The organism is Paenibacillus sp. J2L1-98, from assembly GCF_056269405.1.
Genome location: NZ_JBWDNW010000017.1, coordinates 1 through 57,671 on the forward strand (window position 1 = coordinate 1; position 57,671 = coordinate 57,671).

General features: G+C 43.3%; 54 protein-coding genes and 5 pseudogenes (1 of these 59 running past the window's edge). 29 read left to right on the forward strand and 30 right to left on the reverse strand.

Annotation, left to right across the window (positions count from 1 at the left end; genetic code table 11):
• Positions 1-553: 553 nt before the first annotated feature.
• The 9 genes and pseudogenes from AC0YNZ_RS23080 (at position 554) to AC0YNZ_RS23120 (ending at position 7,535) form a co-directional block, all read left to right on the forward strand.
• Positions 554-1,240, forward strand: a complete 687-nt coding sequence (locus AC0YNZ_RS23080; protein ID WP_475828846.1) for a DUF2711 family protein — start codon at positions 554-556, stop codon at positions 1,238-1,240.
• Positions 1,241-1,550: 310 nt separating this feature from the next.
• Positions 1,551-1,982: a GNAT family N-acetyltransferase gene (locus AC0YNZ_RS23085; protein ID WP_475828847.1), complete on the forward strand. Its 432-nt coding sequence runs from the start codon at positions 1,551-1,553 to the stop codon at positions 1,980-1,982.
• Positions 1,983-2,251: 269 nt separating this feature from the next.
• Positions 2,252-2,356 (forward strand): annotated as a pseudogene (locus tag AC0YNZ_RS23090) (zinc ribbon domain-containing protein); the annotation flags it as partial.
• A gap of 233 nt (positions 2,357-2,589) precedes the next feature.
• Positions 2,590-2,949, forward strand: a complete 360-nt coding sequence (locus AC0YNZ_RS23095; RefSeq protein ID WP_475828848.1) for a hypothetical protein — start codon at positions 2,590-2,592, stop codon at positions 2,947-2,949.
• 287 nt (positions 2,950-3,236) lie between these two features.
• Positions 3,237-3,665 carry a hypothetical protein gene (locus AC0YNZ_RS23100; protein WP_475828849.1) on the forward strand — a complete coding sequence of 143 codons (429 nt, stop codon included), beginning with the start codon at positions 3,237-3,239 and terminating at the stop codon, positions 3,663-3,665.
• A gap of 251 nt (positions 3,666-3,916) precedes the next feature.
• Positions 3,917-4,351, forward strand: coding sequence for a hypothetical protein (locus AC0YNZ_RS23105; protein WP_475828850.1), 435 nt, complete (start codon positions 3,917-3,919; stop codon positions 4,349-4,351).
• A 187-nt stretch (positions 4,352-4,538) separates the two neighbouring features.
• The gene (locus AC0YNZ_RS23110; RefSeq protein WP_475828851.1) at positions 4,539-4,751 is read left to right on the forward strand and encodes a hypothetical protein; all 213 of its coding nucleotides are present in this window, start codon (positions 4,539-4,541) and stop codon (positions 4,749-4,751) included.
• A gap of 1,228 nt (positions 4,752-5,979) precedes the next feature.
• Positions 5,980-6,660 carry a hypothetical protein gene (locus tag AC0YNZ_RS23115; protein ID WP_475828853.1) on the forward strand — a complete coding sequence of 227 codons (681 nt, stop codon included), beginning with the start codon at positions 5,980-5,982 and terminating at the stop codon, positions 6,658-6,660.
• Positions 6,661-7,013: 353 nt separating this feature from the next.
• Positions 7,014-7,535 carry a hypothetical protein gene (locus AC0YNZ_RS23120; RefSeq protein WP_475828854.1) on the forward strand — a complete coding sequence of 174 codons (522 nt, stop codon included), beginning with the start codon at positions 7,014-7,016 and terminating at the stop codon, positions 7,533-7,535.
• Positions 7,536-7,980: 445 nt separating this feature from the next.
• Here the strand turns inward: AC0YNZ_RS23120 and AC0YNZ_RS23125 are convergent, their stop codons facing one another.
• On the reverse strand, positions 7,981-8,478 hold the full coding sequence (locus AC0YNZ_RS23125; RefSeq protein ID WP_475828855.1) for a DinB family protein: 498 nt from the start codon (positions 8,476-8,478) through the stop codon (positions 7,981-7,983).
• Positions 8,479-9,047: 569 nt separating this feature from the next.
• Between AC0YNZ_RS23125 and AC0YNZ_RS23130 the strand changes: the two genes are divergently transcribed.
• The 16 genes and pseudogenes from AC0YNZ_RS23130 (at position 9,048) to AC0YNZ_RS23205 (ending at position 22,006) form a co-directional block, all read left to right on the forward strand.
• Positions 9,048-11,231, forward strand: coding sequence for an RCC1-like domain-containing protein (locus AC0YNZ_RS23130; protein ID WP_475828856.1), 2,184 nt, complete (start codon positions 9,048-9,050; stop codon positions 11,229-11,231).
• A 224-nt stretch (positions 11,232-11,455) separates the two neighbouring features.
• Positions 11,456-11,871, forward strand: a pseudogene (locus AC0YNZ_RS23135) (IS1595 family transposase); the annotation flags it as partial.
• A gap of 96 nt (positions 11,872-11,967) precedes the next feature.
• Positions 11,968-12,447 carry a hypothetical protein gene (locus AC0YNZ_RS23140; protein ID WP_475828857.1) on the forward strand — a complete coding sequence of 160 codons (480 nt, stop codon included), beginning with the start codon at positions 11,968-11,970 and terminating at the stop codon, positions 12,445-12,447.
• Between the two features lie 135 nt (positions 12,448-12,582).
• Positions 12,583-13,719 (forward strand): annotated as a pseudogene (locus tag AC0YNZ_RS23145) (IS110 family RNA-guided transposase); the annotation flags it as partial.
• A gap of 554 nt (positions 13,720-14,273) precedes the next feature.
• On the forward strand, positions 14,274-14,558 hold the full coding sequence (locus tag AC0YNZ_RS23150) for a hypothetical protein (RefSeq protein WP_475828858.1): 285 nt from the start codon (positions 14,274-14,276) through the stop codon (positions 14,556-14,558).
• A gap of 53 nt (positions 14,559-14,611) precedes the next feature.
• On the forward strand, positions 14,612-15,073 hold the full coding sequence (locus AC0YNZ_RS23155) for a hypothetical protein (RefSeq protein WP_475828859.1): 462 nt from the start codon (positions 14,612-14,614) through the stop codon (positions 15,071-15,073).
• A gap of 178 nt (positions 15,074-15,251) precedes the next feature.
• Positions 15,252-15,488 (forward strand): hypothetical protein, encoded by a 237-nt coding sequence (locus AC0YNZ_RS23160; protein ID WP_475828860.1) that lies wholly within the window; start codon positions 15,252-15,254, stop codon positions 15,486-15,488.
• A gap of 127 nt (positions 15,489-15,615) precedes the next feature.
• Entirely contained in the window at positions 15,616-16,065 is a 450-nt protein-coding gene (locus AC0YNZ_RS23165) for a hypothetical protein (RefSeq protein ID WP_475828861.1), read from the forward strand.
• Positions 16,066-16,244: 179 nt separating this feature from the next.
• Positions 16,245-16,532, forward strand: a complete 288-nt coding sequence (locus AC0YNZ_RS23170) for a hypothetical protein (protein WP_475828862.1) — start codon at positions 16,245-16,247, stop codon at positions 16,530-16,532.
• A gap of 209 nt (positions 16,533-16,741) precedes the next feature.
• On the forward strand, positions 16,742-17,725 hold the full coding sequence (locus AC0YNZ_RS23175) for a phosphotransferase (protein ID WP_475828863.1): 984 nt from the start codon (positions 16,742-16,744) through the stop codon (positions 17,723-17,725).
• A gap of 195 nt (positions 17,726-17,920) precedes the next feature.
• Complete coding sequence (locus AC0YNZ_RS23180) at positions 17,921-18,733, forward strand: AAC(3) family N-acetyltransferase (RefSeq protein WP_475828864.1); 813 nt, start codon at positions 17,921-17,923, stop codon at positions 18,731-18,733.
• Positions 18,734-18,916: 183 nt separating this feature from the next.
• Positions 18,917-19,861 carry a copper amine oxidase N-terminal domain-containing protein gene (locus AC0YNZ_RS23185; RefSeq protein ID WP_475828865.1) on the forward strand — a complete coding sequence of 315 codons (945 nt, stop codon included), beginning with the start codon at positions 18,917-18,919 and terminating at the stop codon, positions 19,859-19,861.
• A 96-nt stretch (positions 19,862-19,957) separates the two neighbouring features.
• Positions 19,958-20,314 (forward strand): histidine kinase, encoded by a 357-nt coding sequence (locus AC0YNZ_RS23190; RefSeq protein WP_475828866.1) that lies wholly within the window; start codon positions 19,958-19,960, stop codon positions 20,312-20,314.
• Between the two features lie 129 nt (positions 20,315-20,443).
• A complete protein-coding gene (locus tag AC0YNZ_RS23195) occupies positions 20,444-20,830 on the forward strand; it encodes a VOC family protein (protein ID WP_475828867.1) in 387 nt (128 codons plus the stop codon).
• A gap of 261 nt (positions 20,831-21,091) precedes the next feature.
• The gene (locus AC0YNZ_RS23200) at positions 21,092-21,574 is read left to right on the forward strand and encodes a hypothetical protein (RefSeq protein ID WP_475828868.1); all 483 of its coding nucleotides are present in this window, start codon (positions 21,092-21,094) and stop codon (positions 21,572-21,574) included.
• A gap of 213 nt (positions 21,575-21,787) precedes the next feature.
• On the forward strand, positions 21,788-22,006 hold the full coding sequence (locus AC0YNZ_RS23205; RefSeq protein WP_475828869.1) for a hypothetical protein: 219 nt from the start codon (positions 21,788-21,790) through the stop codon (positions 22,004-22,006).
• A gap of 1,613 nt (positions 22,007-23,619) precedes the next feature.
• On the opposite strand, the gene AC0YNZ_RS23210 is transcribed toward AC0YNZ_RS23205, so the two are convergent.
• From AC0YNZ_RS23210 to AC0YNZ_RS23220, 3 genes are read right to left on the reverse strand one after another with little or no spacing between them, the layout of a single operon-like run.
• A complete protein-coding gene (locus tag AC0YNZ_RS23210) occupies positions 23,620-24,807 on the reverse strand; it encodes a Ger(x)C family spore germination protein (RefSeq protein WP_475828870.1) in 1,188 nt (395 codons plus the stop codon).
• Positions 24,807-26,402 carry a spore germination protein gene (locus tag AC0YNZ_RS23215; RefSeq protein WP_475828871.1) on the reverse strand — a complete coding sequence of 532 codons (1,596 nt, stop codon included), beginning with the start codon at positions 26,400-26,402 and terminating at the stop codon, positions 24,807-24,809. Before AC0YNZ_RS23215 ends, AC0YNZ_RS23210 begins: the two co-directional genes overlap by 1 nt.
• Positions 26,403-27,518, reverse strand: a complete 1,116-nt coding sequence (locus AC0YNZ_RS23220; RefSeq protein ID WP_475828872.1) for a GerAB/ArcD/ProY family transporter — start codon at positions 27,516-27,518, stop codon at positions 26,403-26,405.
• A 525-nt stretch (positions 27,519-28,043) separates the two neighbouring features.
• On the opposite strand from AC0YNZ_RS23220, the gene AC0YNZ_RS23225 reads away from it, so the two are divergent.
• Positions 28,044-28,238, forward strand: coding sequence for a hypothetical protein (locus AC0YNZ_RS23225; RefSeq protein ID WP_475828873.1), 195 nt, complete (start codon positions 28,044-28,046; stop codon positions 28,236-28,238).
• 214 nt (positions 28,239-28,452) lie between these two features.
• Here the strand turns inward: AC0YNZ_RS23225 and AC0YNZ_RS23230 are convergent, their stop codons facing one another.
• The 11 genes from AC0YNZ_RS23230 to AC0YNZ_RS23280 form a co-directional block, all read right to left on the reverse strand.
• Positions 28,453-29,211 carry an ROK family protein gene (locus tag AC0YNZ_RS23230; protein WP_475828951.1) on the reverse strand — a complete coding sequence of 253 codons (759 nt, stop codon included), beginning with the start codon at positions 29,209-29,211 and terminating at the stop codon, positions 28,453-28,455.
• Positions 29,201-29,386 (reverse strand): hypothetical protein, encoded by a 186-nt coding sequence (locus tag AC0YNZ_RS23235; protein ID WP_475828874.1) that lies wholly within the window; start codon positions 29,384-29,386, stop codon positions 29,201-29,203. Before AC0YNZ_RS23235 ends, AC0YNZ_RS23230 begins: the two co-directional genes overlap by 11 nt.
• A gap of 36 nt (positions 29,387-29,422) precedes the next feature.
• Positions 29,423-29,860 (reverse strand): hypothetical protein, encoded by a 438-nt coding sequence (locus tag AC0YNZ_RS23240; RefSeq protein WP_475828875.1) that lies wholly within the window; start codon positions 29,858-29,860, stop codon positions 29,423-29,425.
• 119 nt (positions 29,861-29,979) lie between these two features.
• Positions 29,980-30,273: a hypothetical protein gene (locus AC0YNZ_RS23245; RefSeq protein WP_475828876.1), complete on the reverse strand. Its 294-nt coding sequence runs from the start codon at positions 30,271-30,273 to the stop codon at positions 29,980-29,982.
• 48 nt (positions 30,274-30,321) lie between these two features.
• A complete protein-coding gene (locus AC0YNZ_RS23250; RefSeq protein ID WP_475828877.1) occupies positions 30,322-30,711 on the reverse strand; it encodes a hypothetical protein in 390 nt (129 codons plus the stop codon).
• The gene (locus AC0YNZ_RS23255; RefSeq protein ID WP_475828878.1) at positions 30,675-30,995 is read right to left on the reverse strand and encodes a hypothetical protein; all 321 of its coding nucleotides are present in this window, start codon (positions 30,993-30,995) and stop codon (positions 30,675-30,677) included. Before AC0YNZ_RS23255 ends, AC0YNZ_RS23250 begins: the two co-directional genes overlap by 37 nt.
• Positions 30,996-31,167: 172 nt before the next feature.
• Positions 31,168-32,001, reverse strand: a complete 834-nt coding sequence (locus AC0YNZ_RS23260; RefSeq protein ID WP_475828879.1) for a carbohydrate ABC transporter permease — start codon at positions 31,999-32,001, stop codon at positions 31,168-31,170.
• 5 nt (positions 32,002-32,006) lie between these two features.
• Complete coding sequence (locus tag AC0YNZ_RS23265) at positions 32,007-32,873, reverse strand: carbohydrate ABC transporter permease (RefSeq protein WP_475828880.1); 867 nt, start codon at positions 32,871-32,873, stop codon at positions 32,007-32,009.
• 100 nt (positions 32,874-32,973) lie between these two features.
• Positions 32,974-34,575, reverse strand: a complete 1,602-nt coding sequence (locus AC0YNZ_RS23270) for a response regulator transcription factor (protein ID WP_475828881.1) — start codon at positions 34,573-34,575, stop codon at positions 32,974-32,976.
• On the reverse strand, positions 34,556-36,274 hold the full coding sequence (locus AC0YNZ_RS23275) for a sensor histidine kinase (protein WP_475828882.1): 1,719 nt from the start codon (positions 36,272-36,274) through the stop codon (positions 34,556-34,558). Before AC0YNZ_RS23275 ends, AC0YNZ_RS23270 begins: the two co-directional genes overlap by 20 nt.
• Before the next feature lie 63 nt (positions 36,275-36,337).
• Positions 36,338-37,654 carry an ABC transporter substrate-binding protein gene (locus AC0YNZ_RS23280; RefSeq protein ID WP_475828883.1) on the reverse strand — a complete coding sequence of 439 codons (1,317 nt, stop codon included), beginning with the start codon at positions 37,652-37,654 and terminating at the stop codon, positions 36,338-36,340.
• Between the two features lie 415 nt (positions 37,655-38,069).
• Between AC0YNZ_RS23280 and AC0YNZ_RS23285 the strand changes: the two genes are divergently transcribed.
• Positions 38,070-38,564: a recombinase family protein gene (locus AC0YNZ_RS23285; RefSeq protein ID WP_475828884.1), complete on the forward strand. Its 495-nt coding sequence runs from the start codon at positions 38,070-38,072 to the stop codon at positions 38,562-38,564.
• Between the two features lie 2 nt (positions 38,565-38,566).
• Positions 38,567-41,393 (forward strand): annotated as a pseudogene (locus AC0YNZ_RS23290) (Tn3 family transposase).
• 159 nt (positions 41,394-41,552) lie between these two features.
• Here the strand turns inward: AC0YNZ_RS23290 and manA are convergent.
• The 14 genes from manA to AC0YNZ_RS23360 form a co-directional block, all read right to left on the reverse strand.
• Complete coding sequence (manA, locus tag AC0YNZ_RS23295) at positions 41,553-42,497, reverse strand: mannose-6-phosphate isomerase, class I (RefSeq protein WP_475828885.1); 945 nt, start codon at positions 42,495-42,497, stop codon at positions 41,553-41,555.
• A gap of 315 nt (positions 42,498-42,812) precedes the next feature.
• The gene (locus AC0YNZ_RS23300) at positions 42,813-43,628 is read right to left on the reverse strand and encodes a carbohydrate ABC transporter permease (protein WP_475828886.1); all 816 of its coding nucleotides are present in this window, start codon (positions 43,626-43,628) and stop codon (positions 42,813-42,815) included.
• A 20-nt stretch (positions 43,629-43,648) separates the two neighbouring features.
• Positions 43,649-44,422, reverse strand: a complete 774-nt coding sequence (locus AC0YNZ_RS23305; protein WP_475828887.1) for a carbohydrate ABC transporter permease — start codon at positions 44,420-44,422, stop codon at positions 43,649-43,651.
• Positions 44,423-44,594: 172 nt separating this feature from the next.
• Positions 44,595-45,938, reverse strand: coding sequence for an ABC transporter substrate-binding protein (locus tag AC0YNZ_RS23310; protein WP_475828888.1), 1,344 nt, complete (start codon positions 45,936-45,938; stop codon positions 44,595-44,597).
• A 185-nt stretch (positions 45,939-46,123) separates the two neighbouring features.
• The gene (locus AC0YNZ_RS23315; protein WP_475828889.1) at positions 46,124-47,239 is read right to left on the reverse strand and encodes a mannitol dehydrogenase family protein; all 1,116 of its coding nucleotides are present in this window, start codon (positions 47,237-47,239) and stop codon (positions 46,124-46,126) included.
• Positions 47,240-47,261: 22 nt separating this feature from the next.
• Positions 47,262-48,035 (reverse strand): glucose-6-phosphate isomerase family protein, encoded by a 774-nt coding sequence (locus AC0YNZ_RS23320; RefSeq protein WP_475828890.1) that lies wholly within the window; start codon positions 48,033-48,035, stop codon positions 47,262-47,264.
• Positions 48,036-48,048: 13 nt separating this feature from the next.
• Entirely contained in the window at positions 48,049-49,815 is a 1,767-nt protein-coding gene (locus AC0YNZ_RS23325) for a class I mannose-6-phosphate isomerase (RefSeq protein ID WP_475828891.1), read from the reverse strand.
• A 16-nt stretch (positions 49,816-49,831) separates the two neighbouring features.
• Positions 49,832-51,280 carry a xylulokinase gene (locus tag AC0YNZ_RS23330; RefSeq protein ID WP_475828892.1) on the reverse strand — a complete coding sequence of 483 codons (1,449 nt, stop codon included), beginning with the start codon at positions 51,278-51,280 and terminating at the stop codon, positions 49,832-49,834.
• A gap of 392 nt (positions 51,281-51,672) precedes the next feature.
• On the reverse strand, positions 51,673-52,395 hold the full coding sequence (locus AC0YNZ_RS23335) for a GntR family transcriptional regulator (RefSeq protein WP_475828893.1): 723 nt from the start codon (positions 52,393-52,395) through the stop codon (positions 51,673-51,675).
• A 222-nt stretch (positions 52,396-52,617) separates the two neighbouring features.
• Entirely contained in the window at positions 52,618-52,956 is a 339-nt protein-coding gene (locus AC0YNZ_RS23340; RefSeq protein ID WP_475828894.1) for a hypothetical protein, read from the reverse strand.
• Positions 52,957-52,984: 28 nt separating this feature from the next.
• The gene (locus tag AC0YNZ_RS23345; RefSeq protein ID WP_475828952.1) at positions 52,985-53,755 is read right to left on the reverse strand and encodes a hypothetical protein; all 771 of its coding nucleotides are present in this window, start codon (positions 53,753-53,755) and stop codon (positions 52,985-52,987) included.
• A gap of 67 nt (positions 53,756-53,822) precedes the next feature.
• Positions 53,823-54,554, reverse strand: coding sequence for a transposase (locus tag AC0YNZ_RS23350; RefSeq protein WP_475828895.1), 732 nt, complete (start codon positions 54,552-54,554; stop codon positions 53,823-53,825).
• A 265-nt stretch (positions 54,555-54,819) separates the two neighbouring features.
• The gene (locus AC0YNZ_RS23355; protein WP_475828896.1) at positions 54,820-55,113 is read right to left on the reverse strand and encodes a transposase; all 294 of its coding nucleotides are present in this window, start codon (positions 55,111-55,113) and stop codon (positions 54,820-54,822) included.
• 212 nt (positions 55,114-55,325) lie between these two features.
• Complete coding sequence (locus AC0YNZ_RS23360; RefSeq protein ID WP_475828897.1) at positions 55,326-56,738, reverse strand: sugar porter family MFS transporter; 1,413 nt, start codon at positions 56,736-56,738, stop codon at positions 55,326-55,328.
• 60 nt (positions 56,739-56,798) lie between these two features.
• Here AC0YNZ_RS23360 and AC0YNZ_RS23365 point away from each other — a divergent pair.
• A pseudogene (locus AC0YNZ_RS23365) lies at positions 56,799-57,296 on the forward strand (transposase); the annotation flags it as partial.
• A 156-nt stretch (positions 57,297-57,452) separates the two neighbouring features.
• Here AC0YNZ_RS23365 and AC0YNZ_RS23370 read toward each other — a convergent pair.
• Positions 57,453-57,671: the 3' end of an ROK family protein gene (locus AC0YNZ_RS23370; RefSeq protein WP_475828898.1), read on the reverse strand. 708 nt of this gene lie beyond the right edge of the window; 219 of the gene's 927 nt are visible here — the last part of the coding sequence; its start codon lies off the right edge, out of view; its stop codon occupies positions 57,453-57,455.

Here is a 57,671-nt window from a genome sequence, read left to right on the forward strand (position 1 = left end):
TGCCCAGTGGTTACAAAGCGGAGTGGAGAGTTAAGGGACATACGGGCAATGATTTTAGTCCGGATAAGAAAGTTTTCGTCTATGTGAGCATCAAATACGACAATCACTGAAAATATTGCTATGTATTCGGAAACTTAATGATCGGCCGCGGGATCGCCCCGCGGCCTTTTTTCACCCCGAAAACCACCGGGTACATCGGAATTTTTAACGGGACTCGGCAAGGATGAAAGACCCCTCTAAAAACACTCCTTTGTTTTTTGCCTTTGTCCTCCGTATGGTAACAGGAGCATACGTAATACGTAATTAATGTCTTAAGCGTGGGTTTAACGTATTTTGGTTGATGGGACCCCTTACGGTTATGAAAAATGAGTTAATAATATTGTATAAATAGGCCTCCATACGGGCAGCCTTCGTTAAGCTCCCATGGAAGAACACAATTACTTCCATAATCTGTGGTGTCGCGTGAGCGGCATGGATGGCTAACGGGCAGATTAGTTCAATGATATAGTGTGATTAGTGGTTACGGTAGTTTATTGATTTGAAGGAGGATTATATGAACTACATATGGTTTAATTTACAAACGCCTATCTTAGAGCAGCTACCTCATCCGTTTACAGACGCGGCGATATTACTCAATCCGTTTATTCAAATGCCAATAGGCTGGACAGACATGAAGCGAAAGAGCGAATATGAGCATGTTTATCCAGAATTAAAAGAGTCATTACAACTTGGCAGACCTAAACCTTGGAAAGAAGTCATGCATGATACAGGGATACAATCTTATGAAGAGCTTGCTGTTGCTCTCAAGACATCTATCTCAGCATTAAAAACAGAGTTTGCTCATCCAGATTTAGCAGTTTTATTAAATAACAACCTATCCAAAGACCTTTACTATCCTAGTGAAGACAGAATTTCGGAATTTTTTATACCCGATATCCTCGACATTCTAAGTTCTAATGGAGCTGACTCTTTAGTGTATTCTGAACCGATTTTAGATCAGTCTGGTGAATTGAAAATAAAAAATGTCACAGACCTGGAAATGTGTGAGTTATCACCTGCCGAGATAGTAATAACAGACGAAGGAATGGATTATGCATTTTTAAGTGTTTACGACTCATTTATTACCTTATTCCTCTCTAGAGAAAAGAACATTGTAGAGATCATCAATAAAAAGAAATGGGAAGCAGTGATCTGCGCCCCAGAAACGTACCTTAATTGGTATTTTGGCAAAATTGATTAAACTAACGGGGAACGATAGTTCAACTAAACAAGGAGCAGTTTGCCAGCGGCAGGCTGCTCCTTGCTCATTAAAGTAACGGGCAGTTTACTTTTAACCAAAAAATACTAACTACGTACTGAATAAATGGTTAAAATTGATATGAATACACATAAGACTATTGGAGGTACACCATGCGAGATATAGATTACAGCAATTATTTTTGGCAGGATGAAGCGATAAGATTGCGCGCAATACAAGCAGAAGATAGGAAAATCACTATATCAACCGTTTTGATACTCCTGCACGGCGCCTTTTAGAGTGTGCAGTTGAATTGCCGCCCACAGTTGCAGAAGCACAATCTTTTGCAGAAACATTTTCTGACTTCTCATCGAATCGTCTTATGTTCACTATTGAAAACTTGGACGGTGAAAATGTTGGAGGGATTAATCTAAACAGTATCGACGAAAGAAACGGCACATTTAGCATCGGTATTCAAGTAGACAGAGACCATCGAGGGAAAAGGTACGGTACAAGGGCAGTAACCATACTTTTAAAATATGCTTTCTTCGAGCGTAGACTAAATAAATTCAACGATTACGTACTTGAAGGAAACGAAGCCTCGGCTGCAATGCTGAGAAAAGTCGGATGTGTGCAAGAAGGGGTTCGTCGCCAAGTTATTTATACTAATGGACGATATTTTGATTCCATCTTGTTTGGTCAAACGAGAGACGAATTTGTTGAGTTTCTCTCAAAGACCAAATAGCGGAAAACTTTAGCTAACGGGTACGATAGTGGAATAAACAGGGAGCAGATTGCCGAGGCAGCTACTCCCTGTTTTCATTGAGCTAAAAGGCAGAAGAGTTTAATATACTGCAGAGCGAAGCTACCGATCAAATTGCCGGAAAAAATTGATCTTCCGCACTTAAAATCCATTGAGAACAAACAGATTCTGTTTTTTACGCAACCTTCCAAGTATTGTAAACGTACAAGGAAACATAACATGCAGGGAGTGATAGATATATGAGTGAAAAGGACAATCAATTTGTAGTCGTGTACTGCGCAAATTGCGGGTATTCCGAATTTTACAATAAACAAGCGTCGGCTGGATCGAACGTTCTTGATTTCTTTTTCGGTTGATGAGTTAAGGCAACAATAGCAATTCCACATCGAAAGCAGCCACTGACCATATTCAGTTTGGCAGCTTTCATTTTTTTGAGCAAAGGGGTTAGGAATGTAAGACCACTCCGCTAACGGGAAACGATAGCTTAAAAATTAATTGATGTGTCCTAGACTAATACTGATATCTTGTGGTCTCGGTTTGCAACAAAAAAAATCCAGATGCGTCTTATGTTTTTAAAGGGGGAATGTCGATGTACCGAGTGGTTATCGTCTTCTTGCTAGTAAGTGTTATGTTAGTCGGATGCGGCACGGTTCGTTCATTTGAGGCCACCGTCGATAAAGTGAAGGGTGACTCAATGACAGTCAATTGCTCCGATGCCGTCAACAAGGGCAAACACGGAGCTATCATTGATGTCGGCTATATATGCACAATCACTCTCACAGATAAGACGCGGATTGTAAATGACAGCGACGAAAAAGTGTTGAGCGTACATGATCTCATGGGAAGCCCGAAAGTGAAAATAACGCTCGAGAAAGCCGAAAGTATAAATAAAATATTAGATTCACGGTTGATTCATAAAGCAAAAGAAATTCGTCTGCTTACCTCATAAACATAGGGAAGGGACATAGAATGAGCGGCTTATTGAAAGTGTGTTACGTCGCGCTTCAGTCGAAAATCACCATTTGGTAAATGATGGGCTCAACTAACGGGTACGATAGTGGAGCAAGCTGCCGCGGTGTAGATGCTCCATTTTTTCACTCAACTACCATGAAAGAACGGATTAACTTTCATGCTCTGTGGTGCACATAAGAGATGCATGGATGGCTAACGGGCAGGATACTTGAAATATGTGATAATATGTGATAGGTCCCAATATCGTTCTAATGGAGGAGAGTAATGCTAAAACGCGTACCCTATATTTTAATATTAGTAATTCTTTTATGTACTGCATGCTCTACTACGAAAAATGGAATAGTGGTTGAAAAACAAAGCTTCGTTAGATGGCACGAAAAAGATAATATTTTAGAAGTGTATGCTGTAGTTGCAAATATGACGAAAAATGATGTTTCATTTGAAGCATCTGTCGTAATATTAAATTCAGAAGTTAAAGAAGCGGTTGGCTTTGAGACAAAGCAATTAGAAACCGACGACAGAAACGGCAAAACTCCTTTTCTATTAGTACCTTCTCATGAAACGGTTTTTAAACGTGATTTTAAGACAGTTAAGACATTGAAACAAGAAATGTTGACGGATGCTATTGGCATTAAAGTTACAACTTCGAATGAAAGTTACACAATTCCAATAAATTATGGCGATATTGAATGATTATTTGGTAGGGGAAACAACACTTATTCATTAAACTAACGGGTACGATAGTTGAACAAACAAGGAGAAGTTTGCTACGGCAGTTGCTCCCTTTTTTTTGTAAGCTACAGGTCAGTTAAGAGTGGAGCGATTACTGCTTTAGCTATAAAATGTTTTGATAAAGGATGTGAAACGGAATCACTTTACGATTTATACAGATATGCGAGATAATGCTTTTGTAGATAGGTATTGGTATAGAGAGGGGGACGCGGATGGAGAGGTTTTTATCGTTGCGAAACGTAATAGGAATTGTAGTTGTGCTTACTCTTATAGCAACAACTTGTTACTTTCTTTTTCGAAATAACAAGGAGCAGATAAGCTTAAGTCCGAATTACGAAGATCCAAGCAGTATTGTGGAAAGCTATTCGAGGGCTAAATTGCACGGTGGAACAGAGCTTGTAATCGAGTGTATTGTTCCTCAGAAACGCTCAAAACCAATGTTACAGCAGTTTACAGGAGGAGAGTACAAGAACTCGCAATTTAATGTTACGATTCTCAACGTGAAGCATGATGGGAGTAGGGGGAATGTGACCTATCACGCAACCTTGAGAATAGGAGAGCCAACAAATATAACAGAATTAAAAGAGACGGTTCCAGTTGTCAAGATTGAAGGTAAGTGGTACATCGACAGAGAAGAGGATTGGTGATACTAGACTAACAAGTTTATTGAGCTAACGGGGACCGAGGGAGCTCAATCGAGACAAGAAGGCGGCTGCCCAGTACGACTTGGTGAAACAAGAACGAAAGCAAAGCCCCTACGCTTAACAGGTAACGCAACAGATAAAAGTTTCCACTATTGAAGAAGAAATAGAACAGGAATACATGCCTGATTACATGGAACAGATTATTCTATTAGCTGACAAGCAGAAGCAACTTATTATAAATATGGCTAATCAAATCAGTAACTTAAAAGAGCAATTACAGCAGAAAAACAATGAACTTGATTTTAAAAAGAATGATCAACAAAACAACATTACTGAAGAAACATTAAAAGAAGACTTCGAAACGTTACTCCAAATATTCCATAGAGCAAAGCAATTGACTTAACAATTGTCAAAGGATATGAACATTGTCCGATTGAAGTCCGCTTAAATCGCGGGCTTTTTTAGTTATAGGATTGAGTTCTTTTCAATTGACGATGACAAGTACATTATCCGATTGCCGACAGAGATAATGTATACTTAACGAAGATTGATTTCCTTTAAGTCTCCAAATCAGCATCACCCTTAACAATCTAGAGGCCGCCGCCGTAACGGGCAGTTTAGTGGAAATAATTATCAATGTAATAGGTGCTGTTCTCCATGCTAAACTATTCATTAGGTTTTAGATGTTTCTTGAAAGCAGGTCTGTATTAATGAACCGATTCTTAAAATGGCTTTTTATTGCACTCTTCCTCATCATCTTAGCTCCCTTTGCAATTCCTTTTATGGCGTTTGTACTTCGTCTATTTCAATTCTTATTTGAAGTTATTTTCGGTTAAACCGATCGAAGTAACGGGTACGATAGTTAAATACTAAAAGGGCTGCCGTAGGCGGCCCTTTGTTCAGTTAACGGGCAGTAACTCAGTCTCTTCAAAATACATGATCAACTATCACCAGGTACTAGAAAAAGATAGGACTACTCGATTAATCAAAATTCAAGTATATTTCGGTTATAAGTTTAAGGTCCAGAATAGTATTTCAAAAAAATTGCGTCGTAGAGGTGGAAAAATGTTTTTTGAGACTTTGCCTAATTGGTTTTGAGTAATTTATTACTTATTTTTGTTGACAACTTTGGGAACTTCATTTTTCAGTTTTATTCGGAAAAAATTAGAAATTCTGTCCGTTATCGCTATTGTTTTTACTATGACTGTCCCATTAATTGGTTTAATAAGCAGCATTGGCAGAGCGGAAGGGCTGAATGAATTTGAACATTTAGTTAATCAGTCACAACAAGGTTCTATATGGTCTATATATACAATTATAGGGTGCTTGTACTTACTTGTTTGGTGGGTTTTGTTCTTCAAAAAATCAGAAATAAAAATGAAGTAACAACCTTGTTAAGCTAACGGGTACGAGTTAGTTGAATAGTACACATCGATGAGCAGGTGCTGCGGGAGTCTGCTCATTTAATTAAGATCCCATGAAAATTAACTCCATTTTCATCATCTGTGGTGCGGCGCTAGCGCTGCATGTGTCGCTAACGGGAGTTTAGTGAAATTAATTCTTGATTTAAAGTTAGGTCCACTTTATTATGATTTTTTTATCGAAGGTATTAACAAAAAGTGGAGAAAGGTATGTTGAAATTAGAAAGTAATTATAGAAGCATTTTAGGAAGGGTAACAATTATGAAAAAAAATATAACCTTCTTGGTAATAGGTAGTAGTATTTTATTATTGTTTTATACAGTGTTTAGGCTTGTCGGGAATGAATCTTTTAAGTTGGCATTAGTATCATATGGGTTATTAACGGTCGTCTTTATTTATTCAATCCGTTATTTATTTCAAAAAAATTGGGTTCCAATCATTATTCAACTAATAACACTATTCGTAGTGATTGTATTGCCACCATTGCTCAGAACAGAAGTGAATTTTTCTCTTTATAAAGATGATAGAGAAGAAATCATTAGAATGTTAGCAAATGGAGAAATAAAAAAAGAAGCAGATAGATACGGAAATGAAGGTTTTTACTGGTATTACACTCCTCCACAATATATAGATGCAGTTAAATCCGAGATGATAAGAGCAGGTATGCATTCGAAAGATAAATTTTTTGTCTATTTTCAATCAGCTGAAAAACCCTTTATGGATATGCGTGGTTTACAGGAAGGATTTATTTATTCATCCACAGGTAAATTTCCGACTGCTAAAGAGTTTGATTATTATATGGATTACAAGAAAATTGATAATCATTGGTATTTCGTATCAGATGATCCTGAAAGATTTGAGAAATCATGTTTGTTTTTGTGTAAACAATGAAGTAAAAGTTAAAAGGAATGGTCTGATATTTAGGCATCTCTTTTCTTAAATTGAAAGGAAAAATTAGTTCTTGGAGGAAGTTTACATTAAGCTAACGGGTACGATAGTGGAGGAGCTTGCTTTACTGCAGCTCCTTTTTTTTCTTTCGTCAGTACCAAACAAATTTCTAAACGGTTCGGAAACATATTTCGAGTACGCATTTAGAGTGGAATAAAATCAATGGTAGCTGTAATCTATATATTTTTTAGAATTGGGGAGTTTTTTATTACATATTTAAGTATGTAAGTGAAAAACCGCATAAATATAGGAGAACAGGAAAGAATGGCTATTAAAAACCACAAAGGGGTGATAGCATGCAAGAAGCTCGAAAAGATGGGTGGAAGTCTGATGAAGATCATTTACTAGCAGAGATCGTCCTAAGACATATTCGAGAAAAAAGTTCACAGCTAGTAGCATTTAATGAAGCTGCACAACAATTAGGAAGGACAGAAAGTGCATGTGGCTTTAGATGGAACTCCCAAGTACGTAAACAATACGTATCGGAAGTTGAAGCAGCCAAACAAGAACGAAAGCAAAACTCCTACTCTAAACAGGTAACGCAACAGATAAAAGTTTCCACAATTGAAGAAGAAATAGAACAGGAATACATGCCTGATTACATGGAACAGATTATTCTATTAGCTGACAAGCAGAAGCAACTTATTATAAATATGGCTAATCAAATCAGTAACTTAAAAGAGCAATTACAGCAGAAAAACAATGAACTTGAACATTTTAAAATGAATGATAAACAAAACAACATTACTGAAGAGACATTAAAAGAAGACTTCGAAACGTTACTCCAAATATTCCATAGAGCAAAGCAATTAACGTAACAATTGTCAAAGGATAAGAACATTGTCCGATTGAAGTCCGCTTAAATCGCGGGCTTTTTTAGTTATAGGATTAAGTTCTTTTCAATTGACGATACAAGTACATATCCGATTGCCGACAGAGATAATGTATACTTAGCGAAGATCGATTTCCTTTAAGTCTCCAAATCAGCATCACTCTTAACAATCTAGAGGCCGCCGCCGTATTAAGGGTCTCGGCGTGGTAACTCTTCGTTAAACTCCCATGGAAGAACGCGATTACTTTCATAATCTGTGGTGTCGCGTGAGCGGCATGGATGGCTAACGGGCAGGATTAATTCCATTTATCACCGCCAGCTGCTTGCGGGACTACACAGATATTCGGCTACAATAAAAACAGTCGCAGAGTACCGGCAGTCATGCCGGTGCACTGCGACTGTTTGGCGCGTATCGGATCGAGAAACTTAGTTCATTGGGCTTCCTCGTCGGCCGAGGGACCGTAGATACCCGGCACCGGAATATCGAGAAGCCGCAAGTATACCCCGAGCTGCGCCCGGTGGTGGACCATGTGGCTTAATCCGAAGGTGCGGAGCGCGATCGCCCGCGGCTCGCGGAGGATGATATGGTCGCCGTGGCGCAGCGTCCATTCCTCGCCGAGCGTTTTCTCGTCGCATTCGGCGAGCAACTTTTCAAACTTGCCGACGTTCACGTCGAACTCCTCCAGAACGTCAGCGCGTTTTTCCAAAGGCTCCCGCCGTAGCGGCACGGTCGAAAGATCGAACTCCGGGTACTGAAAAATCGCGATTTGCCAGTTCAGCAGGTTGATCAGGTGCGTGGCCAGCCCGCCGAGCGTCATCGATTTCTCGTGCGGCTTCCACGACATATGCTCCTCGGGCAAGCGTTCCAGAATGCGGCGCGTAGTGGCCAGTTCATGCGTTGCGTCGCCGACGATCAGTTGTTTGAACATAAATTCCTCTCCTCCCTTATGGTTTAGCATACTATAAATTCCAATCGAGTGGAAAGCTCTCTGGTTAACTGACTATGATATTGCGCTATTCTGCCCGCGAGCTGAATAACGGGATTAATCGATTACGCTAAACATTCCTGTTAGGGCTAAGAAATATCCTTTGCCAAAAAAGACATAAGGATTACACTGTCGTGATTGTTATTGAAAGTCATCCGAAGGGACCTGAACCTTTTCACGAGGGTTTGGTTAATAGCAAATCAGATGACTAATGGATAGTTCTTTTTTTGCATTATAGAATTAATAAATTTTAGGGAAGAAGACGCATCTCACATTTCCCATTTTCTGGTATGGTATGGATGTGAAGACGAGCTGTTGAAACCGATGAGTTGAGTCGCCTCCTATAGGAAGATTCTAGACGTTTCGCTCGGTCGCCAATCAGAAACAAGGGAGGTGAGGACATCCTCAAGCTATACGGCATGTTTTTCAATGTTTGAAACGTTTACTCTCGCCGGGGATTTTACATACGTCGTATATTCGGTTGTTTGATCAAATCCAGGAGGGATATATCCATGAATAGAACATGTAAAATATTCGGAATTTTTTTTCTTCTCATCTTTGTTCTCACCAACACAGCGGTTGCACAGACCGGTCAAAAAGAGTACAAAAAGTTCATCATAGAAGCCGGCGCCCATAGTCTGGCCGGTAAGGGTAACGATATATGGGCGTGGGGGGATAATAGGTTCGGGCAGCTCGGAAGCGGCAGAACTCTGATCCGCACGATCCCCGGACAAACCGTCGATTTGAATTCGGTTTCCGCGATAAGCGGAGGACTCGCTTTTGGTCTTGCTCTTAAAAAGGACGGCAGCGTTTGGGCATGGGGACGCAACTCGGAAGGCCAGCTTGGCGACGGAAGCAGAACAGACCGTTCCACACCCACCAAGGTATCCAATCTCAGCTCCGTGGTTACCATAGCTGCAGGGAATTATCATAATTTGGCGGTAAAAAGCGATGGCACGGTATGGGCGTGGGGCGCGAATTGGAACAGTGAACTGGGCGACGGGACATATCAACGTCGTGAAACTCCCGTTCAAGTGCCTAATCTTGATTCGGTGGTCTCTATCGCTGCGGGTTACACGAGTATGGCATTAAAAAGGGACGGGACGGTGTGGGCGTGGGGATATAAGGATGCCGGGAACGGAACACCCTCTCCTTCCGCTCCCGTTCAGGTGCCCGGACTGGATTCGGTGATCGCCATAGCCGATGGAACCGGTCACAGCCTTGCGTTAAAAAGCGACGGGACAGTGTGGGCATGGGGAAGCAACGATTTGGGTCAACTTGGCAATGGCGGGAATAATTACTACGAGATCAATCCTGTTCAAGTATCCAACCTTAATTCGGTGGCCGCCATCGCGGCGCGCAATAACCATAGTCTTGCATTAAAAAAAGACGGCAGCGTTTGGGCGTGGGGGGATAATGGCTCGGGTCAGCTTGGGGATGGAAGCACGAACCTCAGCGCCGTTCCGGTTAAGGTATCCGGTCTCGATTCTATTGTAAAGATTAGTGCCGGGTTTAAGCATAACCTGGCGGTTAAAAGCGACGGCAGCGTTTGGGCCTGGGGAAGCAACGAATTGGGCCAACTCGGGGACGAAAGCACAACGGCTCATTACACTCCTGTACAGGTATTCAATCTCGGCTCCGTGATCGCCATAGCCGGCGGGAGAAGTCATAGTCTGGCGCTTAAAAATGACGGAACGGTGTGGGCTTGGGGAGAGAACCACTCTGGCGAACTTGGCGATGGAATTCCTCTATATCGTTCCGTACCGGTATCGAGTACATTTTCAAAGTCTGTAAGAGCACTCGCTTCCGCAAAGAATGGAGAGCATTCGCTAGCTCTCGCTAAAAACGGAAGGGTGTGGGCTTGGGGAAGGAATCAAACGGGTCAGCTTGGGGATGGAACAACAACGGACCGCTCCGCTGCCGTTCAGGTCTCTGATCTCGGCTCGGTAATCTCAGTCGCTGCGGGCGATTATTTTAGTCTCGCGTTAAAAAGAGACGGCAGCGTTTGGGCCTGGGGAAATAACTACTTCGGCTCGATCGGGGATGGAACCAACATAAACCGTTCCGTTCCCGTTCAGGTGCAGGGTCTCGATTCCGTGACCGCTATAGCTGCCGGAGATGATCATACTTTGGCGTTAAAAAGCGACGGAACGGTGTGGACGTGGGGAGAGAACTACTCTGGCGAGCTTGGCGATGGAAGCACTGACAACCGTTCCGTTCCCGTGAAGGTGCAGGGTCTCGATTCGGTAATCGCTGTAGCAGCAGGAAGCGACCATAGCCTTGCGTTAAAAAGCGATGGAACGGTATGGGCGTGGGGGAGTAATTTGGATGGTCAACTTGGAGACGGCAGCACAACGAATCATTTCACTCCTATTCAGATACCCGATCTCGATTCGGTGGTCGCCATCGGTGCGGGGGCTAATAATGGTCTGGCTCTAAAAAGCGACGGAACCGTGTGGGCCTGGGGGGCCAATTGGTATGGTCAAGTCGGAGACGGAAGCACTATAGATCGCACCGTGCCAGTCAAGGTATCCGATCTCGATTCGGTGGTCGCCATCGCCGGAGGCGATTACCATAGCCTTGCGGTAAAAAAAGACGGAACCGTGTGGGCTTGGGGATATAATGGCGACGGTCGACTTGGCGATAAAACAACGGAGAGTCGATTATCACCTGTGCAAGTTCTGGAATTACCGTGATCCGAAAAAATAATCTGCGGCATTCAAAGTACTAATGCAGACCCAGACCGGGTATTCATTCGGGACGTCCTTGGATTTGCTGGTGTTAATGCTGGCGGAGGCTGGCTTATCTTTAAGCTACCTCCTGCCGAAATTGCGGTGCACCCTACAGAGGGTCCGTCTCAACACGAATTCTATTTGTTGTGTGACGACATCGAGAAGACGCTCGCGGATCTGACCAAACTTTAATTGGTTCTAAACTTTCTAACGAAAACGTGCTTGTCACAGATGCTTGGAGAGCCTATAAAACCTATGCAAAAGAAAAAGGTTTAGAGCATTATCGAATTAAATCAGACGGTGGCAAACACGTTATTAAGGCTTGTATCACATCCAAAACGTCAACGGTCTCCATTCTCGTTTGAAACAATGGATAGACCACTTTAAAGGTGTGGCTACAAAATATCTTGATAATTACCTTGCTTGGTTCTTATTTGTCGATAGTCGTAGTAACGAATGCACTAAACAGCATATTAAAGAATTTCTATTAACATCATTTGTATTTGAAATGACAGACACATATGACAGTTTGCGAATGTCAAAATTCAATGTGAGTTCTTATTCAACTAACAAAGCGGATTGGTTGAAGAAGAATAGTCAATAAAAAGGAATAATAGTGTAATTAATAATAAGCTAAAATTTTATGGAGCAAAGATTTATTAATTTAATTTCAATAACTTATGAGTAGAAGGTGATTTTAATGGGGATTTTTACTCTTAACCGTTTTAATGGTATTGAGAAATATGAAATTTCTGAAGCTAAAATATATGCGGTAAAAAAAAATGAAAACAACAATGAAATAATGGTATGGCTTGAAGTAGAAACAGAACAAAAGCCAATCCAATCACTACCCGACACAGCAGACTTTAAAATGAATCCAAGTGGAGAAATAACAGTTTATATGAATAACTTAAATCTTGAAAACTTTGGTACACAAAAATTCAATATTCCAAAAGGATATGATGAAGAAAGAGAAGACTGGGTTGCAAGATTATATTATTTTGAGCATGAGGATATTAATAATAATATTTTGGAAATGAAGTACAAAGGTAATGGAATATTTCATATCCATTGGACAGGTACAACCATTGATGTATGTCATTATGATGGAAGTAAGCCAGATACTAAGATTGAGGTTTTGGGAGAGTTTATTTTTGAAGAATATAAGGAATGGTTATAAAGTTGATACACTATTATAAAGGGTTAATGACTAAGCTATCAGGTGTGTTAGTTGGGCAACGTTTGGGAAACCTTTATAACAGGGTTTCTCTTAATTTTATCTAAATATCAACATTAACATTTAACACAGCCTTCTTTTAAAAACAAAATCGAAGGATTTGAAAAACTACAACGGTGGATTAAAGGATTACTACAGAAACATCGATTAAATAGTATCATTATTGGTATGGAGCCGACAGGACACTATTGGTATAACTTGGCCAATTGGCTTGTTGATGAAGGGGTACATGTTGTTTTGGTAAATCCCGCAACAACGAAACGAAACAAAGAAAATCGCGATAATAGCCCTTCAAAGAGTGATCCGAAGGATGCACTTGTTATTGCTGATGTCGTTAGCCGTGGCTACTACTATGAATACACTCGTCAAGCAATGAATTTTCAAAGATTGCGCACAATTATGAGTGATCGGGAATTTTGGGTCACGAATAGTGTTCGACTACAGAATCGCATCATTCGTTGGCTGGATATTCGTTTCCCTGAATATGCCTCGGTGTTTAAAGATTGGACTTGTCCGCGCTCGATAGCGACCCTCAAAGAGTTCCCGTCTCCGCTTGATCTTAAAGGTCAATCGACGGCTGAGGTAATTACAAGCTGGCGGAAATACATGAAGCGAGCTGGCGGATCAACTGGCATTCAGAAAGCCGCCGAACTCATCTCTCAAGCGAGCCAGAGTGTGGGGGATACGACGGCACTTGAGGAGGCAAAACAGGATCTACAACGCTTAATAGAAGAGTTCAAGCGAATCGTGGGTATATTTGAACAGATTGAAAAGGACATCATAACCGTACTCGGTGAGATTCCTATAGCAAGCCAACTGAGATCCCTTAAAGGCCTAGGCCCTATCTATACTGCAGCCATTCTGTCTGGTGCAGGTGACCTGAAACAGTATACCCATGGGCGTCAGTTATTGCGGAGAGCTGGGTTAAACTTGGCCGAAAGTATGTCAGGAAAACGCAAAGGGGAGATTGTACTCTCAAAACGTGGGGATGCTAAACTGCGAAAATATTTGTATCTTGCTACGCTCACACTAGTAGGAACTAATTCTATATTTCGGCAGTTACATGAAAATAATGTCCATAATAAGCATATGAGTAAGCAACAGTCGGTGTTTAAACTGCTTGGAAAACTGGCGCGAATCCTAGTTGGTATGGTTCGTCACGGTGAGTCGTTCACTCCGGAAAAAACTTTCCAAACTTACACTCAAGCAGCATAAGACATATAAAACATAAATTGACTCATTCGCAGGATTTCAAATAAAGAAAGCACGGAGGACCGAGTTCGTACCCGATAAGGGCACAGACCCATCAGCTAGACGGTATCGGTCTTCACACCTTGGATAAGTGTAACGAAGGAATGTAAGGGCATAGACCCGTCGAGTCGTGGGATGGTAAACTTCCAGGGATCTAGTGGAGCATGCGTGCAGTAGAAAGTGAATTGGGTAAATGTTCCAAAGTGTTCGTTTCTTTTATTTGCGCATGCCCAAAACAGGGGCTTCACGGGTGCCATAACTTATTTCCTACCGACCACTGCATTCCAAAGGGATGAAATCCTGCGAATGACTGAGTTTACGTGAGATAAACCCTTAAAACTGAGGGACGGGTACGATAGTTGAACACCGAAAGGGCTACCGCGTGGTAGCCCTTCGTTATGCTGCGATGACAAACTCTATGGACATTTTTAAAGACCAGAACACTGGTTTCCTAATTATGGTAATATTAGTTGAGGTAAGGTACTAAGATACTGTACTTAACTATAAGGAGGAGAAATATGAAAAACCCTACAAACCTAATTGTTGGATTAATTGCGGTGATATTATTTCTAGTTTATCAAGTTATTGATCTTAAAAATGAAATAAATAGTAATTCAGGTCCAAATAGAAATGTGAGTATGACAGGTGGATTGCATCTAAGTCAAGTTTCAAATTCTTCGGGAAGTACAGCTGATGGGTTTTGGTTGTACAAAGAAGATGAGAAGCAAGTTTATTTTTTCAGATATGATAAGGTAACAAATAAAATTGAAAAAATAATGAGTTCTATTTATGAACAACAGTAGAGAATTCAACTAACGAAATACGCGTAGCTAAAACTCGGTTGTTAACAATAGAGGTGAGTAAAATAAAGGATTATTCTAAGCTGGAAGACAAAATAAACTTGTTATATGAATGCATTCGTGAGGAAGGAGGCATCGTTGATTTGGATTGGTGTACAGGGCTACTCTACCCTTACCATTTGCATTTCGACGATAATAAAATTAGGTATCGATCAGCCTCTCTTATTGCATTTTTTGGACTATTAACTGAGTGGCGAGATGGCAGTGGATTTCCTTTTTATAGGACCAGAAAAGAACTTTACGAATGCCATGATTTTGAGAAATATATGGATGCATTATTACAACGCCAGAGTGAAATTGAGCGGGAGTTTCCAAATATCTTTTATGCAATCGTGATTACTTTACGTTGGCTGATTCACCATGAAGATTTACTTGATACATTCTCATATATTGATGAGCAAAAAGTTATCAAGTATATAACAGCCATGAAAAGTATCGAAATAAAAGAAAAGCAATGAGGTTTATAAATTGGCTTTTGAAGAAGCAGCAGTATTCAACAACGGGTACGATAGTGAAGAGTTTTTGACATGAGCAGGCGCCGCAGCGACCTGCTCATGATCGTTAAAGTAACGGGCAAGATAATACCATAAGGATCTATAACATAATTTGTAACAATAATTACTGTGGGGTGAAGATGTGGCTGGTCTAAGAGAGTTAATTACTTTTCTTAACAAATTAGAGGATAATAATATATTTTATAGACTTAGCAAAATCCGAAATGAAGCTATTATGGTTGAGGTAGCTGTTCCTGGTCAACGGTGGGAGATAGAATTTTTGGAAGATGGTACAGTAGAGGTTGAAAAATTTATCAGCAATGGAGACTTTTATGATGCTAAAGAGTTGGAGTCTCTGTTTAAAAATTTCAGTGATTAATTCAGAAATTCATTCAACTAACCGGGTACGTTAGTTCCATATACACCAGGACGAGGCTGTCAGCATAGAACGGTAGCCTCGTTGAGCTAACGGGCAGATTTGTTCAACAAAATAGGAGGTATGGCATATGAAGCATCTGAAATTCTTCCTTTTGTTCTTTGTCATTGTTTCGGTGTTTTCATCAAAAATAGAAGGAGCGTTAGCCAGTACCTACCCAAGTTCCGTTGCTTGGAATAATCTCCTATATGGACTTTCCACCGAGGAAGTCGATAACAAAGACATTGGCAATGAGATTGGAAAGATTGAACGCCAAAGAACTCCGATGCCAAAGAAGAACGGCGAGTCAAATGATAGTATACCAGTAGGAAGCCTGTTGTTTGAAATTAAAGGGGCAGACACTCAAGATGTAATAGCAGTTAAGGTAAACGATAAGTTCTTCAAGGCATCTAAATTTGGACCGATTCAAGTTACAACAGACCAGTCCAATAAACAAGCATGGATAGTTACACTATCATTTATTTGTTTCTTGGTCCTTTTAACAATGATAATTGTATGGAGAAGAAGACGTATGGGTTAGTTCATTCCGCTAACGGGCAACGATAGTTGAAACAGCTGTCATTGAGCTGTTGACGTAGCATTACAGGAAACACTATTATGAATTGAAATATAGGAAATCATGTCTCTACATTGCCTTACTTTAGGAATAAAAAAAATGGAAAAGGAGAACAAGCAATCATGTTAAGATGCTCTTGGTGTATGAAGAACATTAAAGAAGATAAACCTTGTTTTGGCCTGAATGTTAAATTTAAAGAAGGTATAGATATTAATGAGCGGGAAGGGAAGATAATCTCATTACACTTAAAGAGTAGAAATACAAGTGTACCATTTATTGTTGTGGCAAGTGGATCAGAAGCTAAACAACAAGGTACCGATGGGATTTTTGCAATTTGTAGTGAGAAGTGCGGAACCAAAATGAAAAGTGCATTAGATAAAGAAATCGATTTATTTTCTGGTTACTCAACAATATTGAGTGAACTTATGTGATATATATTTTTTTCACTTAACTCAATTTGAAAAAAAGAAATTACTAACGTGGAACTATAGCATAATACTCACGAGGACGAGGCTGCCGGCATGGAACGGCAGCCTCGTTGAGCTAACGGGCAGTTTAACGTAGAAAATAACCTGAAAATTTTCCTATTTATGGGATGAGAACTGTTATATGATTAAGATAAAAAATAAGGGGTAACATGATGTATACTCAACCGACTGCCTTACGTTCAGTCCTAGATCCAAAATACTTGGAATACTGCTTAAGCGAACACTATGATATCGGAGAATGGGATGAATGTTTGTACTGGCTGCGTGGATTAAATGATACATACAGGGTTCGAACATCCAATGGATATTACATACTTCGTGTTTACCGTTTTTCAATTAACGAGAGCGATGTTGCTTATGAGTTATCCTTATTAACTCAATTAAAAAATGTCCTGAGCTCAATGGACACAAAGGTGTCAGAACCAATTTCCAAAAAAAACAACACCTTATACACCGTTGTGAATGCGCCAGAAGGGAAAAGGATTGCTGTAATTTTTCGCTATCTCAATGGCATCGAGAACGTGCTTCATGACGAGAAATCTTGCTTTGCTTTTGGTAGATCTGCTGCCGAGTTACATGCAGCATTGGATCAAGTTACTCTGAACCAACCCAGATACAATCTGGACACAAACCTTCTCATCGATCAACCATTGGATCGTATCGTAAACTACATTGGTGAGAAAAATGATGCAACGCCATTTCTACGTGAATTTGCGAATACGTTAAAAGAGCGTATCGCCATTGTTATTAAACAAGGATTGGATTGGGGTTTATGTCACGGAGATATGCATGGAAATAATAATGCATTCCAAGAAGGCGATCATTTTACTCATTACGATTTTGAATGGTCTGCGAAAGGTTGGCGTGCATATGATCTGGCACAAGTTCGGTTCAGAAAACGCCAATTAGAGGATCGAAAAGAGCTGCTATGGGATGCGTTAATCTCGGGTTATCGATCTGTCAGAGACTTTTCTGCTCATGATGAATCTTCGATAGAATTGTTTTTTGTAGCGCGTCGCTTTTGGGTAATGAGTCTCGATGTGTCTTTTATCCATAGTGATTTTGGTGCTCTTGATTTTTCAGAAGATTGGCTAGAAGGTTTTATTAATGAATTTAGAAACACCAACATATTGTAGTATCTTTATTAAGCTAACGGGTACGATAGTTGAATAATGAATTAGCGCTGACGAGTCGAGTATCTGGAAGAGAATGATGAAGTCTTTCGAATAGAGTAGACCGCTTAGGCAATCTAAATCCCAGCGTTATATCCAGTGCAATCAATGCTTCATGGTCCGGTGTATTGGGAAATATTTCGTCAGGAGAGTAATTAAATGGGAGAAAAAGCTATTATTGAACTTACAAATTCACCTGTCACAGTGAAGAGAATGGTTCAGGATTTAACAAGCCTTGGGATTCAAGAAGGTGATATTGTCCTCGTCCATTCCTCATTATCTAGTCTGGGTTGGGTTTGTGGAGGCCCACAAGCAGTTATTCAATCGTTATTAAGATTAATTGGAGACATGGGAACACTTATTATGCCTGCTCATAGTGGTGACTGGAGCGATCCTGCTGAATGGATGAATCCGCCAGTTCCACAGGATTGGATCGAAACCATTTACAGTGAGTTACCAGCATTTGATCCGGCTACAACACCGACTCGAGGTATGGGACGTATAGCTGAGTTGTTCAGAACATTTCCAAAAACCATAAGGTCTCAACATCCTCAAGTATCTTTTTGTGCCAATGGAAGGCATGCTGAGCAAATTGTTTCCAATCATGAATTAACACTGCAATTCGGAATGGATTCACCACTGGGAAAGTTGTACATTCTCAATGCAAAAGTGCTTTTGCTGGGAGTGGGGTATGATTCATGTACAAGTTTTCATCTTGCAGAGGCAATGAAAGTGAATATGCCGACGAAAATGATGGGAACGGCTATGATTGAGAATGGTGAGCGGATTTGGAAATGGTTCAAAGACTTTGAATATGATTCTGAGGATTTCCCCAAAATAGGGGAGCATTTGGAGATGTATTGTGACGTTCAAAAAGGAAAAGTAGGAAAAGCTGAATGTAGATTGTTCAATATGAAAGTGGCTGTAGATCATGCAAGACATTGGCTTATACATAATAGATTAGACCTATAATTCTGTCAGAATAGCGAAGAGTCTTACGCTAACGGGGAACGATAATTCAATCAGATCAGGGAGCAGACCGTTACGGCAACTGCTCCCTATTTAATTGAAGTAACTGGCAGGATTGTGCAACTAAACCCAACATTATTCGTCTAATTTGGAAGGCTTAAAATAATATCACTTGGAGGTCTAATCGTGAAGATCAAATCTTACACTTCTCGTCTTCTTCTGTCTCTGATACTTATCTTAGTAATGCCCCCTTTTTCTTCGGCAGGTGCCGCCCAGAAGGCTGTTTATGGCTCAGTTGTTATTGATGGCATCGAAATGGAATTTGAGGAAAAACCTATTGTGATCAATGGTAATACAATGGTTCCTTTTCGAGCTATTTTTGAAGCATTGGGTATGGAAGTAAGTTGGGATAACAAGTCAAAAATAGTCACTGGAAAGAAACAAGGTCTTGTAATAGAGCTGGGAACTAAAATGTATGGGACAATTAATGGTAAACAGTATCCTCTGACACAAAGTCCATTTCTGAGTGCTACTGGTACCTTTTATGTGAATTTACGATTTATCAGCGAAGCATCTGATGCCTCTGTTAGCTGGAATAATAATAACAAAGTAGCAACGATTAATTCGGCTTCGCGGCTTAAGGGTTTGACCAAACAGGAGATATTAGATTTTGATTTACTGCGAATGGATTGGTCAAAAAAGCAGATGGAAGAGCTTGGACTTGAAAAGAAGGTAAATGATCTTGGTGGCGAGACGAAGTATTCTGATAATATTATTACTTATACTTTTTTTGACTTTAACAACGATACAACTCCAGGAGTAATAGATGTGCATGGAGAACATCCTGGACCAAGAGGTATTAGTGTAGGTGATACTTTTGAGGATGTAATATCGTTATTTCCTCAACATAAAGACTGGCGCAACAATAATGAAGGGATATTTTATGGGAAATTCGATAAGTATAAAGGCTATCCTATTGGACTGACTGGATATGTGCATACGTACGATAATGGAGTTAAAGAAGTAACATTAACTACAGAGAACAGTGATGGCTATCCATTTATGAGAATCTTTTTTAACAACGATGTCGTGACACACTATACTTTCTTTGTGATTAATGCTAATCATTAAGGCTTTAGCAATCAAATTAGATTGCCGATAAGCATTAAGCTAACGGGATACGATAGTGGAGGAGTGCTATACTCAGAAAATAGGGGGTGTACTGGTATGAGCAAACCAAATGATTTGTTCAAAGATTTAAAGCAGATAAGGGACACATGGGCAAAGGTGGACTACCTAGGCCATAATGCCATTATTCCAGAATGGTCCGATATAAAGGAAGAGTATCAGACCTTAAATGACCTCATCGGTAGTGAAGAAGGTATTGAAGCATTCAAACAAGTGATGCAAGACACGGTTAATGGAGTCATACATTCTGTTTTAGTAATGATAGATGGGGGCACCGCACTAGCCGAGAAATTTACTGTTGACCTTGTTGTTGAGGAGACGGGAGAATCCCTGAAGGAAGGCATTGCTTTACATGAAGAATTTGTGGGGTATTTGCTTGATACTGAAGAAAGTTAACGCTTAAACTAACGGAGAACGATAGTGTAGTAGCTGCTTCGTGGCAGCTCCTCTTTTGGTTTATTGAACGGGAAGGATAGCTGAACGGAAGATCGAATTAGTAAAAGTTGGTGTAATACTAGAGAGGTGATGAAAATAGTGAATATCAATCGATTGGATCACCTGGTTTTAACTGTGAAAAATATTGATAATACGTGTGACTTTTACAATCGAGTATTGGGAATGAAGGTTATTACTTTCAATGAAGGGAGAAGGGCATTACATTTTGGACAGCAGAAAATAAATCTACATGAAGTAGGTAAAGAATTTGAACCAAAAGCCAAAACGCCGACGTCTGGATCCGCCGACCTATGTTTTATAACCGACGCTCCAATACCGGATGTTATTCAGCACTTAGGAGTTTGTGGAGTCCCTGTTGAAGAGGGACCTGTTAAAAGAACAGGTGCAATAGCGTCGATAACATCAGTTTATTTAAGAGATCCAGATGGTAATTTAATAGAGATTTCTAACTATTAATTTATTAAGAAGGTGTTCCTTAGCCGCCCCAGGAGCTAATGAAATATTGTAGTAATAAACAGACTGGTGGTAAAAGGGTTAATTTGTAAAAAACTACGAGATTCAACTAACGGATAACGATAGTTGGAACACCGAAAGGGCTGCCGCGTGGAGCCCTTCGTTACGCTAACTGGCAGTAATGCGGAAAAAGGAAATGGTACATTAGCAACTTATTAACATTCATTCGTTCTAATTTATACACATACGAAGGAGGTTACATTTATGAAACATACTGTTTTAGTTAGTTTATTAGTCATAATTATTACACTTGTTGGATGTCAAAGTGACGCTGAGACGATACCAAAAGCTAAGATGTTCAGTATTAAAGTAGATACGCCTAAAGATTTACAAGCCGATAAGCTTTTTGTTGTTAATGGTGCTTTGGTCAATAATTCCAATAGTTCTTGGAAAGTAGAGCATGGTGCAGATATGTTTACTTATGATGTTTATGATATGAAGGGTGAACTTGTCCTGCAAGATGTAAAGGAGCGATTTGTTACTGGCATTGGAAGAGAGATTACATTAAATCCGAATGACTCTTATAGTCACGATGGGGAGGGGCATGTTTTCCCAAAATATAATGAACTCACGTTACAAGCAGGAAGCTATGAAATCGTTTCAAAGGCAAAATTCAGAGTTAAACATGGCGGTAAAAACTATGACTTTGAAATCGAATCAACACCTTTCGAAATCAAAGTTTCATAATGTGTGCTTGTATTGACTTTGCTATTACGCTAACGGGTACGATAGTTGAATGAAAACAGCGTAAACCAGTCCATTTAAGGGGACTGGTTTTTTTTGTACATAAGATAAGTTTTTTACTGAAAACGCCGTTGCATTCCTCAATGAAATCCGAAAAGGATAAAGGTGGGTTTTCTAGAAAATGAAAAACAAATATTATTGACGATGGGGGTTAACATGGATATTAATTTGGAGCTTTCAAAAGAATCTGATTTTGACACAATCGTAAATTGGATAAATCATTATGATAATGATTTTATGGTTAAATGGGCGGGATTGACTTATACATTTCCTCTGTCAGTTGAACAACTGCAAAGCCATTATCATAGAGGTATAAATCGCTTGACTCGGATGTTTTTATTTACAAGATTACTGAAACAACTAGTAATGAAATGATTGGTTCATTGCAATTGTGCTGTTTATTCAATTAAGAATGAAGCGGTAATTGGTCGATTTATTATTGGCGATTCAAACCATAGAGGTACGGAATTGGAACAATCGCTTTGAAAAAAGTAATACAAATCGGATTTATGCAGTTCGACCTAAAAAAATTAGATTAAATGTTTATGACATAAATAATGCCGCTATTCGTTGCTATGAACGAGTTGGATTTAAGAAAGGGAAGATGATTTTGGATAAAGAAATTTGGGAGAAGAACGTTCATTGCTAACGGATAACGAGTTGAATAAATACGAGGGCAGCCGGACAAAACGATCGGCTGCTTTTCTATGCTAACACAGGTTAGTTTGGAACCTGTATGTTTAATTTTCAAGCAAAAATGGGCATGTTACTTTAAGGGAGAATTAATTAACATGCTAAGAAAAATATTTTGCTTACTTGTATTGATTTTTTTATTATCTTCGAATGCACAAGCTTCTCCATATATGAAAGTAGTAACGATTCCAGTTTCCGAAGAAAATTGGACGTACCTTCCAAAAGGGAAAGGGGAAATGATAATCATTGTTACAACATCCCACGCAAAAAGAATTAAAGTGAGGAGAGTTCCAACTGGAACATAACAATGGGAATTTCGAAAACTTATTTGCGATGAATCAGGGAATAAGGAACATTGGATTTGCTCTTGGAAGTATGACGATGATGAGGTAATTCACGACCACTTTGTAATTGAGGTATTCGGCATAGATTGGGATATCAGTAGTATAATAAATGTCACTCGTAGACATGCAGAAGATCATCATTAATAAAGCCGAGAAAGAGGTTGAGCTAACGGGTAACGACCGATAGCTCATTAATTACACCACGAGATTGGCGCGGATTGGAAGGTGTCAGCTAAATGAAAAAAATGTTATCAATTGTTTTGTCTATATGTATGATGTTTAGTTTTTGTATACTAAGCCCTAAAAAAGCTTTCGCATGTAGTTGCGGCGAAACTAGCGTCAAACAAAGTTTCGAGCTATCTAGCGTAGTGTTCACAGGCACTTTGGTCAGTAAAGATAAAGAAGGCGGAAATATCTTTAGTGTAGATAAGGTTTGGAAGGGCAATCTGGTAGATAGTTATGTGTATAGTGGTTAATGGGAAAGAATATACCAACCTTTCTAATAGAACCCGAGTAGCAAATAGCAATCTCACTTGGAATTTTGAAAGCAAAACCGTGGTTTAAAATATAATGATCATTGAGCTAACTGGGAACGATAGTGGAGGAGCTTGCTATGAAGCAGCTCCTCTTTTGTTTTATTGAAGTAATTATTAACGTAATTAATCACTTCTATTAGCAACGAGAAATGGTACAATATCCCATAAAGGTAACAAGAAGAGAACGGATGTGAGCTGAGGTGGAAAAAATACGACTTCGTGCTTGTGAATTGATTATTAAGGATGGAAACCTTGGTACATAAAGGATTAAGTCTATTCGTGTACATCTGTACAAAATCCGAATTTTGTACAAATGTCTGTAGAACAGCACAATCCCTTGCCACATATTTTTTTTTATAGATGATGGCGTTGAAAAATATTTTGCACAAGAAAAGGACGCATAAGCGCCCTTTGGTCATTTGGTTTCTGTCATAAAACTCTTGGTGCGAATCCCTGCACGTCTTAACATCACCGAAGTATGTACTTGAACATCGGCCCATACGAATTCCTCATTCCAGTGATCTTTCACCTTTTCGAATTGCTTAAAGTCTTGGCGGTACATATCTTCCCCAAAACCAAAAATATCGACCTTGAACTTCTCTTGGACTCGCTTGATCGTACTTTCCACCTCACGGGATACAGAATCACTAATTAATTTTTCGTATTTTAGATATGTTTCGGGTTTGGTGAGATCATCCGTACATTGTGTTACATCTAACCGACTCTCCAAATAAAGATGAATATTGATATGAGGCTTTCCGTGGATGTATTTCGCTTTTCGTTCGGATGATGCATTATAAACCCGAATAGCCATATCCTTTCCTTTTCTGCAAGGAATCGTGAAGGATGTTAATTTAACGTTGCCATGGATCAACAGATAATTCCGGGAATCCACTATATTTAGATCCCCTAAGTATTTATCTTTCTTAAATACAGCAAGACTGTCTAAAACTACCATGGCATCTGGAGTCACACTTTTCATATTATCCACAGCGTTCCCTTTTTCCTTTTTTCCTTGCACACGGATCGCGGCCAAAACAGGTTCCCGTCCAGGAGATACCAAAGCATCGATCATATCTTTCAAGCGTATATCGGGATCCCCGCCCCAATTGTCAGTCATGGTTCGCATTTGAATGGCCAATTTCATGGTGGATGCTTTTTCAATAGGATAAGTGACCCTTAAGGTTTCATCTGCTCTGCCTTTCGATAAAAGAAACATAAAATCATCCCGTATTTCCCGGCTTCGTTCTAAAAAATCCAGGAAGTCCAGCATCCCTGTACGAGCCAATTCCTCACTGATCACCACGGTTCTGACATGGGAATAAATGAGTTCACGTGAGATTCCCGTATTCATCTTTTGACTCAATTCAGCTACCGTTTCCCCTTCTAAACTATAAACTACAGAGGGAGCATCTCCTCTGGCGGTCTTTGTATTGAGTTCAGCAGCATTCAACCCTTCAATGGTTAACTTATATCTTTTATGTTCCCCTTTGTCGATCGCCATCCCTGTCACTACGGTAATTTCCCCCAGTTCCCGCAGATCCCAGCATCCGGTTAAAAACGAAAGAAAAAGAACGAAACCGACCATTTTGACGGTCTTCATTAGGATGGGTCCCCTTCTGGTGGAGGTGTAGGCGATTTGGTATCCGATTGTTTAATCGGTGCTTGGGTATCTAAATATTGGGGGCGTTTTTTCATCCCCCAGATGGGATAACGAATAAACACATCGTTCTGATCTTCCCATACAAAAGGGGCCACAGGAGCAAGATAAGGAACTCCAAAAGAGCGCAAACTGCTTAAGTGCGCAACCAGAGCAATTAAGCCAATCAAAACACCGTATAACCCAAAGCTAGCCGACAGAAGAATCATGATAAAACGCAATATTCGAGATGCTGAAGCAAAGCTATATACAGGGGACACGAAGTTGGCTATGGCGGTGACGGCCACGATAATAACCATGATGGAAGAGACAATCCCCGCTTCCACAGCAGATTGACCGATAACCAAAGCACCTACAATGGAAACTGTCTGCCCTACCGCACGAGGCATCCTCACTCCGGCCTCCCTTAAAATTTCAAAGGTAATTTCCATGAGCAATACCTCGACTATAGCAGGAAAGGGAACCCCTTCCCTCTGTGCGATAATTCCCAGAAGGAGTTTTGTAGGAATCAATTCATGATGGTAGGTAATAACGGCCACATAGAATGAAGGCATAATCAACGCGACCAGAAAGGATAGGTAACGAATCATTCGCACAAAAGACCCCATCATGAAAGATTCATAGTAATCCTCCGAACTCCCAAAGAAGTCTACGAAGGTCACCGGGACGGTAAGTACAAAAGGAGATCCATCCAATATAATGGCTACTTTGCCCTCCAATAATTGCCAAGCTACCGAATCCGGGCGCTCGGTGTTGTAAGCAAGTGGAAAAGGGGTAAATGTCTTATCCGCAATAAATTCTTCAATGTTGCCTGATTCAAAAATCGCGCTTGCTTTGATGTTGTTGATCCTTTTGATGACTTCATCTCGGATCTCCAGATTGACAATATTATCGATGTAAGCCACGTATACCGTCGTTCTCGTGTCTTTCCCGATATGAAAAGATTCAAATTTCAAATGAGGATTTTTGATTCTTCTGCGGATTAAACTCACATTCACCATGATGGACTCCACAAAGCCATCCTTGGGTCCCCTGACTACGGTTTGTGTAGTCGGTTCGGCAATGCTTCGGGATTCACTGGTCTTCAGATCAATGGCAATCGCTTCTTCGATTCCTTCCAAGACTAAAACGACGGATCCATTTAAAATTTGCCACACCAGTTCATGTTCGTAGGAAACCATTTGATAAGTAGACGCTGTGAAGAACTCTCGGCAAAAGTTCTTTAAATCCTCCTTATCCCTTACTTGAAATTGCTTGGCGGATGAATCACTTAATGTTTTCGTAATCACATCTTTAATCTCTTTACTATCCGTCATGCTATCTAAGTAATGGAAGAACCCTTTTTTTCCGCCAATCTGCCATTCCCCTTCCTTATAGTCCGCACTCTTTCCTAATACCTTTTTCATCTCTGTACGGATATGTTGAATATCCTGGTTCAGGATTTTCTTACTTCCGCCTTCAGGGATCAATTCATCCGGTGTAGACTGTTTTTTTTGGATTTTCAACGGAAAGAAGATCTTCTTGATCCACTTGAACATTTACACCAGACCCTCCTTCTTCTTTCTTTGTTTCCGATACTTAATATAAGTGGCCGCAAAGAGGACCGGCGGGATTGCGTATGCCATCGGTGTAATAAAAAATAGCAAATTATATTTTAAGCCTTCCTCGATGTGTTCAGCGAAATTGAATGCAATCATCACGCTGAAAAGGGAAACTAGCATTGAAATAGGGAAAACGATTGGACGATAGGGTACGTTGAACACATATTCGATCCCTTTAAAGCCTGCAAACATATAAACCGAGCATTGGACAAAGATTCCTAACATCATAATGAAAACAACAACAGCATCGATCCGTTCGATAAATTGAGCCACCGATACTTCACGCGCTGTGCTCAATAACGGGAAATTCGAACGAGCAAGCGAATCTACCCCCAAAGTCATGAATTGCATAGCTATCACATAACTTAAAAGCAATCCAGCCACTCCCACTCCTAACATCGCCACTTTTCCTGCATACCTAAATTTGGTTGTGTAGCACATGATAGTTGTAAATGTGACCATGAGTCCAAACGGAAACGCCATGATATCCGGAAATACCACCTCGGCGATCGGTTTCCACCCGTTAGCCAGAACCGGTTCGATGCGAAACATTTTTAATTTTCCACTCACCCAAAGGAACAAATTCAATAGACCAATGAAGATGATGATATAAGGAGAAAAGATTTCGGCTGTTCGTGCCAATGGCTCTAACCCAAGATAAAGAACGTAGGCAATAAGGAGCATCAATAGCATGCTAATCACTTCAATAGGAGTATTGGGCAAAATCGCTGTTGCCATGAGTTCTCCGAAATCACGTAAGATACGTGCAGAAATATAAAAGAAAAAGCCGATGTAGAGGAGGGATAATCCCACAGCTATGGTTCTACCGAAAGAAAACTCCATGATTTCAAACAAATTTTTACCCGGACAAAAAGTAAGCAATTTGTAATAAAAAAAAGTCACTCCTACCCCTAACACGGTACCGATTAACACAGCGATCCATGCATCTTGCTTGGCCTCTGTCCCTAAACCTACAACAATAGAGGTGCCAATTTCAAAATTAAAAACGAGTGCAAACAATTGGCCAACCGAGACATTTTCTTGTAATCTCATGGGTTTACCTCATTTTTTTATTTTGGTGTAGCCGATAATCGATGATGATACTGTAGATCAAACCAATTCCTGCCTCTATATAGGCAATATATCTTCCCGCTCCAACATAGGCGAACAATAGCATATGTAAAGTTTGCAGAATGGTTTTTTTATAGATCACCATATCATAAATAGTGGTAATCGTTAACAAAAGGACGAATATCAAGAAAAAGCAAAACGTGACCATGAGTCTCCACTCCCCTTCTTCAACATTCTGTCCAAATGAAGATGCACACAAACCTCTACCCAGATCCTAGTTGAAGGGATCTGGTGTTTGGGATTTCCCTAAAAGAAGGAATGGAAAAAAGCGATCTTCCCACCTCTTCACGAAAAGATTGACGGGCGGTCCAATCGCTTTCCATGCAACAAAGAAAACGAGTCAAATCATGCGCCGATGGCAAACAGTTGGCAAATTAATCTTTTCCCCATTCAAATCCGTTCTCAACATTGAAAGGGAACGCAATTTATGGTTTGGGGTGAATGAAAGTGAAGAACATCGTATGGATCGTTTCGTCCGTCATGTTGATGATCGTTCTGAGCGGTTGTTTCGGGAATACGGGAGATACGGGGAAGGCGGGGAATGTGGAATCGGCTCCGATAACGGAAGAGCAGCCTGGAGCGGATAACGCGGGTAAGAAGGCGAATGATCCGGACGAGGCGGTTTCCGCTAATGTCTTGTAGTCGTGCCCGGCATCGGCCGGCCAGCAAGCCCCGACGATCAACTGCGTGTCCCCGGATAAAAAAATGTCGGAGGACAAGAACATGTATCGTTAAAGGACTTGATTCCTTAGCCGTATTCCTCCTCCGTTACCGTTGCCTCTGGTTTTCTCATACCAAAAAAGTATCCAGCAATGTTGTCGGTTCCGGATGCTACATTCAAATCGCTCCTTCTCTGTTACAACCCTTTAAGTAGATGCGATACCCCGAGCAAAACCGAAGTTTCGGGGTCCTCAGCTACTAAGAACCTGACATTCCCCCAATGAGTCCATGCGGTCCGATTCACGCGTGCCTTAAGCAATGGCACTATCAGATGCCGTGACTTCATCAAACCACCACTTAGTATGACACTTTCGGGATCATAGGCATGTATCAGATTAACAATGCCCGCACTCCAATGAGCTATTAAGTTTTCGAGCAGTTCTTGTGCCATGCGATCCCCTTCTTCCGCAGCCAGTAGCACATCCACATAACCAATGTGCTGAGCTTCACGAAGCCTACTGGAAGAAAGATTCGAATTGGAGCTAACCGCCTGTACAAGGGCCCAATGACTCGCCTGTGCCTCTAGGCATCCGACATTACCGCAGTTGCATGCATGCCCGTGAATATCAGTTGTGAAGTGTCCTCCCAAAATACCGGCTTGGCCATGACAGCCACGTAAAATCTGTCCACCAATTAAGACCGCTGTTCCAATTCCAGTTCCAAACGTCATTAACACGGCATCGATTTCCCCCTTGGCTGCACCGAAGGTCACTTCTCCGACTAACGCAGCGCGGGCGTCATTCTCCAAAACGAAAGGAAGGCTAAACTCCTTTTCAACCCAATCCCGAAACGGAAAGCCGACGGCATCGGCGTATTTGTCGTTAATCGACAGGATGGTATGATTTCTGGAATCCACTAAGCCGGGAGTTGCAATGCCAATCCCGTTACACTTTATTTAGAGGACTTCCGTATTGGGAGATTAATTGCTGAATAGCAATCTTAACAGCAGGAAGACGAGATACCAAACCTTTCTCTGATTGGGCAGGAATGCTCGTTCTTGCCACGACCTTTCCATCATCAACTAAACCAATCTTAATATTTGTCCCACCAAAATCAACGGCGATGTTCATAGGTTAAATTATCCTCCTCCAGTTGCAGTTGTAACCTCAATCCCTTACGTACGCTTTAATCGTCCCAAGCATCGTTCCCTCACTGCGTGCACTCGTTCGAATTGTATACGTGCCTACGCAAGCAGGAACAATAAACGTCTCCGCATAACGGACAACAAACGGCGCAAACTCGCCTGTAGGACTTTCCACCACAGCTTCCTCACCCTCGATCAGATTGAGCATATTTACTCCACCTAAGGTATGATGCGTTACTTTCTCGGTAAACCAATGGCGGCGGGTTTCGATAAATTCCAGCTCATGCAATCCTGTTTTCTCCTCGATCCATCCGTCGCCGGTAGCGACTCGAACCTTCCGATTGACTAATTCCCGTTCTACCCATTCGGTCGTACGATTCAACGCGATATTTTGGCGGCCGTGTTCGAGATGAACGGGTCTCGGCTTGCCGTCCAGACCGAGCCGATCCCAATCCCACAACTTAAAAGTAAATATTTACGATGTCGCGCTGATTTCAAGTATCATACCGTTCGTCCCGGAACAATGAATGGTTCCCGCCGGTATCAGAAAGTGATCGTGCTTCTGAGCTGGAAATACGTTCACGTAGTTCTCCACAGGGAAAGAGAATTCCCCCTCTTGAGCACGCTCCAAGTCTGAAACATGGCATCAGGATCAATTCCTTCTTTTAAACCCAAATAAACGGTCGCTCCAGGGGAAGCATCGAGCATATAGTAACTCTCATCCTTTGTGTAGGACATACCGAACGTTTCCTTCATGTATTCGGTGAATGGATGTACCTGCAAGCTCAGATTTTGCCCACCGTTGGTGTCGAGGAAATCGAAACGGATCGGAAATTCCGCGCCGAAGCGTGAAAATACATGCTTGCCGAGCAACGCCTCGGACTCGAAGAAGACCAGGTTAATCGAGAATTTCTATGCGTATCACGCCATAGTTAAAATACAAACTGTTTTCCTCCGGTACACCGTCAAAGCCCCATGCATAGGATGCTCTCGCGGTTCGAGGCCAATCGTTGCTTCCAACCATGTTCCTCCCCATACCCCGGGATCTAAATACGGTACTAGCCGCAATGGCTGTCTGACAGCCTGTTTAATCCCGTCAAAAATCTCTTCCCGACCTAACAACTTCGGATCGTCCTTAACGTTCGTGTCCAAATAATAATCTGTGTGAGGTAATAGTGACCGCTTTAAACTATCCGCTGCCCGCCATTCGATGAAATACCCGCGTTTGTATTTACGTAAAATATCTTCACTATGGTTTTCAGCCAGCCAATTCCCTATTTCCTGACTGCGATAACGAAGCTGGTCTCCCATCGCGCCAGGTCGGCGTAAACGGATAAATCCCCTTTGGCAATCACCGAAGCACCCGTCCCAATGATTAGAACGACTCCTTCGGTAATCAAATCTAACTCTTGGCGAAGATTCTCTATCCTGTCCCCATCGTAATAATCGGCTATCTCGAATGGAGCCATGTAACCGAACACTCGGTCGTCGGTTAAGAAGCGCTCCAGCATTGCATCGATGTACTCTTTCGGCTTTGTTGCCTGCTCTGCCATCACAACTTCAACAATTGGAAGCTCGTCCCGTAAACCGTTCACGATTTCATCAATTCGGACGCCTGGGTAGCATTCAACGGTTAAGACGAACTTGTCATCGCGATCTTTCGCTGCATTGAGAAGCTACTTGGCGATGTCTAAGTAACCACGCCACACTTGATCGTTCCATCCTTGAATCGCTATCTTAGGTGCTTTATCATTACCACTATTTCCGTTACGATTTAACAGAAAGCAGCATACCCTTGATAAAATTGCGTTGCAAAGCGAAGAACAGCAAAATCGTCGGCATTGAAGTCAACACGATCCCGGCCAACAGCGTGGTGATCCCTGAACGGAAGTAAATCCCCTGCATCGTCGCCAGACCAGCCATAACTGGACGAACCGTTTCCGATCGGGACAGCGTCATACCGAAAACCAGGTCGTTCCAAATCCACGTGAACTGGAATAAAAACAGGACGGAGATCGGTGGCAGTAGCAGTGGGCAGATGACCCTGGTAAAGATACCAAAGCTGTGACTACCGTCAAGCTGTGCCGCTTCCACGATTTCGTAAGGCAATGTCGTCATGTAATTGCGCAAGAGAAAGACGCAGAATGGAATGGCAATTGCAATATAAAATAATAGCATGCCGCCAAAGGTATCGTAGAGACCTAACTTTTGATAACCCTTGAACAACGGAACCAAGTACATTTGAAAGGGAAAAATAGTACCACTATAGATGAGCAAGAACCAGTAAAAGCCGCCCTTTAATCTTAGTATCACAATCCCGAATGCGGCCATAGCTGCAAGGAATATCGCGATTCCTGAACCAAGCACTCCATAGCATAAGCTGCTCATGAGACCATGACCCAAATTGCCCATTCGCAGCGCATCCATCATATTTAAGCCTAACTGGAACGTCTTCGGGAAAACCCAAATGTTTCCACTACTGAAATCCGCCAACGATTTGGAGGCGTTCATTACGACTAAGATGACAGGAGTCACCCAGAAAACGGCTAGTACACTGATAATAATGTATGTCACCCATTGCCCTATTCGTATTCGTTTCATGTCACTCATCCCTCCTTCACAATCGTTTTTCGCAAATAAAACCAGGAAACAGCGATAGAAGCAACTGTCAAAACAATAGATATCGCGGCGCCTTGTCCGAAATGGAATAGTACGAATGATTCTCGATACATCGTCACTGCAAGCGTTTCCGAAGAACGGTACGGACCACCCATTGTCATGACCCAAATAATATCAAAAATCTTAAAACTGTTCACAAGGGACATCCCCATCACAACAATCGTAATTGGGCTAAGCATTGGAAGCGTTATGCTCCAGAATGTACGGATCCGGTTTGCTCCGTCAATCGCCGCGGCTTCAAATGGTTCCTTGGGCAAAGCACCAAGGCCAATCAGAAATAACAGCATGTTCGTCCCGGTCCCCTGCCACACCGAAGCGACGATCATCGCAAACGTATTGTCCGGCGTTGAGGTCAGCCAATCCCTCGCGAACGACCCCAGCCCGAATAGTTGCAACACGAAGTTGATGCCGGTTTGGGAAAACAAAAATACCCAGATAACACCAACCACCGTAAGAGACATCGCGTACGGCAAATAAAAAATGTTTTTGAATAGTCGCTGCCCCTTTAAGTTTTGCAGCAGCACGCTGAACATTAGCCCTAGCCCTACAGGTAGGACCAATGTGGCAAATACCCAAATCAGCGTATTGTTCACTGAAGTGATGTACGTAGCGTCTTGAAAGATGGCCACATAATTGGCCAATCCGACCCACTTGGGTGCCGCCAATCCGCTATATTCGGTAAAGCTCAAGTAGATCGTATATACGATCGAGGTGATAAAAAATGCGGTGATGAGCAAAGCGGCAGGAAGCGTGTAAAGCAGGGCTGCCCCGTTCCTCTTCAAGTATGCTGTCATCTCTTTTTTCCTCCTAGCTTAGGCTCTCGCCGTTTCTACTACTATTGTAAGAAAAAGGCGAAGCAGAAGGTATAGAAGATCTATGGATTTCTTGTAGAATTTATAGCTGCCCTTTATTGCGGAACTCCTGCGGCGTCATCCCGGTGTAGCGTTTGAATTGGTTAGAAAAATACGCTGCATCTGGGTAGCCAACCTGCTCGGCCACCTGATAAGTTTTCGAGTCCGTCTCCTGCAGCAGCTTTTTTGCTTCCTCCATTCGGATTCCCGTCAAGTATTCGATAACACCTTTACCGGTCTTCTTCTTGAAAAATACGCTGAAGTAGGTGGGATTCATGTTGACTTTCTCGGCGATAGAGGATAAGTTCAAATTGCTGTTGAAGCGTGCCCGTATGAATGCGATCGCCTGCTCGATCGTGCGGTTGTGCAGCAGCGTGCCTGACTGTTCCTTTAGATCCAAGCGCTCGATCGCTAGCAAGAGCGGCGAAATTAACTCCATCAGCGAATCAGCTAGTTCCAACCGTTCAAGCCACGCTGGCATTGAGGAGAGCCCTTGTGTCCTGGAGTCTTCATCGGAAACGAGCACATTGCTGTACAGCGTAATCAAGGCAATTTTCAATTCCTGTGCAAGTCGTTCCAGAGCTGTCGGCGAGTAGGCTGAACCTTTGACTGATAGGACCCAGCTATTTAGCTTCGAACAGATCTCCCGTGTATCGTCAGCCTTAAACAATTCTAGAAGCTGATCCAGGTGATATTGGATATTGTCATTCGTTAGTGTTGCAGTATCACTAGAGGTGACTACAACAGACTTCTCTCGCACCCACCTTATGCTTAACAGCTGACTAGCTTCCTTATAAGCAACACCAATTGAAGATAGCTGCACCGGCTGTGAGATGGAGATCGAAACCTTCAAATTCAGAAAATGGTTAATGTTATAGCGCAGCGCCATACATTTTTCTATGCACTCTTCGGTCGAGAGAGGCTCCTTCATCAGCATAATGAGATGTGAAGCTTCGTCATAAAAGCATAGGGGGTGCTCTAGCATCTCTTCCGTAATGTTCCATGCAGCATATTTGAGTAACTCCCATTCCGCTGAATTATATTTCTTTCTAAGCTCAGCTTGTTTCTCGAACTTGAGTGTGGCTACCGTATAATGCTCCTCATCAAGATTCAGCCCGATTCCCCTGGCCTGCTCACGAATGTCAGTCGTTCGCAAGACACCACTTTTAGCTGTAAGGTTACGCAGGAAGTCTGTTCGGATCAACAGTTGATTGCGGTTAATGATCTTGCTTTTTCTAGTTTCATCCAGCAGCTTTTCTTTCTCCTCGGAACGTTCCTTATAAATCGAAAGTAGCAGCTCGCGCAGTTCGGAGAAACTGGGGGGCTTGACCAAATAATCTTTGCAGCCGAGACGAATCGCTCGCTTCGCATATTCGAAATCGTCATATCCGCTCAGAATGATCGATCTTACCTTCGGATATTGGGCGGTTGCTAACTGTATAAGCTCCAGACCACCCAGTCTGGGCATACGGATGTCGCTCAAAATAACATCAGGCTCAAGCTGCTCAAGTTGCTTAAGCTGCTCCAGCGCTTGCACCCCGTCTTCCGCCATGCCTACTACAGTGAAAGGAAGATCCATCCGCTCAATCATCGCCTTAATTCCGTGGCGCAGCACTTCCTCGTCATCAACGATCAGTATGTTCATATTGCTCGATTCTGGGAAGCTCAAGTATGAATCGCGTCCCTTGATACATTTCACTTTCCACATCGAATCGGAACGGTCCGCCCCCATATGCGAGTCGAATTCTTTCGTAGACATTGCGGATTCCTATCCCTTCTCTTGTCGTAGTTTCCTGCATTTCGATGCCGGACATGGCATTCCTCAAGGCTGTTATCTCTACATCATCCATACCTTTGCCTGAATCCTCAATGACTATACAGAGTGTTTCCCTGGCTTTCGCTGTGATCCAAATGCGGACTGTGCCTTCCTGTCGATTTGGAACAATACCATGCAGAATTGCGTTCTCCACAATCGGCTGCAAGAGCAGCTTAATCATCCTCCACTTCATCACCTGTTCATCCACTTCTAGCTCCAACTTAACCTTCGGATAACGGTATCTCATGATCTGCATGTATAGCTCAATATGCTCGCTCTCCCTCTTGACGTCCACCCATTCCTTTTCTTGCCCGATTGCATAACGGAGCAGTTTACCGAGCTGGGACGCCATACCTGAGATGTTATAGTTACCATCGATCTCCGCCTGCATGGCGATAGCACTCAACGTGTTGTTTAAAAAGTGCGGGTTGATTTGCGCTTGTAACGCCAAAACTTCGGATCGTTTGCGCCGCTGCTCAGTGTCCGTTACCTCGGCAATGAGCTCCTGAATGCGGCTAAGCATATGGCGAAAGCTAGATGTGATCATACCAATCTCATCCTTTCGGTTCGTTTCCGTAACCCGAATATGAAATTGCATCTTTGGTGCTGTCTGCATCATTCGACTCAACTTCTTAATCGGAAGCGAAATCCGGTAACTAAGTCCGGCAATGACTAACAAGGCAACTACGAAAAAGAAAATGTTGACCAGAAGAATAGATTGCTGAATCCGGTTGACTTTGTAAAATAATTGTGACATAGGCATGGCTCCGACCAGCGTCCAGCCTGTCACTTCCGATTTATAACTGCTCTTAACATGATTGGGTCCAATACAATCAGTCAGCAACTTGTTACCGCAGGACTGCTGATTACCGAACAGAACGTGTCCACTATCGTCCACAAGCAACAAAAAACCTTCTTTTTGTAACATCTCATCACTTGATAGTTTCAGGAAATCGAGCAGGAAGTACATGCGGATCATACCGACCTCTTTAAACGTTTGGGGATTGTACAGCAGTCTTGACATAGAAAACAAAGTACGCCCGTTCTGAAGTTTCAACGGAGGTGTTATAATGCTTCCTCCTTGTGACTGCCTAGTAAATTCCACCCATTTCGTGTCAATTTCCTTGATTTCTTCTCCAATCCGAAACCGATTTCCGTTGCTATCGAACAAATCTACGGTAACCAGACTCTTGCGATCGGACGCCCATATCATAGAAAGCATTCCGTTAATTTGCGCTGTATCGTCATACGAGTAACCTAACAAGCCGTTCTTGTTATTTCGATGCGTTTCCAGAATGCCCATCAGCGTGTAGTCGAAAGCGGGATTTATCGTAATGCCTTCCAGTAGCTTCGTATAACTATCCATCGTTTCCCCGGTGTTCACCGTCATCCCCTGAAGCCAGGATGCCGCCTCTGTTTGCATCTCCTGCTTGATGAAGGAGAAAGTCACATAATTGATGAGTACGGTAGGTATCAAAATCGTAACAACGATGATCAGTATAAGCCGATTCGGAAATGAAACATACACGAATAACCCCCCTTTACGAAATAAACCAGGGACCGCTCCAAAAGCGGTTCCCTGGCACAAATATTATTTATGATTAGCCCAATATTTATCAGCTTTCTTCTGAATATTATTAAGAACCGTCATATATTGGTCCGGGTTCAGCATGAATCGTTGAAATTCGCTAGAAGCATATTCCGAAAGTTCGGAAGGTGTCGCTTCCCAAAAACGTGTAATCGATTTATACTCACCAGCATGGATAGTGCCAACCAAATCTTTAATGATCGGATCTTTGGACTCGATATCCTTGCGGATTGGAACGCCTCCGTATAAGGTGAGCACTTTCTCGTTCGCTTCTTTTTTGGTCAGGCCTACAAGCGCTTTGATGGCATTATCTTTGTTCTTTGAGTTCTGCGAAACGAGGAATGGGGTCACCTCAGAGATGACGGTGTTGCCCGCCTCCGGTTTGATCGCAGGAAGTACGAAGGTTCCGAAGTCCTCACCCGGTTTCATTCCTGCATTTTCAAAATAGTCTGAATACCATGTACCCATCAAATACATCGCGAACTGTCCTTTGGCCATCGCTGATGGAATTTCTTTATTCCAATCCATAGGTTTCGCAAAATAACCCTTGTCGTACAGTGATTTCCAAGTCTTCATCGCTTCGACGACACCCGGATCGGTATATTTCGCTTGGCCGACAACCAACTTGTTATAAAGATCAGGATTGGAGTGAATCATCATTTCCTCAAACCAGATGAAGCCGTTCCACACGTCCGTTGTCGTTGTGCCGATTGGCGTTATGCCTTTCGCCTTCAACGTATCGGAAACTGTCAGGAATTCATCCCAGGTTTGCGGCGGCTTCAGTCCATTGTCATTAAATACTTTTTTGTTATAGTACATCACCCAATAATGCACACCAGCTGGAATTCCGTACGTCTTGCCGTTAAAGGTCAACATGTTGGCCATAGATGGATCCACGCCGTCCTTAACCATATCTTTCCACTGCTGTGACATGTCAGCCAGATAACCGGCATCAACGAGTTCTTTCATTTGAAAGCCGTTCCACCATTTAAATACATCTGCTGCATCGTTCGTCGTAAAACCGATTCGAACTGCCGTTTGGAAGGAAGTGGGTTCGTTGTAAGGAACACCAGTAAGCTCCGTTTGATCGTTTTTCAACGTAATTGGGTTGATCTCCTTCAGGTAGTCCGTCCATGCCGCATTGTCATAAAATAATTTAGCCTCTACAGATTCTGTTGCTTTTGTGGCCGAAGCCTGATCATTACTACCTTTTGATGCATCCGTCGGTTTTGTCCCCGAAGTTGCGTTATTGCCACCACCGCAAGCAGTCAACCCCAACACCAACAAAGTTGCCAACACCAAAGATCCTAACTTTTTCATAGGAGACCTCTCCTTTCAATATAGCGTTAAACGTAAATTCGAAAGCGTTTACCGTACTTTTATTATAATTACGATACGGACATGCATCCTATAGAAGATCTATGGATATCTTGTATTATTTATAGAATCTTTATGTAATGTTTGGAGTAGTAAATCTTATCATATCGCTAACTGAGTAAAAGTCTTCTAATTTCCTTGCTCAATCCCCCTCTGAGTCTGCTTGTCATAATGAACTATACCTCAAATTGACGTCAGGAGACCACTAGAAAAGCGTCAGAATAGGATAGTAATAAATATTAATTGACACATTCCGCAAAGGGTTACAGACTTATTCCTGACACTATTGGGATGAGGAGCTTTTTTATGAAGGGTCAACGCATTGGTTATGTCCGGGTAAGCAGCTTCGAGCAGACAATTGGAACAAGTTCAGATAGATGGGCTGTTTACGGACAAAGCATCCGGTAAAGATAGGCAAAGACCGCAATTAGAAGCGTTACTCGCGTTTGTTCGCGAAAGAGATATAGTGGTGGTACATAGCATGGATCGTCTCGCTCGTAACTTGGATGACCTTCGGAAAATCGTCCAAGATCTAACCAAACGGAACGTTCAGATCGAGTTTGTTAAAGAGAATTTAACCTTTACTGGTGAAGATTCACCTGTGGCCAACCTTATGCTGTCTGTAATGGGGGCTTTTGCAGAGTTCGAGCGCGCCTTGATTCGCGATCGTCAGCGCGAAGGAATTGCACTAGCCAAACAGCGTGGCGTATACCGAGGACGAAAGAAGTCATTGCTTTTCGAACAGGTGGCAGAATTGCGCCAACGTGCGCAGGCCGGCGAGAAAAAGTCAGAATTGGCCCGCGAGTATGGCATCAGTCGTGAGACGTTATATCAATATCTGAGGGGAGACTAAACATGCCGCGTCGTAGCATCTTCACTCCAACCGAACGTGCCTCCCTCTTGGCATTTCCAACTGCCGAAGATGAGCTCATCCGGCACTACACCTTAAGTGAGCCGGATTTCCGTCATCCAGCAGCATCGCGGTGGGCACAACCGCCTCGGCTTTGTCGTTCAATTGTGCTACCTGCGTTACCCCGGCTGCGTGTTGCCCACAAATACTCAACCGTCAGAGGCGCTTTTATTCTTCGTAGCACGGCAATTGCACCTAAATCCTGCTCTATGGCCGCAGTACGCTCAGCGGGTTGAAACCCGGCGCGAACACTTGCTGGAACTGCAAGCTTGGCTTGTGGTGACTCCATTCGGAACGTCTCATATACGTAAATTCGTTCATCATCTCTCCGAACTCGCGCAGCAGACTGACCGAGGCATGGTGTTGGCAACGGCATTACTGGATATGTTAAGCCAACAACATATCATTGTACCGACCATAGATGTGATCGAAAGGGTGTGCGCAGATGCACTCCCCCGTGAAATCCGGCATGTATACGAGGTATTAACTGAGTGCTTGTCCGCATACCAACGGCAAATGCTGGACAATCTGTTGTCGGTTCGTGAGGGCACCATGACCAGTCCATTGACTTGGCTACGGAAGCCACCGGGCGTTCCGAATGCCAAACATGTCCAGGCCCATATCGAACGGCTGCGAACTATTAGAGACTTGGGATTATCAGATGGTCTTGAACGTACCGTTCATCAGAATCGGCTATTGAAAATCGCCAGAGAGGGTAGCCAGATGACCTCGCAGCATCTGCGAGATCTGGAATCCACCCGCCGCTACGCTACTTTGGTCGCTGTCGTACACGATACCCGAGCCACACTTATCGACGAAATCATAGATATGCACGACCGTATACTCGGGATGCTATTCAACCGAGCCAAACGACATCACGCCGATCGCTTTCAACAGTCAGGAAAGGCGATCAACGACAAGTTGCGTCTTTATTTCCGCATCGGTCGAGTACTGTTGGAAGCCAAACAAAGCGGGGTGATCCGTTTGCGGCCATCGAATCCATCTTGCCATGGCAGGTATTTACCGAGAGCGTCACAGAAGTAGAAAAATTGGCTCAGCCTGCAGACTTCGACTATCTTCCGCTGATCGGCGACGGTTTCACCCAGCTTCGTCGCTATACTCCAACACTTTTGGAATCGCTTCAACTCAAAGCTGCGCCAGCCGCACGTGACATTCTGGAAGGGGTGGAAATGCTTAAGAGCATGAATCAACGTCAGGCGCGTAAGGTGCCAGAGGATGCACCGACAAGTTTCGTTCGCAAGCGCTGGGAAAACGTTGTCCGCACAGAGGATGGCTTTGACCGTCGCTTCTACGAACTCTGCGTGCTGTCAGAGATGAAGAACGCTCTGCGCTCCGGTGACATTTGGGTGCAGGGATCACGCCAGTTCAAGGACTTCGAAGAGTATCTATTACCGATACCACACTTCACAGATCAACGTCAACGCCAAGAACTTGGACTATCCGTGGACACCGATTGTGAGCGCTTTCTTGAAGAGAGGCTCAAGGTACTGGAACGCGAATTGATCAAAACGGAACAGCTTGCTTTGCAAAACGAGCTGCCGGATGCGGCCATTACAGACAGTGGACTCAAAACCACCCCGCTCTCTAACGCGGTTCCAGAAGAAGCAGATGCCCTGATGCGTCAAGCGTATGCGCTACTACCTACCACATTTGAAAATTACCGATCTGTTGCTGGAAGTGGACGGATGGACTAACTTCACGCGTCACTTCACCCATATGAAGACCAACGATTCAGCCGCTGACAAGAATCTGCTGTTGACTGCAATCCTCGCTGATGGGATCAATCTCGGGCTGACTAAAATGGCGGAATCCTGCCCCGGCGCGACCTATGCCAAGCTGTCCTGGTTACAGGCATGGCATATCCGCGATGAAACCTACTCGGCGGCGCTGGCCGACGTGGTCAATGCGCAGTCCCAACAAACCTTCAGCACTTGGTGGGGAGACGGCATGACTTCATCATCAGACGGTCAGTGGTTCCGGGCTGGCGGCACAGGCCAAGCCGCCGGTCACTTCAACGCGAAATATGGCAAGGAGCCGGGCGTCACATTCTACACACATATATCAGATCAATATGCACCATTTCACACCAAAGTCATCAACGCCGCTGTACGCGATGCGACCCATGTGCTGGACGGTCAGTCGGTCTTGCACATTGAAGAGCACTACACCGACACAGCAGGCTTTACTGATCATTTTTTTGGCCTGATGCAACTATTGGGCTTCCGCTTTGCGCCGCGTATCCGCGACCTCAAAGACAAAAATTTATATGTTCACGGCTACATAAAAGCCAACGCTGGCAAGCCTGATCGGTGGTGGCATCAACGTAATGGCGCTTCGGGAATTAGGACGTATCGAACGCACGCTTTTCACGCTGGATTGGTTGCAAAATGTTGAGCTACGCCGCCGGGTACAGGTTGGCCTGAACAAAGGTGAAGCCAAGAATGCACTGGCCCGCGCCGTATTCTTTAACCGACTGGGCGAACTGCGTGACCGCAGTTTCGAGAATCAGCGCTATCGTGCTTCCGGCCTCAATCTGGTGGTAGCAGCCATTGTACTGTGGAATACAGTCTACTTGGAACGGGCGATACAAGCGTTAAGAGCGCGCGGACGGTCGATTGATGACAACCTATTAGAACAACTATCACCACTCGGATGGGAACACATCAACCTGACTGGCGACTACACATGGCAACAGAGCAACCAGGTGGCACCCGGCAAGTTCAGGCACTACGCCCAGTCAGCGACTCTTAGCATACGATTATTTCCGTTTCGCGAGGTGACCCCTATACTACAATAATTCCTGAAATTGTCTATGCCATCTTAGCAGGGTCATTATGATAAAAATAAAAGACTGCCCTTCGGTCAATTTGACGTGGACAGTCTAGTTAATTAGATAAATCCAAGCTCCGGCTACTCTGTAGAGATGATTAGTTCCATATGGCCATTTAAATTATACGATCCGAAGCCAAGTGGAATAATAAAATGATCTCCTTTGCGCAGAAGATAAGTTTTGCCTCCAGATATTAATGTTCCTGTACCGGAGATTACACTACCCAAGGCATACTTTTCCATAGGCTCAAATTGGCATAAGCCGCGAACCAACCACTTCTGAATAGTGAAAAACCGATTAGAAACGAACTCGATAATCTCCGCATTGTTTATTCGGCTATAGAAGAAATTTGTGCTTCCTTGCTGATGGGGTGCAATTGTAACGTCGATAGCTTTGCTTATGTGAAGCTCCCGCAATTGGCCGTCATGATCCCGCCGGTCATAGTCGTAAACCCGATATGTTGTATCAGAGCTTTGCTGCGTTTCTAATACGACGATCCCTTTTCCTAAAGCGTGCAGAGTACCGCTAGGTACAAAGAAGAAGTCGCCCGACTTCACTTGTACGCGGCACAGTAGCTCGTTCCACTTTGCAGACTGAATCATCTCCGAAAACTGCTCTTTATTTTTGGCATGATGACCAAATATTATTTCTGCACCTGGTTCGCAATCCAGGACGTACCAGCACTCTGTCTTACCAAGCTCACCTTTTTCATGCTTGCCTGCATACTCATCATCAGGATGCACTTGTACGGACAAATCATCGGAAGCATCTAAAATTTTGATTAGCAGCGGGAATGCTTCCGACTGGGAACCGAATAACTGCGGCTCATCCCTCCATAGTTCACCCAATTTTTTTCTGGCAAAAATTCCAGTTTTCACTATACTTTGGCCGTTCGAGTGTGCGGAAATCGCCCAGCACTCCCCTGTTTTTGCTGATGGCAGGTCGTACCCAAAGAGTTTGTTCAGCTTTGTCCCTCCCCAAATGCGTTCCTTAAAAATAGGCTCTAAAAATATAAGCTCGTTCATGATGATACCTCCGAATATGATACGAATTAATAAAGTATAAATGAAGCGGCTTAGCTTTCCGCCAAATAGGCAAAGCGTACCTTTACAAATGCTCTTATTTCTTCATGACTCCCAAATGGAAAAACATCTGCTAATCCTACTTGTTGTAAGTCCGACCAAACAACAAGAGGAATTGACAGATGCAGATGGCAAATTAACCTGATTGACAAATCGGACAGCCTTGTTTCTTGTCCTGACTCATTCGGTAGCGCTTGCAATCTCTTAAAAGTTATACCTTTTCTCTTCGATGACTTCCTTCCTCTTTGGAAACTGAACTTACTTCACAGCTCCCATTGTCATCCCTTTCACCAGATGTTTCTGGACGAGAATGCCGAATATGAGCATTGGCATCATAATAAAGGATCCTGCCGCCGTTAACGGCCCCCACTCAGTGCCTTGGAACGTCATGAAAGAGGTAATCAGAACCGGTAAGGTTTGTGTTTCTTTCCCTGTTAAGACGAGAGCGGTGAAAAATTCATTCCAAACCAGCAACATCATCAAGATAAAGGTCGCGGCGATCCCGCCTCGAGCGGTTGGAAGAATAATCTTAATAAAAGTGCCCATCTCCGTACATCCGTCTACCATAGCCGCCTCACGGATCTCATTCGGAATATCATTGAAGTACGTCAGAAGCATCAATATGGCAAAAGGCAGATTCATTAACATATAAATCACGATCAGCAGGATATAAGAATCGTTGATGCCGAGGTTAATGGCGATAAAATAAACGGGAAGCAGCATAAGAATAGGTGGAGCCACCCGCGTACTCAATATAAAATTAAGAATATTGGATTTTTTTCTAATATTAAAATAGGTTAGCGCATAGGCGGAAATAGACCCGAATATTAAGCACAGCACGGTCGAAGTCACCGAAATAAACAAGCTGTTAAAAAGCGCTTTAAAAAAGTCCGAACTTCCGAATACATTTAAATAGTTATCAAAAGTCGGAGTAAATAGGAACACAGGCGGTAGCGCAAAAGCTTCCCGGCTGTTTTTAAAAGAAGTCATCAGCAGCCAAATTAAGGGACTGACGAAAAAAAGTAAAATAACGCCCACAATCAAATAGAAAAATCCGGTTCTCAAAATACGCATGTTTTCACACTTCCCTCCTATTAGATTGCTTTCGAACTATTCATTCTCTTGTAAAAATAAGTCACTAGGATCGTGATGACAATTGTAAATACGAAATTGATTACTGTCGCATAGCTTAAGTTGAAATTGTTAAAACCTTGGATATACGCATACATATTTACTGTTTCAGTCGATAAGGCAGGGCCCCCTCGAGTCATGACATAGATCAGGTCAAAAGTTTTGATGCTATCGATCACCCTCAAAAACAGCGCAATGTACAACGAAGGCTTCATTAACGGCAGAATGACATAAATGAAGGTTTGCAGCTTGGAACAGCCATCCACCTTGGCAGCCTCTATCGGATCCTGCGGCAGGGAATCGAGACTTGACGCCAATATCAGAAAAATGAACGGCGTCCACTGCCACACATCGGCCAAAATCACCGAGAACATCGCCAAGTCAGTACTGCCGAGCCAATCATGTTTATTTCCTAACCCCAGAAGACCTAAATAATAGTTAATGATACCTGCATTCGGGTCGTAAAATATACGCCAGATGAGCCCAGAAACGACGGGAGTAATAATCATTGGAATGAGCAGTAGCGTACGTACAATCCGACGTCCCCAAAAAGGACGATTCAAAAACAACGCAAGAGCTAATCCAAGCGCTATTTCCAATAAAGTTGAGATGGCAGAGAACTTGAAGGTTTTCACCATCGCCGACCAAGCACGTTTGTCAACTAGCAGATCGGAGAAGTTCGACAGTCCGACAAAGGAAAAAACTTGATTAACTAAATTGATATTATGGGTACTCAAGTAAATCGAATACCCCATGACGACAACTGAAAATAAACAAAAAATAAACATACTGGGAATTAGCCAAAGAAAAGCCTTATGCTTGGAATAAAAAGACAAAGCATTCACATTCCTTTCTTAGAGGGGACTAACTCTTGCAGGTTATGCAATCCTTGGCCCCCCATTCATTGTATTATTTCGATTCCAGTGCTTTATTGTTCAGATTATTCGCTTCCTCTAAAGCTTTATCCGCTGGCATATTGCCTGTTAACGCCTTCGAGATAGCAATTCCCGTATTGTTGATAAATTCGTTTGACTGTGGGATTTGTGGCAAGTAATTGGTATTTCCATTATCGATGGCTTGCAACATGGCATCCTTAAAGGCTCCGAATTTCGATGTGAACGCTTTACTTTTCATCGCGCTCAATGAAGTGACGCCTGAGTTTGGATCTATCGACATCGATTTGGTTTGCTGCTCCTTCGCTGTCGCCCAACTCATGAACAGCCAAGCCGCTTCTTTATTTTTACTGTCTTTTGACACATACATACCGTGCACCGCCAAAGAGGAAGAGCCTCCTTTGGGATTGCTTGTTTGTACCGGTACCGCTGCATAGCCTACTTTACCGACGACTGATGACTCTTTCGGGTCTTCGTTGAATGCCCCATTGACTGTAGCGTCTATGGTCATGGCCGCTTTGCCTTGCTGGAACAGCAATCGATTTTCCTGCCAGCCGAAGTTCGCGACGCCGACTGGGCCGTACTTTTTAAGAAGGTCTTTGTATTGATTCAACGATTGGATGGCTTCAGGTGTAGCAAGGTTTGATTTGCCTGCTTCATTCAGCCATTGGCCGCCCATCCCCCAGAGGAATGCGGCCCATACATACACATTTTGGATGCCCTGCTCACCGCGAAGCGTGATCCCCGCAATTTCGCCCTTCGATTCATCGTGGATTTTCTTTGCGGCTTCCGTCATTTCATCGAACGTTTTCGGAACCCCAATGTTGTATTTCTCAAACAAATCTTTACGGTACATGAGGAACGTGCTTTCCCCATACACAGGCAATCCGTATTGCTGCCCGCTCACTTCCATTGCCTTCAAATATTTGGGGACGAAATCCGCCGCATCGTAGTTGGCGTTCAAAGTTTTGTCCTGCGTAAATTTGTTCAGCGGTTCTACGTAGCCCGCCTTCACAAAGCCAATGCCGTGAACACTGTCGTCCATCACAATGTCATAGCGGCCCGAATGGCTAGAGAAATCCATTAGTGCTTTGGAAGTCAAATCGTTAAAGGGAACAAGCTCCAGATTCACCTTAATTCCCGTTGCCTTCTCAAATTCCGGTAGCATCTTCTTAATGGCGTTACTTGTCGGATGCCCTTCCAGCAATGCCGAGATTTCCTTGCCCTTATACGGTTGATCGGATTTGGCACCATGCGCTTCTTGCGACTGTTCCTTGTTCGACGTTTGACTCATGCAACCAGTCAACATCATACTGATTGCCACCAAACTGGCCGCAGCTATTTTCCAATTCTTTTTCATATATATTCCCCCAATAATTTCAACTAATCCAGGTCATGTACATCAATGAGAGGCATTGCCTTTCAGTTTTTTCATAATATTCGCTGAGGCACTGTCTCTTATTTCATAATTAAACATGATGCTAATATTAAAGCGTTGAAAGATGAGCGTTCGGTCTGCGCGTTGCCATGCCTACCAATCAATTTTTATCTCTTCACCCATTCGTGGTAAAAGAATTCGCCCTCCGGTGTTCCGCACCAAAGCTCTCTTAACCGAGCCTTGATTTGATCTTCATTCAACAATTCGGAATCGAATCTTGCGCCTACGGAAATAAGCTTGGCAAGGAAGGCAAGCCCTTCACGGATGTCTTCCTGCGACTCCAGCAGCTTGATTAGGGGCCAAACGAATCGTTCATCCGTCGTAAGCTTGGACCATAAATTCCGCGCAACCGTCCCGAGTTCTCTCGGAATTTCTCGATTGTTCAGCCGTTTTCTGTATTTTTGCTGCCATTGAACCAACTCATCTAAATCGGCATCGTATTCAAGCACGAGCATTTTTTGCAGCAGTGTCATATACGGGGCCACTTCCCGATTCAGTTCAAGACTTTCAGCCGCTTCGTATAAATACGTTTTTCCCTGTCCCATAGCAATAAAAGACATAGCGTCGGCATATGTGTTTAATAATAAGCGCTTTCTTGAAAAGTGCTTACGTAGATGATGAACCGACGGAATCAACGCTATCCCTGTATCGTCGACAACATTGGCATCTACGGAGCATTCGTGGAAGCTTTCACAGGTAATTGTCGTACTCTCGGGCCAAGATGCGGCGCATATCCGATCCACTATAGTATCGGGAACCCGAATACTGGCCATTCTCTCTTTTTGCTCAGCCGTCACCGCCGCGCTCTGCAGCAATTCCTTGAAGTATACGCCTATGTCCTCCACATTTTCGCAGCAAATCACTGTGCGGTCCGCCGTTAGGTCGCTGTTTCCCCACACCTCTGTTAAGGTACGGGCTACATGGATTAAATTTTCCCTTCGGACGGAAGTGGTCACCACTTGGGCTTTGGTTAAATAAGCGACTATTCTCTCTTTGTCTCGGACGGGTGATAAAGACTCTACAATATTGATTTTCTGATAACGCATTTCCTGCGGGGCATCCGTCACGTCAATCAAATAGCTTTTCGTCTGGTTCAATTCCTCGTTCAGCGCCTCATTGGTATCAACTAATACAACATCGTATTGGCTCTGATATAACAATGGGACCACTAAACCTCGGCCTAAAGCCCCCGCGCCAAAATGAACCACCAATCGATTACTCATATCATTCAAGCTCCTTCCAGTATTAAGGTGTAAAATGTTCCCATACTTCCCGCGCCACCCTTGGATTATATACAAACTCAAACAAATCTCGGTTATGCTCGTACTGGGTATAGATCGGGACGCCTTTTTCAATGCCGAACTCGGGATATTCGCGTGCTCTGCGGATTTCCAGCATAGCTTCTTTGTATTTCGGATTAGCCCGCCACTGCAATTCCTTCTCCTCGACATAAGGAAAATGTGCAACTCCCCCGTGAGCGCGAACGCCTGCATAATCAAAGCCATAATCCCTGATGCACCAAGCCCCAAACAACATCTCCCGATCGATATTCGCATTGATCGTGCAGTGCGCCCAGCCTGGGGGAACAATGACCACCTCTCCGGCTGCTGCCTTAACCGCAAAACACCTCCCGGGGTGATCCCCGTCGTATTCCTGCATATAAATGATCGCATCGCCGGACCAAATTTCATACACTTCTGGTGTTGAGCTTTGGCATGAAGTAGAAACTGAATGAACATGACCTTGACTGCGAATCGGCTCCATTCCTATCTGACCCTTGGCGAAAATCATCGCTCCGTACAATAAATTTCGCTGTTTCAAGTCCTGTATGTCCGATTCCTTACCGACATCCATTGCTACGGAATATACAATCTCAGGCCCGTACGCATCTGGCTGGCTTAAGCTTTTGCGAATATCGTCAAGTCTTCTTTTTTCTGCCGCAGGTCCGAATATACCCTTTCCATACTTAAACGTCATGTTTTCTATGTTGGGTTGGATTTCAAATCCAGGATAGTACAAGTTGCATCCCTCCTTAACTTCTCACATAAGCCTTGATCGTGGCGATCGTTTGACCAACTGACCGGCCGTACGGTTTAATCGTATACTCGCCAATGCAAGCCGGAACGATGAATGTCTCTGAATAATGGACAACAAATGGCTTGAACTCCATCGTTGGCGATTCCACTATGGCTTCTTCGCCCTCAATCAAATTCAATACGTTGACGTTTCCGCCGGTATGATGGGTAACCTCATTTGAAAACCAATGTCTGCGGGTTTCAATGAACTCGAGTTCATGCAGTCCAGTCCGTTCTTCCCTCCAGCCATCCCCTACTGCGATCAACTCGACCCGATTAATCAAATTCTCTTCTACCCACTTCGCATTTCGGTCATATTGAATGACATGCTTTCCATGCTCAATATGAACCGGCCGTGGTACGCCGTCCAGACCGACCCGACCCCAATCCCACAGTTTAAAGGTAAAAATATACGGGGTGGCGCTAATCTCCAGCACCATCGCATTGCTACCCGAACAATGAATCGTTCCCGCCGGAATTAATACATGATCGTGTTTTTTTATTGAAAACTTATTAATATACTTAGCGTCATCAAAGGTTTCTCCTTTGTTCTGAGCCTGGGTTAGCGCCGAAATCAATTCGTTGCTGGTCACCCCCTCCTTTACCCCCAAATATACACATGCATCCTCTCCGGCATCCAACATATAGTAGCTCTCATCCTGCGTATAGTGCATGCCAAAATGCTCTTGTATATACTCCGTTAACGGATGAACTTGCAGACTCAAATTCCCTCCAGCCATCGTATCAAGGAAGTCAAAGCGAATCGGGAACTCCAACCCAAAGCGGGAGTGGACCTGCGCTCCCAACACCTCGTTTGGCCTGCGAAAAATCAAATTCATCGATGGGATCTCGATGGTCACCTCTCCGATCTTCAAATTGAGAGAGTTCTCTTCGGGAACTCCGTCAAAGCACCAGGCGAAATTGTTCATTTTACGCTCCAGCATGCAAACTTCTTCCATCCAACGGCCGCCCCAAACACCTTCGTCAAAATAAGGGACCAACCGGAACGGTTGCTTGGAGGCCTGATCCAATGCGCCACGAAAGGCATCTCCGGTAATCATTTTGGGACTTTCTTTCACACAACTGTCAAGCAGAAAATCGATCTGGTCGAACAAGCTCCTCTTGTGTCTATCCAGCACACGCCATTCGATAAAGTATGCCCGTTTATACTTTCGCAGCGTATCCTCTTCAAAATTACCTACACCCCAATTATCGAGCTCCCTGCTTCTAAAGCGAAGTTGAATTTCCCAACGGGGCATATCTGCATAAACGAGAATATCGCCTTTCGTCACCAACGATGCACCAATCCCGTATACCACCACGAGTCCTTCCTCGACCTGTAGAATCGACTGGCGCATCGCTTCCACTTTGTCCATATCGAAGAACTCATTCAACTGATGCGAGGAAAGAACGCCAAACACCCGGTCATCCGTAATGTTTTGCTGTAACTTGGGATATAGCACCTCTTCCGGCAGTTTCGCTTCTTCGGCAAAATAAATATGCGCAGCACCTAAGCGCCGAATAAGGCCGGCATATATTTCCTGATGCCTCACCCCGTGATAGAAATCGAATGATAGTACGATCTTCTTGCCGGGAATAGTGCTCACTTTACGGAGCAGTGCTTCAACCAAGTCGTCATACCCCTGCCATGCCTCATCATCGAAGCCCGAAATCTGCACAACCGGAAACTTATCATAGTTTGATGTACGATGTTCATAATACATTGTGGTTGTCCTCCTGTTATTCATCATTAGCAATGCGCTTTGCCCACTTCATAAATTCATGATACCGCCCGGATACGATATCCGAAGGATCATGTCCGGTTACCACATAGCTTTCGGGGCGGTCGGCCAGCACCAAAGGATCCTTCTGTTCAAGCGCCGCTTTGGTCAAATAAAAAGCTCCCAAGCTTGTCGTAGAAATCGAGTTTTCCAGCACTTGAATCTCCTCCCCCAATGCTGTAGCAACAATCTGGGCAGATTCCCTGCTGGAAACCATGCCCCCTGAAAATAACAGCGGCTGCGTGATATCGAGTAATCCAAGTGCTCTGAACCGGGAGATAATCGTACGAAGCTGGAAGACGACTCCTTCCATCACGGCTAAGTGCATTTCTGAAGACGTATGCGATGCAGCCAGATTGATAAAGGCGCCCCTGGATTCATTAAACCAATAAGGGCTTCTTTCACCGATCAAGTATGGAAAATAGTAGGGTAGTGAAGCCTGCGGATACCTTCCCCTTGCCCCCTTCCCCAAAACACTTTGAGCCCATAGAAGGGAGTGTCCTGCCGATTGCATGGAACCTGTGGGTACATATCCCGGCTCTTGGCTTACATAGGTATAAGTCATCAGTCCGCTGGCGAACTCTTTGACCGGCTGAGTCTGGTAAGTACTAACCCACGCGGACGTCCCCAATTGGCAATATCCCTGCCCCTTTTGGGTAATGCCAAGCCCAAGCGCGCTGACGGGGCCGTCACCTCCGCCGACAATGACCGGTATACCGTTTTCGAGATGCAGCCGTGCAGCCATTTCGGAAGTTAGCCGACCGACGACCGACGAAGGTCGAACGATTTCAGGCAATAGGCTCGAAGGGATTTCCAGCCGTCTGCAAATTTCCTGTGACCACTGCAAGCTTTCAATAGCCAGTAGCCCGGTACCTGACGCATTGGTCACATCTGTAACCAAGCTGCCTGTGAATTGATTAACCAACCAATCCTGAGCCTGAAGGATACGGCTGTTTTCAAGCAGTTGAGGGTGATATTCCTTGATCCAAAGCAATTTGGAGATAGGTAGACCAGCATCAAGCCGCTGGCCCGTAATCGTATAGAATTCACTCGGGGCAATCCGTTCTTCGATTCGCTTCATCTCATCGGAATAACGGCGATCCTGCCACGTCATCGCTGGGTAAAGCGGCTGACCTTTCATATCGGTCAACAGACAGCCCGACATATGCCCGGTAAAACCGATTGCCTCGATTTTATATTCGATCGAATGATGTTCTAAAATGGTTAAAGTCGTTTCGATAACAGCCCTTAGCCAATCCTCCGGGTTTTGCGTAGCCTCCCCCATCGGTCCGAATGTCGTGACATAAGACCCTTGACTGCTAGCGATAATGTGCCCGTCCCAATTCCACAAGCAAGCCTTAAGTGAACCCGTGCCAACATCATATGTGAGAATCGCTTGTTTCCTCACCTTCTAGAGCCCCCCTTTTTTAGATTATAATATCATAATGTCATAACATTTATGAATAAAAAATAAGGTGACTGATTATCCAACCATCTAACTAAAGGGTTGCATTTTTTGAAGCACCCGCTACTCATCTTACCTCATAACTCATGTTAACATTGCATAAAATACCTCTGGAATCAAATACGATTTATTGTAACAATGTATGACATTTTATTAAGTTTAAAAAATACGCTCTTAAAAAGACATTTCAGAAAATCTCGCTCTGTACTCTCAGATATCACCTACTTTCGTATGAATAAAGCGATTACAAACGTACTTATCACCCCCCACAGAAATAATAGCGTCTTCACCGACAGACCTGTTACGTCATATTGTCATAATATTCATTCAGAACATTACTCCGTCTCAACAAAATATCTATATTTATCTGCTCTATAAAACGACTCAGTATACTCTATGGTATTTAAATTTGCATCAAACGAAGTCCTTATTCTTTTTAATATGGCCGATCCTACTTCAACATCTAAAGCGCGACTTAAATTATTATCAGCTATTGTTGCTTCGATGTATTCTTTTATCTTACTGACAATAATTTTTTTAGACTTTAAAATGTCATATAAAGAGCCGCTATAGTTTTCCGGGTCCAAGCTAAGATTTATGTCTCGTTTTAAATATGTTACAAAAACGACAAGCGGTTCATTGTCCACACATCTTACTCTAAATAATCTGTATACTTCATCACTTTCATTGATCTTTAATGCTTTTGCCACTTTCTTGTTTGATTTTTGTAGTTCAATTATTACAGATTGAGTAGAAGGTTTAAGTCCTCTCTCTTCCATTTCATTTGTAAAACTTTTTACTTTGAATAGATTTTCTTCAATTTTTTTTCTGATAACTATAGTACCTTTTCCTCTTTGTCTTGATAAATAGCCTTCTGTAACCAACTCATTTATCGCTTGTCTTACGGTAATTCTGCTTACTTTGAATTTCTTTGCAAAATCTAATTCTGGTGAAATAATTTGACCATGGGCAAATTCCTCATCTTCAATTTTACTTAACAATATACTCTTGATTTGTGCATATAACGGAGGAGCACCCTTATCAAAATTAAGCTCCATAATTATCCCCTCATTTTCAAATATCCATGTATTAATGTCATAACATTTAAAGATCCGATTCAAAAAGATTTATTGATTTTTAATTAATATTAGTTTACCAAGAACAAAGATTTATATCAATATCTAAGTTTAAAAATTAAAATTTATTATTTTCCAACTCAACTTTTGCAAGCTCAAAAAAAGCAGGTAACCCTTAATTTATTTGGGTAAACCCTTAATCCACTACTGGAGTTGTGTTTGAATAAGACCTGAGGGATAAACGCTAATATTGACAGTATCCCAAATCAATGCAACCACTTTTGCTTCAATACCAATGGTGGTAATGTTCAAGACCGAATGTCTCGTATACAAAGCGGCCAAACGATGGGACTCATCTGCCAAAATTTTTCCCCTACGGTCGGTCAGGTTGCAAATCGATCCGTTCGTATCGAACTCGGCCTGAAATTGGCCCAATGAATAGGTCGTTCGCGGATTCAGGCTATGGCCCTCCTGCCATTCTTCCTGTGAAGACGCCAGATTCTGAATGACCACCAATGCTTCATGTTGCTTATCCTCGGACAAACGCCCGGCTTCCCTTTTGCTTCTTGAACTAGTCCGTGTTAACTTGCGACTGTCTCCACAACGCATCGTAGTCGTCCAGCGTGACAAACTCATATCCTTCCTTCTTCAGAATATCTTCTGCCTGCTTGATGCGGTCCGGTCCGTAGTACCAGCTATATGCCATCGCCTGCATGAAATGGCCATTGCTCATACGGTTACGGATTTCTTCCACCAGAGCGGCCACAGCTGCTGCATCCTTCGTTTTGTCCGCTTGAGGATAATTTTGGGAAGGCAAGCGGGTCAAGCCGTGATAAATTGCGACACCGTCATCCAACAGCCGATTTGCATTCTCGGACGTCGTGCCGTCGTTGCGTCCCATATCGGCGACCATCGCTTTCATCTCTACATTCGGGATGATATACGTATTGATTAGATTGTTGTCAACTTCGTCATTCCACGGTGACCACGGATGGGAATACAACCCGAGCATGTCAAGATCAAGCATTTTCATGTACACGTCCGTTTTTTGGAAGTAGTCGAGTAAAATAGCCTCTTGATCCATCGCTACGCTGCCGTCTTCGTTCAAGACGCCTTGCTTACCGTATCCGATCAGCGGATACGGGTAGCCTGCTCCGGAAATGGAATTGAAGAAATAGTCCTTATCTGTCGTCGTATCGTACAACCACTCCATCAGACCCGGCATCAGAAACCGTACGGCCGGGGCGATGCCGTAATTGATTGCCACCTGCCCGCGAACCTCCTGATCCCACTGCAAATATTTGAGGGCGTACTGGTAGTAGCCTGGTGAATCGCCGCTAATGCTTACATCGAATCACATTTCTAAGTATCTTCATTATTTATCGGTTAAACACCCGAATATTTGAGTCTCAGTCACTTAAACTAACGTTGACGTAGCTTTTCTTCGTTTTCTCACACTTTAACTGTTTTAGCCTGACTTGTTGCATAGCTACCGCTTGACGGAACTGCTTCGGAGCCAAATCATATAGACTTCCGTGCATGCGCCGCTCGTTGTAAAAGCGAATATATTTCATCACGATCTCGTACGCCTCCTGGTAGCTGCTGAACTCATACCGCTGCAAACATTCAGCTTCCAACAGACTGTGGAAGGATTCAATATGCGCATTCTTGTTTGGCGTCTTTGGAGGAATTCTCTCGTGTGTCACGTCATGCTCTGCACATGCCTCCTCAAAGATATGAGAAATAAACTGTGGCCCGTTATCGGTACGGATCACAGGGCGCTGATTCGTTTCAAAAAGCTGTCGCTGCCACAAGGTACGCTGAATCAATCCTGCTGCATGTTTCCCTTCACAGGACAGTCCCATGTGGAAATCGATGACCTCACTGTCTAACACATCAATGACGCACAGCAAGTAGAAGAAGCGCTGTTCTCCTGTAATGTAGCCACACTTGATTTCCATCTCCCAGAGGTCGTTCGAAGCCTTAATCTCGCGGTTATTGGTCCATTTGCGCGGATGCTTTAATCGTTTTCGCCGCTGCGGCTGGAGCATCTCATCGAGTAACCGGTATACTTTCTTCTTGTTAATCACCAAATCATACTCACGCTGCAAGCAAATCGTCAATTTGCGGTAACCATACACGTACGTTTCCCGTTTAATAGCTCACAGAGCCATTCTTGGATCTGGCCGTCACTAATAGGTATGCCTGTTTGGGTCATCGAGAAACCAGGCACAAGACGACCGCCTCTATGCTTTACAGAGTTCTGGCTGCTTGGCTGTTTCTTTCTGTAATAATAGATTTGTTCGCTTACACCGACGATCCGCAGGATGCGGCTAACTGCATACCCCAGCATAATCCATTTGTCGGCTATTTCAATTCTGTCCGATAAACTGGGTTCTGCTTTTTTTACAAGTCACGAAGAACGGCAATCTCCTGATCCTTCTCACCTAGGAGCTCCTTTAGTTGTTTGTTTTCACCTTCAAGTGCTCGAAACTCCTGTGGTGACGGTGAATAGACGCTGATTACTTTAGCCGAAGAATCTGTTGTCTTCCAATCCGTGTGCTCTGCTTGTTCCATCCAACGGTTAAGCATTTTCGAATTTATGTTATGGCGACGTGCTACTTGTGCAGAATTCCCGACTTCCTTCGCTTCTTGAATCACTTGCTGTTTGAACTCGATCGTAAATCGTCTCCGTTGCATAAAAAATCCCCTCCACTGATTCTTCATCTAGCTTACTACGTTAAGTAACCTAGACTTAAATCCAATTTCGGGGCTTAAGAGTTATCACCTTTTCGTTTCTTCTGTAATTATAATTGCTCCATCTGCTTCCTACCGGATGTATTTACCGTTCTGGATAAAGAATAATGGAGCTTTAAATACCTTACGCTTCTTTTTTAGTCGAGCAGATTCGCTTATTTAGGGTCAAGTTTTGGGATAACGGAAGCTGAATCCCCATTTGTAGAAGACCATAAAGACTCAATTTCTTCGAGCGATTTACCCTTTGTTTCCGGAACAACGCGCCAGGTGAACAAAAGGGTGATCAAGGACATGCTGCCATAAATCCAAAACGTAGATGCAGGACCTGCGGAGCTAAGCAGTGGCGGAAATGTTTGCGAAACCAGATAATCCGCTGCCCAAAGCATCATAGTGGCAATCGCTGTCGCTTTTCCGCGGATACGGTTCGGGAATATTTCAGATATGATGACCCAAACGACCGGACCAAGCGATATCGCAAAAGAAGCGACATAGAGCAAAATGAAGACAAGCACGAGCGGACCTGCGGCATGTCCGGTATGGAAAGCTGCGCCGATGATCAGCAGGCATATGGCCATCGAAGCTGTACCGACGAGGAGCAGCGCTTTACGTCCTACTTTATCAATGAGCCACAAGGCCACAATGGTAAACACGAAGTTAATGAAGCCAACCAATATGGTCTGAATGAGTGAAGAATTCGTGCCGGCACCCGTTGCTTTGAATATTTCTGGGGCATAATACATGACAGCATTAATGCCTGTAACCTGCTGAAGAACAGCCAATCCTACACCAACGAGCAAAGCAATACGAAGTCCGGGACTGAAAAGCTGATGAATAGAACCGCTTTCCTCCTCGAAGGATTGCTTAATGTCAATGACTTCTTTTTTGGCAAGTTCCTCGCCATGAATTTTCAATAAAATAGGCAGAGATTCCGCTGCTCTTCCTTGTTTGATCAGCCATCTTGGGCTCTCGGGCACGAAGAACAGGAGGATTAAGAACAGCAAGCCGGGTACTACACCTATGCCAAACATCCAGCGCCAAGCGGAGGCTACGCCCCAAGCTTCATCGCCTGATCCGGAAATCCACACATTAACGAAATACGTAAGAAAAATTCCACTAACGATAGCGAGCTGATTGAGTGCAACAAGCCTGCCGCGGTATTTCGCGGGAGCAATCTCGGCATTGTAGAGCGGACATAGCGTGGAAGTAATGCCGATCCCGATTCCTGCAATGATTCTAGCGATAATAAAACCGGAAAAAGTTTCAGGTATGGCAGTTCCAATCGAGCTAATAATAAACAAAATTGCTGCAATAATTAATACTTTTTTTCGTCCGAAGCGATCGCCCAAAATGCCTGACATGGCCGCCCCTACAATACAACCGATGATTAAGCTTGATACGGCCCATCCAACCTGCAGCTTAGATAGATCGAACCGATCCTCCATAAATCCGACGGCACCCGATACGACTGCTGTATCGAAGCCGAATAATAATCCGCCAAGAGCGGATATCATGGAAACAAGCGTCACAAATTTCATGCTTACTTGTTCATTTTTGTAGGGTATTCCCATATGCGTTTTCTCCTCTCTAAAATCCCATCCTGTACTAAAGTGAATTTCATTATATCAAGCAAAACGAGCGGCAAGCGGAAAGCGGACCTCCCGAAGCTGCCGGTAGAAACGGTGGCGTATGCCCTTGCCGAAGGGAGAAAGTCTGCGGTTGCTGCGGCGGAGCGCTACATGAAATGACGACCGAGACCCGCCGTGAAATCGCCGTCGTGCCGCCGCAAGTCAAGGTGATGGAGCATGTACGGCAGGTGTTTGCTTGCCGCCACTGCGAGCGCCATGAACTACAAACGCCGATCATCACGGCACCGATGCCAAAGCCTGTCTACCCCGGCAGCATGGCATCTTCATCGGCGATGGCGCATGTGATGTGCCAGAAATACATACGTGGGCAGCCAGCCGTTGTACCACCAGGAACAGGAATGGGCCCGTTTGGGCTATCCGCTGTCGCGGCAAACGATGGCGACCTGGATGATCTACGGCGCGGAGCAATGGCCGCTTCCCATCGTGGCAGAGATGAAGTGTCATCTGCTGAAGCAGGAGGCGCTGCATGCGGACGAAACCTACAGTACCCATAATACCTCTCCAATAAAAAATGAGGATAGCCTCTAATTTCATTCTATTAGAACTACCCTCTCAATGTTTTGGAGAACCATTTGATTGCTCATACCGCGATTTTCTGCCAATTCCTCTTTCCACTACCATATATATGCAAAAAATTCATCCTCTGACGTAATCATAAATCCCCTTAAAAGTGCTTGTAAGTGTATCTTGACTTATTAAAACATCCGTCCTAAGGCCCTGCGAAGCCAATCCCTCTTGAAAAGTGTGAGCGAACAAAAAGCCGCTTTTAGAGATTTGGCCGCCTAGAATGATCCTGTCAGGGACAAATACACGTAGAGCAGGTAATAAAATGAGGGCCATTCGCTGACCGAATAG

Bases quoted from the DNA above. Each gene is read 5' to 3' on its own strand.
- AC0YNZ_RS23080 (WP_475828846.1), top strand. From the start codon at position 554: ATGAACTACATATGGTTTAATTTACAAACGCCTATCTTAGAGCAGCTA.
- AC0YNZ_RS23095 (WP_475828848.1), top strand. From the start codon at position 2,590: ATGTACCGAGTGGTTATCGTCTTCTTGCTAGTAAGTGTTATGTTAGTC.
- AC0YNZ_RS23100 (WP_475828849.1), top strand. From the start codon at position 3,237: ATGCTAAAACGCGTACCCTATATTTTAATATTAGTAATTCTTTTATGT.
- AC0YNZ_RS23105 (WP_475828850.1), top strand. From the start codon at position 3,917: ATGGAGAGGTTTTTATCGTTGCGAAACGTAATAGGAATTGTAGTTGTG.
- AC0YNZ_RS23110 (WP_475828851.1), top strand. From the start codon at position 4,539: ATGGAACAGATTATTCTATTAGCTGACAAGCAGAAGCAACTTATTATA.
- AC0YNZ_RS23115 (WP_475828853.1), top strand. From the start codon at position 5,980: ATGTTGAAATTAGAAAGTAATTATAGAAGCATTTTAGGAAGGGTAACA.
- AC0YNZ_RS23120 (WP_475828854.1), top strand. From the start codon at position 7,014: ATGCAAGAAGCTCGAAAAGATGGGTGGAAGTCTGATGAAGATCATTTA.
- AC0YNZ_RS23125 (WP_475828855.1), bottom strand. From the start codon at position 8,478: ATGTTCAAACAACTGATCGTCGGCGACGCAACGCATGAACTGGCCACT.
- AC0YNZ_RS23130 (WP_475828856.1), top strand. From the start codon at position 9,048: ATGAATAGAACATGTAAAATATTCGGAATTTTTTTTCTTCTCATCTTT.
- AC0YNZ_RS23140 (WP_475828857.1), top strand. From the start codon at position 11,968: ATGGGGATTTTTACTCTTAACCGTTTTAATGGTATTGAGAAATATGAA.
- AC0YNZ_RS23150 (WP_475828858.1), top strand. From the start codon at position 14,274: ATGAAAAACCCTACAAACCTAATTGTTGGATTAATTGCGGTGATATTA.
- AC0YNZ_RS23165 (WP_475828861.1), top strand. From the start codon at position 15,616: ATGAAGCATCTGAAATTCTTCCTTTTGTTCTTTGTCATTGTTTCGGTG.
- AC0YNZ_RS23170 (WP_475828862.1), top strand. From the start codon at position 16,245: ATGAAGAACATTAAAGAAGATAAACCTTGTTTTGGCCTGAATGTTAAA.
- AC0YNZ_RS23175 (WP_475828863.1), top strand. From the start codon at position 16,742: ATGTATACTCAACCGACTGCCTTACGTTCAGTCCTAGATCCAAAATAC.
- AC0YNZ_RS23180 (WP_475828864.1), top strand. From the start codon at position 17,921: ATGGGAGAAAAAGCTATTATTGAACTTACAAATTCACCTGTCACAGTG.
- AC0YNZ_RS23190 (WP_475828866.1), top strand. From the start codon at position 19,958: ATGAGCAAACCAAATGATTTGTTCAAAGATTTAAAGCAGATAAGGGAC.
- AC0YNZ_RS23195 (WP_475828867.1), top strand. From the start codon at position 20,444: ATGAAAATAGTGAATATCAATCGATTGGATCACCTGGTTTTAACTGTG.
- AC0YNZ_RS23200 (WP_475828868.1), top strand. From the start codon at position 21,092: ATGAAACATACTGTTTTAGTTAGTTTATTAGTCATAATTATTACACTT.
- AC0YNZ_RS23205 (WP_475828869.1), top strand. From the start codon at position 21,788: ATGGATATTAATTTGGAGCTTTCAAAAGAATCTGATTTTGACACAATC.
- AC0YNZ_RS23210 (WP_475828870.1), bottom strand. From the start codon at position 24,807: ATGAAGACCGTCAAAATGGTCGGTTTCGTTCTTTTTCTTTCGTTTTTA.
- AC0YNZ_RS23215 (WP_475828871.1), bottom strand. From the start codon at position 26,402: ATGTTCAAGTGGATCAAGAAGATCTTCTTTCCGTTGAAAATCCAAAAA.
- AC0YNZ_RS23220 (WP_475828872.1), bottom strand. From the start codon at position 27,518: ATGAGATTACAAGAAAATGTCTCGGTTGGCCAATTGTTTGCACTCGTT.
- AC0YNZ_RS23235 (WP_475828874.1), bottom strand. From the start codon at position 29,386: ATGAACATCGCCGTTGATTTTGGTGGGACAAATATTAAGATTGGTTTA.
- AC0YNZ_RS23250 (WP_475828877.1), bottom strand. From the start codon at position 30,711: ATGGGAGACCAGCTTCGTTATCGCAGTCAGGAAATAGGGAATTGGCTG.
- AC0YNZ_RS23260 (WP_475828879.1), bottom strand. From the start codon at position 32,001: ATGAAACGAATACGAATAGGGCAATGGGTGACATACATTATTATCAGT.
- AC0YNZ_RS23265 (WP_475828880.1), bottom strand. From the start codon at position 32,873: ATGACAGCATACTTGAAGAGGAACGGGGCAGCCCTGCTTTACACGCTT.
- AC0YNZ_RS23270 (WP_475828881.1), bottom strand. From the start codon at position 34,575: ATGAACATACTGATCGTTGATGACGAGGAAGTGCTGCGCCACGGAATT.
- AC0YNZ_RS23280 (WP_475828883.1), bottom strand. From the start codon at position 37,654: ATGAAAAAGTTAGGATCTTTGGTGTTGGCAACTTTGTTGGTGTTGGGG.
- manA (WP_475828885.1), bottom strand. From the start codon at position 42,497: ATGAACGAGCTTATATTTTTAGAGCCTATTTTTAAGGAACGCATTTGG.
- AC0YNZ_RS23300 (WP_475828886.1), bottom strand. From the start codon at position 43,628: ATGCGTATTTTGAGAACCGGATTTTTCTATTTGATTGTGGGCGTTATT.
- AC0YNZ_RS23310 (WP_475828888.1), bottom strand. From the start codon at position 45,938: ATGAAAAAGAATTGGAAAATAGCTGCGGCCAGTTTGGTGGCAATCAGT.
- AC0YNZ_RS23315 (WP_475828889.1), bottom strand. From the start codon at position 47,239: ATGAGTAATCGATTGGTGGTTCATTTTGGCGCGGGGGCTTTAGGCCGA.
- AC0YNZ_RS23325 (WP_475828891.1), bottom strand. From the start codon at position 49,815: ATGTATTATGAACATCGTACATCAAACTATGATAAGTTTCCGGTTGTG.
- AC0YNZ_RS23335 (WP_475828893.1), bottom strand. From the start codon at position 52,395: ATGGAGCTTAATTTTGATAAGGGTGCTCCTCCGTTATATGCACAAATC.
- AC0YNZ_RS23355 (WP_475828896.1), bottom strand. From the start codon at position 55,113: ATGCAACGGAGACGATTTACGATCGAGTTCAAACAGCAAGTGATTCAA.
- AC0YNZ_RS23360 (WP_475828897.1), bottom strand. From the start codon at position 56,738: ATGGGAATACCCTACAAAAATGAACAAGTAAGCATGAAATTTGTGACG.